Raw genomic sequence first — 57,671 nt, 5'->3', positions numbered from 1 at the left:
CGCGTCTTCGACGCCGACTGCCCACATCGGGGCGCGCATCTCGGCTACGGGGGACGGCTCTCCGGCGGCTGCCTGGTCTGCCCGTTCCACGGCCGCAGGATCGCGCTGGGCGACGCGGCCGGACGGCTGTCGGTACGCGAGCACCATGTGATCGTCTCCGGTGAGGCCGTGTTCGTCCGCCTCTCGGACGGCCCCGACGACGACCGGGGACTCACCAGGGCGCTCAAGGAGCTGGAGGCGACCCACCCGCTCACGGCGGCCGTGACCAGGCCGCTCGCCGCCGATCCCGCGCTGGTCGTGGAGAACGCCTTCGACGTCGACCACTTCACCGAGGTGCACAAGGTGCCGAGGCTGCGCGGGATGGCGCATCGGGACGGGGACGAGGGCGAGCTCGTCATCGAGGGCGAGTTCGTCATGGGAGCGAAGCCGGGGAGCAGCTCGGGGCAGCAGGTCACCCGGGCCGGGTTCCTGGCCCGCGCCTACAGTCCCGGCGTGGTCGTCACCCGCTTCGGGCCGCCGGGGTGGGAGCAGGTGATCGTCACCGCCGCCGTGCCGTACGAGAGGGGCGGGTGCGTGGCGCGGGTGGCGATCGGGGTCCGCCCCGAGCAGCGCGGGGAGTTGCCGCTGCTCATCCACGGCAGCGAGCGCGCGCTGGAGGAGGACGCGGTGATCTGGGAGCGGCTGAACCCGCGGGCGGTGCCCCGCTTCGACAGCAGGGACGTCGCGGTGCTGGCCTATCGGGAGTTCTGCGCGACCTTCGGGGAGCCGACGTGAACGGGCTGCGGGTCGTCAGCTCGGGAACGGGTCCCCCGGTGCTGTGGGTGCACGGCTACACCATGGATCTCACGCTGTGGAAACCGTTGTGGGAGCTGCTGCCCGGCTGGCGGCACATCGGCGTGGACCTTCCCGGCCACGGTGGCTCCGAACCGTTGCAGCCGGGTGTGACCCTGCCGTCGCTGGCGTTAAGGCTGACCGAAATAGCCGAGGCCGAGGGAGCGGAGCGGGTCGTGGGACTCTCCTTCGGTTCCGGCGTCGCGTTGCAGATGGCCCTGGAGGCGCCGGAGGTGGTGCGGCGCCTGGTGCTCGCGGCGCCGACGCTCGGCGGCGCGCCGCCCGACCCGGCCGCCCGGCGGCGCTACATGGAGCTCATGATGGTGCGCAGGGCCGGCGGCGGACGGGAACAGATGGCCGAGCTGTGGATGAGCTCCCCTCCCGACATCTTCCGCGGCACCGAGGCGCACCCCGAGCTGCGGGCGCGACTGCGGGCGGTGATCGGCGGACACTCCTGGGCCGAGCTGGACACGGGGGCGATGGCCGCGCTCAGCGCGCACCGGCATCCTCCTGAGGATTTGACCCGGATCAGGGCCGCCACCATGGTTATCATCGGTGACTCGGACATGCCCACCTTCGTGGCCAATGCGAAGACGCTGCGACAGATGGTCCCCGAATGTCATATTCGGACAATCCCTAACTCGGGGCACCTTCCTCTGTTGGAGCAGCCAGAAATGTCGGCAAAAGCGGTATTTGCGGGACTGACATTATCTGAGAGAGTAGATCGGGTTTGAGGCTGTTGTACGAGCGTTTACAGTTAGACACCCGTAAGGGGGGTTAGTTGCCCCTGCTATTGAGTTTCTTCGGCATGACCGTCATGGTTCTCACCGAGCTCAACCTAGGCGACCTGGCATTCCTGTTCGGCCCGCACCTCGTGGAGAGCGGCGAACCACAGCTGGTCGTGAAGCTTCTCACCGGCAAGTCGTCGGACGGGGAGCTGCTGGTCTACCGTCCCGACGGGATGTTGCTGCAGCGTCGCGTGTTCCGCGGATGGAGCACGATGCCACCCCCTCTCCCCCCGTTCGCCGTGCTCGACCATCTTTTCCTGGTGATGCGCGCCATCGTCATGGCCAAGGGCGACTCCACGGTCGCGCTGATCGGCACCGCCTGCTCACCCGGTGCCGCCGTGGCGACCGCACTGGCCAGGCGGTCCTGGCGGCCGGTGTCGGGACAGCTCCTCGTGATCGACCGGGCCACCGGCCAGACGCTCCCCTTCCACGTACCGCTGGACCTGCGCGGCGGCGCCCTGGAGTCGGCGAGGACCGGCGGCCTGATCGGCCCGGAGACCGACCCCGGCACCTGGCGGCGGGCCGAGCCCACACCGGCCGGGGAATCCGTTCTGGTCCGCCCGGAACTGCTCGGCCCGATCGTCCCCGTCACCGCCAGGCTCGCCCCGCCCACCCTGGTCAGGATCTGCCAGGAGGACGGCGACCGCTGCGAGCTGGCGCCCTGGGCCTTCCAGCCGCACGTCTGGCCGCCGAACACCTCGGACCTGGCCGACGCGCCCCGCTACCGGCTGCTCATGCCGGAGTTCGGCGGCGCGGAGGAGGCCGCGACACTCATCGACGACATGCTCCAGGAGATGCCATGCCCCGGCGGACCGCGTACGGCCCGGGAACACCTTGCTGGGTCGACCACATCACCGTCGACCTGACCGGCGCGAAACAGTTCTACGGCGGCCTGTTCGGCTGGGAGTTCACCAGGGAGAACGACCGCGGCTACCACCTGATCACGTTGCGAGGGGAGATCATCGGCGGCCTCGGCCCCAGCCCGATGGGCATGGCGCCCGGCTCGTCGTGGAACGTCTACCTGGCCTCCAAGGACCTCGACCACACCCGGACGGAGGTCGGACGCCTGGGCGGCCGTGTCGTGATGGGTCCCGTGCCGGCGGGCGGGGACGGCCGCCTCTGCCTGGCCGTCGACCCGTCCGGCGCGGCGGTCGGCTTCTGGGAGGGTGGCAGGGACGAGGGCGTGGTCCTGGTGGACGAGCCCGGCGCCCTGTGCGCCTGCGAGCTGCACACCGCCCGCCCTGATGCGGCGGAGGAGTTCTACCGGGGCCTGTACGGTGACGTGCCCGCGGTGATCCGCTCCTCGTCCAGGACCGGCTGGGTGCCGTTCTTCGGTATCGGGGACGCCGAGAACACCGAAAGCTCCGGGGGCTCCGGAAGCGACGAGGGCAGCGCGGCGGAGGTGTCCACCGGGAACGCCGGAGACGAAGAAACCGGCCAGGGCACCGGAAACAGCGGAAGCACCACGACGGAGACGACCTCAGGGAACACCGAAGGCCCCGGGGGCACCGGAATCACCGTCGCGGCGGCGCTCGCCGCCGGGGCCCGCCGGCTGGATTCCGGCCTGTTCGCCGACCCCCTGGGCGGGGTCTTCGGCCTCACCGGCGGGAATTACTGACGACGAAAGCGCACGTCACCCAAAGGCCACCCGTCGCCGCAGGTCAGGGGCGTGAGCATGTGTCAAGCCGGGCTTTCCGCGTCAACAGTCAGAAAATGCGTATCATGATGAGCATAAATACGTATTAACAAGTTTCCCTAACCCTTGCGATGATTCTGAAGTTGGCAATTCTCGCAGGGGAAAGGCATTTCATGGCGCCTGACGTGACGGTGATAGGCGGAGGCCCTGCTGGAGCGATCTCGTCGGCGCTGCTGGCTCGGGCGGGCGCCCGGGTCCGCCTGCTGGAACGGGATTTCTTCCCCAGATATCACATCGGCGAGTCGATCTCCTCTTCCTGCCGGGCCATCATCGACCTCGTCGGCGCCAGGGAGAAGATCGAGGCCCGCGGCTACCAGGTCAAGGAAGGGCTGCTGCTCCGCTGGGGCGCGGAGCGCGACTGGGCGATCAACTGGCCGGACCTCTTCGGCGACCAGGTGCGCTCCTGGCAGGTGGACCGCGCCGACTTCGACGACGTCCTGCTCAGGCACGCCGCCGACGAGGGCGTCGAGGTGGTCCAGGGCGCCCAGGTGAAGAAGGTCCGCTTCGACGGAGACCGCGCGGTGGGCGTGGAGTGGACGCACGACGGGCGTCTCCTGGAGGCTCCCGCCGAGTTCGTGGTGGACGCCTCGGGCCGCGCCGGTGTGCTCTCCTCCCAGCACTTCCGCAACCGGCGGCCGCACGACGTCTTCCGCAACGTCGCCATCTGGGGCTACTACCGGGGCGGCACGCTGCTGCCCCGCACTCCCCGGGGCGGCATCAACGTGATCTCCTCCCCCAACGGCTGGTACTGGGTCATCCCGCTCAGCGGTGACGTCTACAGCGTGGGCTTCGTCACCCACCGGGACCAGTTCCTCGCCCGCAGGCCCGAGTTCCCCTCGCAGCACGCGATGTTCCTCGCGCTGGTCGCGGAGTCGCAGACGGTGGCGGAGCTGGTGGCGGACGGTCACCTCGAAGGTGAGATCCGCGTCGAGCGGGACTTCTCCTACTCGGCCGACAGCTTCTGCGGGCCCGGCTACTTCCTCGCGGGCGACTCCGCCTGCTTCCTCGACCCGCTGCTCTCCACCGGCGTGCACCTGGCCATGTACAGCGGCATGCTCGCCGCCGCGAGCATCCTGTCCGCCCACGCGGGGGAGGTCACCGAGCGCGAGGCGCTGGCGTTCCACGAGTCCCACTACCGCAACGCCTACGGCCGGATGTTCTCCATGGTCGCCGGGTTCTACGAGCAGTACCGGGGCAGGAACAGCTACTTCTGGCTGGCCCAGCGCCTGGCCAGGGGGCAGTACCCGGAGCTGATGAGAAAGCGCGGCGGTGACGCCCCCGCTCCCTCCGACGGCGCCTTCGCCTCGATCACCTCCGGCCTGACCGACCTGGACGACGCCACCCGCGTCGGCGGCGCGGCCCCGCTGGACGCGATGGTGCTCGCCGGCGAGCTGGTCGCGGGGAAGAACGGCGACCGGAGCGCGGACCTCGGCGGCCCCGGCGACGCGTCCGGGCTCTACCTGGTCACCGAGCCGAGACTGGGCATCGGCAGGGCCGTCGAACCGGTGGCGCCACGCTGACCGGAGACCGAGCGGGAGCCGGTCAGAGGTCGAGGGCGGTGGCCAGCTGGTGCCGTCCTCGGATGCCCAGCTTGCGGTAGATGCGGCCCAGGTGGGTGTCGATGGTGCGCTTGCTCAGGCAGAGCCGCTCGGCGACCTCCATGCTGCTCATGCCCTGCCGTACCAGCTCGACGACCCGCTGCTCGGCGGGGGTGAGCACGATCCTGGCGTGCGAAGGGCGGGCCTCCGGCGTGTGGTCCCGGCTCCCCGGCTCGCCGGCGGCGATCGTACGGGCCGCGGAGTGCTCGCCCAGCGCGGTGTACGCCCGGGCGGCGTGCGCGCGCCAGGGCAGGCAGGCGGGATTGGTGATGCCCCGGGCGGAGAGGCGGTGCCCGCAGTCGAGGAAGAGGCCGAGCGCGGTGGCGTGGTCGTCCGCCGCCGCCGCGATCAGCCCCTGCACCTCCAGGACCATGCTCTTGACCAGGGGGTGGGCGTCGGCGGGGATCGTCATCTCGCGTACCAGTGCCTCGGCGTCGTCCACCCGCTCCATCCGGATCAGGGCCCGCGCGCCGCAGGCGCGGGCCGCCGTGGCGAGCACCCGCGCGCCGATCAGTTCGGCCCCTTCCCGCGCGTCGAGCGCGTCCCGCAGGCTGTCGGCGGACTCGCCCCTGCGGTAGTCGACGTCCGAGCGCAGCAGCAGCCCGAGCGCGTGCAGGTCCGGCTGGTCCCAGGTGCGGGCGTCCCGCAGGATCCTGGTGCACACGTCCAGCGCGTCCTCCGGCCGTCCCGTCCAACCGAACGCGAGCGCGGCGCCCACCAGGCCGGTGCCGACCGGCCGGTCCCTGGGTGATCGGTCTCTGGTGGCTCGCGTCGCCAGCCGCCTGGCGGTGTCCGGGTAGCGCCCGCCCGCCGCGACCATCGCCGCGAGCGCCCCGGAGAACTCCTTCGCCGCCGCGTCCGGCGTGCCCGCCGCGGCCATCCGCAGCGACCTGCGCAACCCCGCGCGGTATCCCGACAGCACTCCCTGCGCGGTGAGCCGCAGCAGCGGCTCCCTGGGCGGGTCCGCCATCGTCGCCAGTTCGTGGGCCGCGGTGACGAACGGCCTGACGCCCACCGTGCCGGCGGCGAGCGCGGGGCTGGCCAGGTTCAGCAGCGACCTGGCCCGCCGGGCGGGATCCGGCGCGGTGGTGGCCAGCGCCTCGGCGTGCCGGACGCAGGCGTCCAGGTCGTGGCGCAGCTCGACCATGCCGAGTTGCAAGGTCAGCTCGTGGATGGTCGCGGAGTCGTCGGTGCAGGCCAGCGCGCGGCGCAGGTATCGGGTCGCGTCGTCGTACCGGCGGGCCGCGACCGCCTCGGTGGCCGCCCTGCGCAGCACCGGGATTCCCCAGTCGGAGTCGGTGAGCATCAGGTGCTCGGCGGTCTGCGCGGCCGGCGCGCCCAGCCTGTCGAGCAGCGTGGCCCCGCGTTCGTGCAGGCCGAGCCTGGTCTGGTTGTCGACGCGCGACAGTACGGCGGCGCGGACGAGGGGGTTGCGGAACCGTACGGGCGGCCCCTCCGAGATGAGTCCCGCCTGGACGAGGGCCCGGCGGGCCTGGCGGATCTGCGGCTCGCCCTGGCTCAGCAGGATCGCCGCCACGGTGGTGTCGGTGTCGGGTCCCATCACGGCGAGCTGGGTGAGCAGTTCGGAGACCACCGGGTCGTGGTCGTTCAGCCATTCGAGCACGGTGTCGGAGAGTGCCGCCGTACCGATCTCCAGCACCTGGTCGATGTCGGGCTCGCCGGGGCTCACCCTCGCCTGGCGCATCCGGCCGGTCAGCTCGCGCAGCACCAGCGGGTTGCCCTGCGACAGCGTGTGACAGAGCGCGGCCAGCTCCACGTCGGGCGGCGCGCCCATCGCCTCCGCGACGAAGTCGGCCGTGCAGGTGGCGCAGAACGGTCTGAGCTGCACGGACCGTGCGTACGGCAGATTGCCCAGGTCCGCGCCGAGCGCGGCCGGGGTGCTGCCCGGCAGCGTGGCGACCATCATCACCGGCAGGTCGTCCAGGCGGCGCGCGATGTAGGAGAACCAGCGCAGCGAGGGGGTGTCGGCGAAGGCCAGGTCGTCGATCGCGATCACCACGGGGTGGTCGGCGACGAGTTCGCGGGTGATGTGGAACAGGTTGAGCAGCAGGTCGTGGGTGGCGGCGCCGTCGCCGTCGGAGGCCCGGTCGAACTGCTTGCGGGTCCGCTCCCCCGAGGAGAGCACCGGGTCGAAGAGCTGCCTCACCATGCCGTAGGCGAAATGACTCTCGCTGGGATGGCAGCGGGCCCGTAACACCCGGCTGCGCTGGGGAAGCATTTCGGTGACGGCGCCGAGCAGGGAGCTCTTGCCCATCCCGTTCTCCCCGAGGATCGACGCGACGACCGGCCTTCCTGACCGGAGCCCGTCAATGGCCTCCCGGAAGACAGTCAATTCTCTGTCCCGGTGAAGAAGTGATGCCATACCTCATGGTCCCATTCTCCCGATACAGATCTCAACGGGCGCCCCGCCCGTCTTTCCCGGCGACCCCATGTGCGCTCCCACCACCGCCGATACGGCGATACTGAGGCATCCGCCCCCGAAACCTAAGTATCGGCCGCGCGATGCGTACATTTTTTTGCGCATTCACCATAGCGGTCATCTCGTGTTTGAATCCGCATTGAAGAGGGTTTCGAGAGCTTGATATAAAAAAGGCGGTTGGCAATGGAGAGTCCACGGCTGAAGGCTCATTTCCATGTCGAGGTCGTGGACGGATCCCGGGTCTTCCTGTACGCGGAGGGAAAGGACTTCCTCGTGCCGGGGCAGGCCGCCGCGGCGGTGCTGCCCTACCTCGACGGCCGCAGGACCGTGAGCGAGATCGTCCAGGAGCTGTCCGGGCGCGTTCCGTTCACCACGGTGCTGACCACGCTGCGCCGCTACGAGGCGGCCGGACACCTCGCCGAGGGCAGGCCGGACCTGCCGGAGAGGGTGCTCGCCTACTGGGACGCGCTGGGCATCGACCCGGCGGCCGTCGCCAGGGGCACACCGGTCACCGTCTCGGCCGCCGAGAGGGTGGACGCCGCACCGGTGGTGAACGCCCTCACCGAGCTGGGGCTGAACGTGAGCACCGGCGCGATCGGCGAGGTGCCCGCCGAAGGGGTGTCGGTCGTGCTCGTCGACGACTACCTCGACCCGGCCCTGGAGCACCGCAACGCGCTGCAGCTCGCCTCCGGGCTGCCCTGGCTGCTCGCCAAGCCCGGTGGCGTCAGCCCGTGGCTCGGCCCCTACCTCGACCCCGACCACACCGGCTGCTGGTCGTGCCTGGCGCAGCGGCTCGGCGGCAACCGCCAGCTGGAGCGCTACCTCGCCGGCAAGCGGGGCGAGCGGACGCCGCTGCACCCGGTGCGCGCGCAGATCGCGGCCGGGCCGCTCGCGCTGGCCGGGATGCTCGCGGCCGAGGTCGCCAGGATCGTGGCGACCGGTGAGCCGGGCGCGCTCTGCGGCCGGATGGTCACCCTCGACCTGGCGACCATGGAGACCGGCGGGCACATCCTGATCCGCCAGCCGCAGTGCCCCTCGTGCGGCACGCCACCCGACGGCGACCCCAAGATCGTGCTCACCCCGAGCCTGGCGAACCACGTCACCGACGGCGGCTACCGGGTCAACCAGCCGCAGGAGACGTTCGAGCGGCTGGAGCGGCACATCAGCCCGCACCTCGGCGCGATCACCAAGCTGATCTCGATCGGCGCCGACTCCAGCGGCCTGACCTTCAGCTACGCCGCGGGACACAACTTCGCCATGGTCAACGACAGCATGGACCTGCTCCGCCGCAACCTGCGCGGCCAGAGCGGCGGCAAGGGTCGCTCGGAGATCCAGGCGAAGGTGAGCGCGGTCTGCGAGGCGATCGAACGGTACTCGGGGGTCTGGCGGGGGGACGAGCCGGTCATCCGGGCCGCGTACGCCGACCTGGACCCGGCCACCGCCGTGCACCCGGACCGGATGCTGCTCTTCTCCGACGAGCAGCGGGCCGGTCGCAAGGAGTGGAACGCCGACCCGGCGCACCGGCTGCAGCAGGTGCCCGACCCGTTCGAGGAGAACGTGCCGTTCGACTGGTCGCGAGCCTGGTCGCTCACCAGGGACGAGGAGCGGCTCGTCCCCGCCGCCTACGCCTGGTACGGCCACCCCGACCTCTACGGCCACTTCTTCTGCATCGCCGACTCCAACGGCAGCGCCGCGGGCAACACCCTGGAGGAGGCGATCCTGCAGGGCATCTGCGAGCTGGTCGAACGCGACTCGGTGGCGCTGTGGTGGTACAACCGGCTGCGCCGCCCCGGCTTCGACCTCGACTCGCTGAACGACCCCTACGTGGACGAGCTGCGGGACTTCTACTCGAACATGGACCGCGACCTGTGGATGCTCGACCTCACCACCGACGTGGACATCCCGGTGTACGCGGCCGTCTCCCGGCGCCGCCACGAGGTCGAGGACATCATGGTCGGCTTCGGCAGCCACCCCGACCCGCGCATCGCGGCGTTCCGCGCGCTCACCGAGCTCAACCAGTTCCTGCCCAGCGTGGACCGGCGTGACGAGGAGGGCAACACGCTCTACCGGGTGGACGACCCGGAGATGCTGGCCTGGTGCAAGGGGGCGGTGATCGACCGCGAGCCCTGGCTGCTGCCGGATCCGGACCGGCCGCTCACCACCGTCGGCCCGCCCGCCCCCACCGACCTGGCCGAGTGCGTACGCCGGTGCGTGGACTCGATCGAGGCGGCCGGCTCCGAGGTGATCGTCCTGGACCAGACCCGCCCCGACCTGGACCTGAACGTCGTCAAGGTGATGGCGCCCGGCCTGCGGCACTTCTGGCGCCGGCTGGCACCCGGCCGCCTCTACGACGCGCCGGTACGGCTCGGCTGGCTCGACCGCCCGACCCCCCAGGAGGAGATCAACTCCTGGAACGTGTTCTTCTGAGACGGACGGTGCCCATGAACCCCATCATCGTCTCCCGGCTCCGCCGGGACGCGTCGTTCTCCGGCGAGCACATCCGGTTCGCCGCCACGGTCCTCGAACTGAAGAACCTGTCACAGGGGCAGGGCACCGCGCTGAAACTGCTCGCCGAGGGCGACCACGACGACGCCGCCCTCGCCGCCGCGGTGACCACCGCGGACGGCGAGGCGGGACTGCTGCGCTGGCACCTGCTGTTTCGCAGGCTCAACACCTCCGGGCTGATCGAGCACGCCGTACAGGTGGACGGCGACGTCACGGCGAGGCTCTATCCGGTCGGCCGTGGCTCGACGCTGCCGGCGGCGGCCCCCGCGGGACCGGTGCGGCTGTCGCGGTTCGCCGAGGCGCGGGTGGTGGACGGCACGCTCACCCTGCGGGCCCCCGGCCGTCACCTCGCCGTCGAGCTGATGCCCCAGGCCGCGGGACTGCTCGGCGAACTCGCGACCTGGAACACCCAGGCGCCCGCCCCGCTGCTGCGGCTGCTCGCCACCGCCGGCCTGCTCGCGCCCGGCGGCCCGGACGAGGACCTGGAGACGACCGAGCGGTCCTACGCGCAGTGGCACCCCGCCGACCTGGCCTTCCACTCCCGTACCCGCTTCCCCGCCACGGTCGGCGGGTACGGCGGGACCTACCCCCTCGGTGACCGCTTCCCGCCCGAACCGGTCTCCCCGCCGCCCTCCGGCCTGCGTACGGTCGCGCTGCCGGTGCCCGACCTGGACCGGATAGCGGCGACGGAGCCGTCGTTCACCGAGATCCTCGAACGGCGCGGCTCGACCCGCGCCCACGACGAGGAGACGCCGATCACCCTCGCCCAGCTCGGCGAGCTGCTCTACCGGAGCCTGCGCAGGCGGGGCACGATGACGGGCAGCGACGGCCAGCGGCTCGCCAACCGGCCGTATCCGAGCGGCGGGGCCGTGCACGAGCTGGAGGTCTACCCGCTCGTCACCGCGTGCGAGGGACTGCCCGCAGGACTGTGGCACTACGCGACCGACCGGCACGAGCTGGAACTCGTCGCCGAACCCGGCAAGGCCACCGACGTGCTGGTCAAGGAGTCGCGGAACGCCGCGATGATGGAGACGGACCCGCAGGTCGTGCTGCTGGTGACGGCGAGGTTCGGCCGGGTGATGTGGAAGTACGAGACCGTCGCCTACCCGCTGGTGCTCAAGCACGTGGGCGTGCTCTACCAGACCCTCTACCTGGTGGCCACCGCGATGGACCTCGCCGTGTGCGGCCTGGGCGGCGGGGACGCCGCGGCCTTCGCCACCGCCTCGGGACGCGACCCGCTCCTGGAGGGCACCGTCGGGGAGCTCGTCCTCGGCTCCCGGCCACGGACGGAAGGGTAGGCCCCGATGAGTTCTCGCCACCGGCCCCGAACAGAGGGGTGGAACGCGATGGCATTCCGCCACCGGCCCCGGACGAAACGGGATTCCGCACCCGGCCCCGGCCCCGACCTCGGCCCCGGCCCCGGACGAAGGGGGGGAGCGCGATGAGATTCCGCTACCAGGCGCTGCAACGGATGCGCGAACCCGACGAGCTGGACTCCCCCACCCTGCTCGCCACCCCCCGGGGCTGGATCGCGGTCTTCGTCGTGATGATCGTGATGGCGGGCGGGCTGGTCTGGGCGTTCGCCGCCGAGCTGCGCATCTCGGTCGCCGCCCCGGGCGTCCTCACCCATCCGGGCGGTACGGCCCGCATCCAGAGTCACTACTCGGGCCTGGCCCGCCGCGTGCTGGTCAGGCCGGGCGACCGGGTGATCGTCGGCCAGTCCGTCGCGGAGCTGCAGGACGCCGACGGCAAGATCCAGCAGGTGGCGAGCCCGTTCACCGGCCAGGTGGTCGGCACCACGGTCAACGACGGCCAGGTCGTCGCCGTCGGCACCACGATCGCAACCGTCGAACGGACCGACCTGCCCGACGACCGCCTGGTCGCGATGGTGTTCGTGCCCGCCGACCGGGCCGCGTGGATCGCCCCCGGCCGTCCGGTCGACCTGGAGGTGTCCACCGCGCCCGCCGCGGCCTTCGGGCTGCTGCGCGGCCAGGTCACCTCGGTGAGCCGCTACCCCCTCACCGGCGAGGCACTGGCCGGACTGGTGGGCGGCGAGCTCGCCGCCAAGAGGTACGCGGCCGTCCAGGCCCCCCTGATGATCATCGTGGACCTGATCCCCAAACCGGGCACGCACTCGGGATACACCTGGTCGACCGCGCAGGGGCCACCCGTGCAACTCGACTCCCAGGTGACCGTTTCGGCCTCCATCCACCTGGGCGAGCAGACGCCGTTCGACCTGGTGCTCGGGCGCTGAGCGGAGGAGGCACCGATGACGGACATGACGACGAGGCCCGCGAAAGCCGCCCCCGCGAAGCGGGGAAGGCGCCGATGACGAACACGACGACGAAGCCCGCCAAGCCCGCGGTCACGAAGCGGAGGAGGCACCGATGACGAACACCACACTCGACCCCGCGAAACCCGCCAAGCCGGCCAAGCCCGCGCCGAAGAAACAGCCGCAGGCCCCGCGCCCCCGCAGGAAGAACCGCCACCGGGTGCCGACCGTGATCCAGATGGAGGCGGTCGAGTGCGGTGCGGCCGCGCTCGCGATGGTCCTGGGCCACTACGGCAAGCACGTCCCGCTGGAGGACCTGCGCGGTCGCTGCGGGGTGTCCAGGGACGGGTCCAAGGCCTCCTCGATGCTCGCGGCGGCCCGCTCCTACGGGATGATCGCGAAAGGCTTCCAGGTCGAGGCCGAACTGCTCCGCGACCAGACCGGTCCGGTGATCATTTTCTGGGCGTTCCAGCACTTCATCGTGGTCGAAGGACTCGTGACCCGGTTCGGCCGCACCATGGTCGCGGTGAACGACCCCTCGTCGGGCCCCCGGCTGATGGAGTGGTCGGAGTTCGACTCCGGCTTCACCGGGATCATGCTCACCTTCGAGCCGGGGCCCGACTTCAAGCCGGGCGGCGAACGCGCCAAGCTCAGCAAGGCGCTGCTGCAGTGGCGACTGCCGTCGGGACGCGCCCTGCCGCTGGTGCTGCTCGCCAGCGCGCTGCTGCTCCTGCCCGGCATCGCGGGCCCCGCCTACTACCGGGTGTTCATCGACCGGGTGCTGACCGGCAACTCCCCCGGCATCCTGCCGCCACTGCTGATCGTGATGGCGTTCACCGCGGTGGCGATCTTCGTGCTCACCTCGGTGCAGCAGTACTACCTGCTGCGACTGGAGATCAGGGTCGGGCTGGTCGGCTCGGCCCGCTTCTTCCGGCACCTGCTCCGGCTGCCCATCGAGTTCTTCCTGCAACGCCGCCCGGCCGAGGTCGCCAAGCGGATCTCCACCAACGACACCGTCGCCGAGATCCTCTCCCGCGACCTCGCGCTGACCGTGATCAACATGGTGCTGGTGGTGTTCTACGCCGCGCTGCTGGTCCGCTACGACGTACTGCTCGGCGTGATCGGCGTCGGCATGGCGGCGCTGAACATCCTGGTCCTGCGCTGGGTCGCGCGGGCGCGCAAGGACGCGGTCACCGCGCTGCGCACCGACCGGGGCAACCTCACCGGCACCACCTTCGCCACACTCAGCATGATCGAGACGGTGAAGGCCACCGGCGCCGAACCCGACGCCTTCACCCGCTGGGCGGGCTTCCTCGCCAAGGTCGTCTCCGCGCAGCAGCGGCTCGGCGTGCCCACCGCGGTGCTCGTCGTCGTACCGCCGCTGCTCGCCACGGTGAACACCGGCCTGATGCTGCTGATCGGCGGGCTGCGGGTGGTGGAGGGCGTGCTCAGCGTCGGCATCCTCATCTCCTTCCAGACCCTGCTCGCCGCGCTCAGCAGGCCGGTCACCCAGCTCACCAACCTCGGCGGCCGTCTGCAGGACCTCAGCGCCGACGCCAAGCGCATCCACGACGTGGAACGGCACCCGATCGCCCGCTGCTTCGAGCGCAGCGGTGACGCGGCGGAGATCGGCACCCGCCTGGAGGGCCGCCTCGAACTGCGGAACGTCACCTTCGGGTACGGCCCGCTGACCGACCCCATCATCACCGACCTCTCGCTGAGCATGACACCGGGCAGCCGGGTCGCGATCGTGGGCGGCTCCGGCAGCGGCAAGTCCACCCTGGGCCGCCTGCTGACCGGCCTGTACGAACCGCGCTCCGGGCAGATCCTGCTCGACGGCCACCCGCTGGACGAGATCCCGCGAACCGTGCTCGCCGGCTCGATGGCCTACGTCGACCAGGAGATCGTGCTGTTCGCCGGGACCGTCCGCGACAACCTCACCCTGTGGGACGAGGCCGTCCCCGACGAGGTGGTGCTCGCCGCACTCCGCGACGCCGCCGTCTACGACGCCGTGCTCGCCCGCCCCGGCGGGATCAACTCGTTCGTCCGCGAGGACGGCCGCAACTTCAGCGGCGGCCAGCGGCAGCGGCTCGAACTCGCCCGCGCGCTCGCCTCGGAGCCGACCCTGCTCATCCTCGACGAGGCCACCAGCGCCCTGGACCCGGAGACGGAACACGTCATCATGGACAACCTGCGCCGCCGCGGCTGCGCCTGCCTGCTGATGGCCCACCGGCTGTCCACCATCCGCGACGCCGACGAGATCATCGTCCTGGACGGCGGCCGGGTCGCCGAGCGCGGCAGCCACGAGGAACTGCTCGCCGCCGACGGCATCTACACGCGGCTGTTCAACACCGGAGGAGGACTGTGAGCCCCCGCCGAAATCACCGGGATCACCGTCCCGCTGCTCGACACCGAAGGACGACCGTGAGCCCCCGCCAGGATCGTCCCGCTGCCCGGCACCGGAGGGGCACCATGAGCCCCGCCAGGATCACCGTACCGTCGCTCGACATCGGAGAAGCATCGTGAGCCCCGCCGCGCTCGCCGGGATCGCCATCCCACTGGACCTCGGCACCGACCGGTTCACGGTCCTCGACAACCCCGGGCGGATGCTGCTCGTCGAGTCGGGCCTGGTGGACCTGTTCGCGGTCAGGACCGTCGACGGCGAACTGAACGGACGCTGGAACTTCCTCGGCCGGGCCGAGGCGGGCATGGTGCTCGCCTGCGGGGCGCCTTCCGGTCCGCGCCACGTGATCGTGGCCCGCCCGGTGCCCGGCACCGTACTGGCCGACGTCCCGGTCGCGGTGCTGCACGACCTGCCCGCCGAGGCCGCCGCCTGGCTGGTCAAGGGGCTCGGCCGAGGTATCGAACTGCTCGCCGAGGCGCTGCCCGCCACCCTGCCGCCCAGGCAGTTCGTCCCGCTGCCCGTCGAGGGGACCGCCGAACTGGAGGCGGGCCGCGCCCTGCGGTCGGTCGACGGCGTGCGCTGCGTGCGCGTCGAGGAGGGCGAGGTGGGCGTCGGCAACAGTGACGGCCTGGTGTTCGGCGCGGACAGCGACATCTGCCTGACCGAGCGGGACTGGCTCCTCGCCCACACCAGGATCCGGCTGCGGACCCGCTCGCTGCACTCGGTCTTCGACGAGGGCGTACTGTGCGAGTTCCTCGCCGCTCACGCCGTCCGGCTGCTCGCCACCGTCGACGAACGCCTGGAGCGGCAGCGCGAGGAGGAGCGCGCCGCGCTCGCCGAACTGCGCGAACGCGAGAGCACCGTGCTGACGCAGGCCGTGCGCAGCTTCGACGCCGTACTGCGCGACACCGAGGTCCAGGTCAAGCTGGCCGACGTGGCCAACGACCCGCCCGCCCTCGCCGCGGCCCGGCTGGTCGCGGCGCACCAGGGGTTCGAGGTACGGCCGCCGGTACGGCGCGGGGGCCAGGACCGGCCGATGGGCGACCTGCAGGCGATAGCGCTCGCCTCCGGCGTCCGTACCAGGATGGTCCGGCTGGACGGCCCGTGGTGGACCCAGGACCTGGGCCCCATGGTGGGCAGCACCTCCACCGGCCGTCCCGTGGCGCTGCTCACCATGGGCCACGGCTACGTCATGGTGGACGACGGCGTGCTCACCCCGGTCACCGCGACCGTCGCCCGCGGCCTGGAGAAGCGGGCCCACGTGCTGTACCGGCCGCTGCCCGCCTCGGTCAAGACCGTCGGCGCGCTGCTGCGCCTGGGGCTCCTCGACGGCGGCAACCACCGTGACCTGCTGCGGTTCGCCGCCATGGGGGTGCTCGTCTCCCTGCTCGGGCTGCTCGTCCCGATCATGACGGGCAAGGTGCTCGGCGTGTTCACCGTACGGGCCGAACTCGACCTCATCGTCCAGGGCTCCCTGCTGGTGATCGGCTCCGGGTTCGTGATCGCCGCCCTGTCGGTGGTGCAGAACATCGCGGTGCTGCGGGTCGAGAGCCGCACCACCTCCGCCCTGCAGTCGGGCCTGTGGACCCGGCTGCTCTCCCTGCCCGCCGGCTTCTTCGCCCGCTACTCGACCGGCGAACTGGGCACGACGGTGCTGGGCATCAGCTCGGCGCAGGAGATGCTCTCCGGAATGCTGACCACGGCCACGCTGGGGCTGCTCACCGGATCGGCGAACCTCGTCCTGGTCTACTTCTACGACGTGCGCCTCGCCCTGGTCGCCACCGCGCTCATGCTGTTCGGCCTCGGGTTCGCCTTCGTCGCGGGACGAATGCAGCTGCGCTGGCAGCGACAGGCCTACGAGCACGAACGGACCATGTCGGCCAGGGTCTTCCAGATGCTCACCGCGATGCCGAAGCTGCGGGCCGCCGCCGCCGAGGAACGGGCGTTCGCCGAATGGACGCGTGAGGCCACCAGGGGCCGATCGCTCACCGCCTCGGCCCGCCGCATCCAGAACGCGGTGACCACGTTCAACGCCGGGTTCCCGCTGGTCTGCACGGGGATCGTGTTCGCGGTGGTGGCCGGGCCGATGGCGGGCCAGGTCTCGGTCGCCACGTTCCTGCCGTTCTTCACCGCACTCAGCCTGCTGCTCGCCTCCAGCCTCCAGTTCACCGCCGCCGCCGTCACCGCGATGGGCGTCGTGCCGATGCTGGAGAACATCAGACCGATCCTGGAGGCCCGCCCGGAGACCGACGGCACCAAGGCCGACCCCGGCGACCTGTCGGGGCGGCTCGGGCTCAGCAAGGTGTCGTTCCGCTACGGCCAGGACGGTCCGCTCACCCTCGACGGGGTCGCCCTCTCCATCGAGCCCGGCGAGTTCGTGGCCCTCGTCGGTCCCTCGGGCAGCGGCAAGTCCACGGTGCTGCGGCTGCTGCTCGGCTTCGAGACCCCGCTCTCGGGCACCGTGCTCTACGACGGCCAGGACCTCGCCGAACTCGACGTCTCCGCGGTCCGCCGCCAGTGCGGGGTGGTGCTCCAGAACGGCGCGCTGCAGGCGGGCAGCATCCAGGCCAACATCGTCGGCAGCGGCGTCCACACCGTGGACGACGCCTGGGCGGCGGCCGAGATGGCCGGGCTCGCCGCCGACATCAGGGCGATGCCGATGGGCATGCACACGGTGCTCTCCGAGGGCACCAGTACGCTGTCCGGCGGTCAGCGACAGCGCCTCATGATCGCTCGCGCACTGGTCGCCCGGCCCCGCATCGTGTTCTTCGACGAGGCGACCAGCGCGCTGGACAACCCCTCCCAGAGCCGGGTCGCCGAGAGCACCCGCCGCCTCAACGCCACCCGGGTGGTGATCGCCCACCGGCTCTCCACGGTGGTGGCCGCCGACCGCATCGTGGTGATGGACGAGGGGCGGATCGTCCAGCAGGGCACCTACGACGACCTCCTCGCCGACCGGGACGGGCTCTTCGCCCGCCTCGCCACCCGCCAGCTCTCCTGACCGGCGCATCGGACCGCCCGGCCCTCACACCGATCTGCTCGGCCTCCACACCGGTGTGCACGCCCCTGCATCGGTGTGCCCGACCTCGCGGGACCTCGCATGGTCGCGAACCTTCGTGGGTGAACCTTCGTGGGTGAACCTTCGTGGGTGGCCGATGCCGGGACGGTCGCGACAGGAGGGCGGCACGGCATGTCGCCGGACGACGGCCCCGCTCTCGGGCGGGGCCGTCGCCGGTTCCACCGACTCCCACTACTTCCTACCGGAACGGCGTCCCGCCGGGCACCGCGCCCGGCGGGACCGGGGCGTACCCGGTGGGCCGGGTGGTGAAGGTCCCCCGGCCCTGGGTCCGGCTCCGCAGCCTGGTCGCGTACCCGAACAGCTCGACGAGCGGCACGGTCGCGGTGATCACCACCGTCCCCGCCCGCGCGGCCGAGCCGGAGACCCGGCCGCGTCGCGCCGACAGGTCGCCCAGCACCCCGCCCGCGGCGTCGTCGGGCACGGTGACCGTGACCTCGACCACCGGTTCCAGCAGCACCATCGCACTGGCCCGCAGTGCCTCGCGCAGCGCGAACCGGCCGGCCGCACGGAACGCCATCTCCGAGGAGTCCTTGGGGTGGGTGGCCCCGTCGGTCAGCGTGACCAGAAGACCGGTCACCGGATGACCGCCGAGAGGCCCCTCGGCGAGCGCGTCCCGGCATCCGGCCTCCACCGCCCGGACGTACTCCCTCGGCACCCGCCCGCCGACGACGGTCGAGCGGAACACGAAGCCCGCCGCACCTCCGTCACCTTCACCGTCACCGACTCCGGTGCCGGTGCCGACTCCGGTGCCGACTCCGGTGCCGGTGCCGGTGTCCGCGAGGTTCTCCAGTGGCTCCACGTCGAGGACGACGTGGGCGAACTGCCCGGCGCCGCCGTCCTGCTTGACGTGCCGGTACAGCAGCCCCGACACCCCGCGCCCGACCGTCTCCCGGTAGGCCACCTGCGGCCGGCCGACCCCCACGTCCAGCCCCTGGTTACGGCGGATCTTCTCCACCGCGACCTCCAGATGCAGCTCGCCCATCCCGGAAAGCAGCGTCTGACCCGTCTCGGGGTCGGTCCGCACCACCAGCGAGGGATCCTCCTCGACCAGCCGTGCCAGCGCCGACGCCAACCGTCCGGTGTCGACGCTCCTGCGCGCCTCGACCGCGACGGAGACCACCGGATCGGCCGCCGTCGGCGGTTCGAGGACGATCGGCGCCTCGGGCGCGCACAGGGTGGCGCCGGTACGGGCCGACTTCAGCCCGACCACCGCGACGATGTCCCCGGCCACCGCCAGGTCCGCCTCCGTGTTCCGGTCGGCCTGCACATGCAGGATCCGGCCGATCCGCTCGGTACGCCGCGCGCCCGCGTCCAGCACCGTGTCCCCCTTCCGGATCGTTCCCGAGTAGACGCGCAGGTAGGACAGCCGTCCGGTCGCCGTCGAGTTCACCTTGAACACCAGCGCGGTGAACGGCGCCGCCGGGTCGGCGGCCCGCTCCAGCACCGCACCGTCCCGGGAACCGTCCGAGAGGCCGTTTCGGGCATCGTCCGGAGCACCGTTCCGCGAACCGCCGAGGAAGCCGTTTCGCGAGCCGTCCGGGGCACCGCGCTGGAAGCCGTCCCGCGAACCGTCCAGGCTGCCGCCCCGGGTGCCGCGTACGGGCGGCACGTCCAGCGGCGAGGGCAAATAGGCGACGACGGCGTCCAGCAGCGGCTCGATCCCCCGGTCGCGGTAGGCCGATCCGCACAGCACCACCACGCCCTCCCCGGTACGGGTCAGGTCGCGCAGTGCGGCGTCGAGAGTCGGCGCGGAGATCTCCGACTCGGCGCAGAACTCCTCGAACGCGACCGGGTGCAGTTCGGCCACCGCCTCCTCAAGCAGGCGGCGGCGCCGACTCGCCTCCTCGCGCAGGACGTCCGGCACCGGTGCCTCCTCGAACGTGTCACGGCCGCCGGCCCAGACCAGCGAACGCATACGTATTAGGTCCACCACGCCGGTGAACCCGTCCTCCCGCCCGATCGGCAGCTGGACCACGAGCGGTACCACCCGCAACCGCTCGCGGATCGACGCGACCGCCGCGTCGAGGTCGGCACCTGAGCGGTCGAGCTTGTTGACGAAGGCGATCCGCGGCACCCCGTGCCGGTCGGCCTGCCGCCACACCGACTCGCTCTGCGGTTCGACGCCCGCGACGGCGTCGAACACCGCGATCGCGCCGTCGAGCACCCGCAGCGAGCGCTCCACCTCGTCGGAGAAGTCGACGTGGCCGGGGGTGTCGATGAGATGGATTCGGTGGTCGTTCCAGACGCAGCTCACCGCCGCGGCGAAGATGGTTATTCCACGGTCGCGCTCCTGGGAGTCGAAGTCGGTGACGGTCGTCCCTTCGTGCACCTCGCCACGCTTGTAGGTGGCGCCGGTGACGTACAGGATCCGTTCGGTGACGGTGGTCTTGCCCGCGTCGACGTGGGCGAGGATGCCCAGGTTGCGGACGCCGGTCAGCGAGTCGGTGATACGACGGTGCGGGTTGGTGCGCACGGCCCATGGCCTTTCGGAATGATTCCGGACAGGACTGCGCGATTCCCGGACGTTCTCGGACGGGACGATCTGGGTTCAGGTCGTCAGGTGACCCCCGGCACGGCATGGCCGCACGGGGACATGCCCCGTGGGCCGACTCGGCGGCGAGGGTTCGGAGGTCAGAGGTTCGTCACGGGTGGTCGACGTCGGCCGCGCGGCCGGCGTCGGGCACCAACGAAGACACCAGGATCACGTCGAAGCGTGACGGGGGAACGACCACGGCGGTGCGATGACGCACGACATGCTCCCCTCACTGGTCAGGACGCGCACGCCACGGTGTCGCGGCGGCACATGATCAGTGGCGAGTGTACTGAGACCGGCATGGGCGGTAAATCGGTTTTCTCCCGTACGAACCCGTGAGCCGCGGATCTGCGAACCCGCGAACCTACGGACCTGCGGGACCCGCAAGGGGCGCCGACGAATGTCCGCTAACAACCCGAGGACGGCCGTAACGCTCGCCGACAAGGCGGACATGTGGGCAGTGCCGGATCGTCGACGTGGAAGGGGACCCGTGAACTCACCGGAGGAACGGTTCGCCGCGCTGTTCGAAGAGACTCATCAGCCCTTACTCGCCTATGCCGCGCGGCGGGTGACCGATCCCGCGGACGCGGCCGACGTGGTGACGGAGACGTTCCTGGTGGCCTGGCGCCGGCTGGAGGAGGTTCCCGAGGGTGAGCAGGCGCGCCCCTGGCTTTTCGGGGTGGCACGCAAGGTCCTCGCCAACCTCTACCGCGGGGAGCGCAGACGGCACGCGCTGGCGGAGAAACTGCGATCGTACATACCCGAGGTGGCGCCGCCGCCCGACACGGTGATCTCCCCGGTCGAGGCGGCCATGAGCCGGCTCGGCGACGACGACCAGGAGCTTCTCCGGCTGCTCGCCTGGGAGGAGCTCACCCGCGACGAGATCGCCCTCGTCCTGGGCGTCTCGCGGGCGACGGTCCGCGTACGCCTGCACCGCGCACGGGGGCGCCTGGCGAAGGAGTTACAGGCACAGGAGACGGCCGGTCGCGTGAGCCTCCACCGCGCGGCGGCGCAAAGGACATCGGACGTACTCGTGGCGAAGGGGCGGGCACGGGTCCGTTCCGCAGTGAAGGAGCAGCGATGAGAAACGACGACGACGTGCTCGCGCGGCTGCGTGCGGCCGACCCGATCCTCGGCGCCGACCTGTCCCGCACCGATCGGGGGGCACTCGACGACCTGCGGGAGGGGATCATGCTCACGGACCGGGGAACCCCGGCTCGCAGGGAGCGCTGGGGCACACTGAGCCGAGGTGGCGTGGTCGCCGTCATGGCGGCCCTGCTGCTCGGCGGCGGGGTCGCCTACGCCACCTACCAGCAGATCTACACCCCCGCCGGCATCGGCGACGTGTCCTGCCTGACAGAGTGGGCCGGTCCGGAGGCCGAGGCGCGAGACGGCATCAGCGGGCCGGATCTCACGGGTGATCCGGTGGCCGACTGCCGGCTCTACCGGGAACAGAGCGGTCGGCCGCCCATCCCCGACCCGGTGGTGTTCCGTTTCAACGAGAACGTGTACGTGGCGCCGCGATCGCAGGTGCCGCCGTCGGCGATCGTGATGGGACCGGCCGCGCCACGGGACACCTCCGTACGGGAACTGAAGTCCGTCCTTGGCGACTGGGTGGACGGGATGAACTCCCGCTGCTTCTCCGAGACCGAGGCCATCGAGTTCGCTCGGGAACAGCTGAGCAGGCTGGGGCTTGAGGGCTGGCGGTTCAAGGTCATTCCTCCGAATCCCCAGCCCGGAGATCCGGGCGGGCCGTGCTCGTACGCCGAACCGGACGGCAAGAACAACACGGTGGACGTGTATCCCAACCGCCAGCGCGACCTCAATGTGAAGAACACCGGCACGGTCGACCCGTTCGTGTACGAACTCCGTGACGCGCTCCGGGAGGGCATCGCCTCCCGGTGCGTCGGCCTGGACGAGGCGGAGCGCCTGGCCAGGCAGGCTCTCGGGACGACGAATTACCGCTGGCCCCTCGCGGTGATGCCCGACCCCGCCGCCTCCTGCACGCGCGTCGACCTGGAGGTCGCCGGCAGCATCCAGATCACCCTGCGCGGCCCCAAGGTCGCCAATCCCTGAATCCGTGGCCCTCGCCCCGCCCGACCCGAGCCCGACCCCGGGTGAGTCCGGCCCGGACCGAGTCCGGCCCGGGGCGGAGCGTCCGCAGAAACGGGACGCGCACTGCGAAGAGGAGTCCGCCGGGCGGTGGCCGTGACAGCCGGGCGCCGACCGGCGGGGGGCGGAGCCGAATCCGCACCGCCCGCCGGGAAGACCATCAGCGTCGCGTCATCGACCGGATCAACCTAGGACCGGCTGGTCTCCAGGTTGCAGTTCGGGTCGGGCAGGTTGTTGCGGTCGAAGATGAACTTGAACTTGCCGTAGAGCTTCCAGCTCGACGGCACCGACACGGTCGAGCTGGGCGTGTGCGATCCGTAGCCGTTCTTCGCGCTCTCGGTGGACCAGGTGTAGTGCGCGGTGTCGGTGCTCAGACTGACATCGCGCATCAAGGTGGCCTTGACGTTGTTCTTGGTCGATCCCGACTCGCCGTAGATCGTCCAGGTGAACCTGTCGAGCGTGGTCTTACCGGAGACGGTGTTGGTGGTGTAGTGGATCGCCGCGTCCGCGATCATGCCGGAAGCGGTGCAGCTTCCTGAACGGGAGGCGGCGTTCGCCGCGCCCGCGGTACCGACGACGGTGAGCATCGCCAGTCCGGCGACCATGAGAGCCCCGGTGGAAAACTTCTTCAACATTTCTGCTCCTGTTTTGAACACCCTGTAGTGAATGTGACCGCTGCGGTAGTCGAAGGGCGAAACCCATCGGGGGGACCACGAGCGGTACCGGTGGTGCGTCTGCTCGACATCTCTCTCCTCACCCGGACTCGGGCCGTACGGGAAGATCAGCGCAGAAAGGGGAAACCTGACGTCCGGCCGCGTACAGGCAGCCACACAGTGACATCCGCGACGGGACGGAAAGACGCCGTCGTTGAGAACTCGGAAGCTATTGGGCCAGGTCGGCGGGTTCGTTCGGCATCCATTTCACGTCCCCGTCCGAGGTGACGACGACCAGTTCCCCGTCCGCGACGAACCTCGCCGTAGCGACCCCGTCCGTACTCCGCGCCACCTCGCCCTCGGCGTCCAGCAGCGTGAAGGTCCTGCCGTCGGAGACCCCGATGTAGGGCCGGGTCGGATGCGCCGTCACGCCGGCCTCGGTGGCGAGCTCCCGTTTCCATGTCGAAAGGCCGTCGGGTCCCAAACCATGCACGACCGTCCGGAACCCCCCTTGCATGTCCATCGAGCGCATCACCAGCGCCGCCGCACTCGTTCCGAGCGCGCACTCGGCGGCATGGGCGAGCGCGGGTTCCAGCGGACGCCGTTCGGACATCCCCCGTACCAGAGCCGCCCGCGCCCCGGTCACCAGGGCCGTCTCCCCCCGACCGGCCAGACAGACGTCGCTCACGGTGCCCCATTCGAGACCGGCGCCGTCCGGCTTCCAGCCGTCGACGTCACGGGTGAACCGCAGCAGCCGTCCCTGCTTCGGGTCCCGCTGCGTGGTGAAGGCGAGTGCCGCCTTCCCGTCCGGCGACATGGCCCATCCGTAGTCGGAGTACGGCACCGCGACGCGTTCCGACCCGGCCGGGCGGACGATCCTCAGGTGGGTCCGGCCGTCGGGGTCGCGCTCCTCGACCACCGCGTCCTCGGGCGAGGCGGCGGTCAGCACCCGTACCTCTCGCGAGCCGGAGAGCGGGAAGGAGGATCGTCCCCGCTCGGTGAACCGGTACGGAGCGCCATCCGGCTCATCCGGCGCCGACGACGTTCCCTCCGCCTGCCCGGCCCCGCCCCCGGCGGCGGTCGAGATGACGGCCGCCGGGCACCTGTCCAGGCAGACGACGCCGCTCACCGTCTCGGCGAGCTCCCGGTCCTGCCACACTCGTCCCCGCACCCGGTCGAACCCGGTGATCGTCATCGTCACGGGATCGAACACCACGGCCCCGTTCGCGTCCGCCTGCATTATCCGCGGCGGACGCGTCACCGTGGACGACCCGGCACCGGCTTCCCCACTACAACCGGTAGCGACCAAAAAGCAACCGGCGACCGACACGGCGATTCCCCGTAATCGCATTACTACCTCTCGCCCCGTTTTTATGCACGTCGAAATCCGCCCGGGAGGCCCCTATCCCGGCGAATAGTGCAGTCCAAAATATATAGACCGAAACCCTCAGAGCGAAAGCCTCATTTACCCCCCGCCCCAAGATCCAGATCCGGCAAGCTCCCCGACGGCCGGCCGAACCTCTGGCTCGTCCCGCCTCTCTCCACCGCGTGGGACTGCTACGAGACCTCCGCCGGACGCGGCGACGACTGCGGCTTCGCGAAAAATCGCGGTCGATCAGCATGATGCGGGGTATTTTCGGGGCGTCGCGAAAGCGAGCACATGCTTACCCTGGGCTTCATGCCCCTGAGGGCGCGGCCTTCGGGCCGCACCCTCTTTTCCTCTCCCACCCGAGGCTGCGCCGCCAATGACGCGCTCAACCGTTACTTCTGCGGCGGACCGTACAGACTGCCCGGTGAACGGGCGAAGCCGATCAGCGCCCGAACCGGTCGGCACCTGTGAGGCCGGCCGATGTCACCTACGCGACGTCGGGCCGTGTCATCAGCGGCGAGCGCAGGTGCACCGCCAGATCGGAGTTGGCCAGGGGCACGATGTTCCACGTCGCGACCGCCGTACCCGCTTCGGCGTCGACCACCAGCCGGACCCGGTGCGGGCCGGTGATGACGTAAAGGTCGGCGACGAACGTGTCGTCCTGCCAGGCACCGGCCGCGACGACAGGCCGGCCGAGCGGTGCGCTCTCCCGCCATTCGTCGTAACCGACCTCGACGTCGATGGACGGCCCCAGTCCCACGATCCACCCACCGTCCACGGGATCGACGGTCACCGTGGTTCCTTCGGGCAGAGCCGACCCCTCGGCGGAGACGTCGAGTCTCGCCTTGGCCGAACGCTTCGGAGTGGCCGAACCCTGCACCGGCGCGAGTGACAGCCGCCGCAGCCGATCGGCGAGGATCTCGTCGTCCCGGGCGCTTCCCTCCTGGTCCAGGCCAGGCAGCAGACACTCCCACAGCGGGTCGAGTATCGCCTCTCCCTGCGTCACCGCGGCGGTCACCGCGACCACGAGATCGTGCGACGGAACGACCAGACAGAACTGGCCGAAGGCGCCGTCGGCGCGGTAGCCGTGACGCGACATCCAGAACTGGTAGCCGTACCCGCGCAGCGCGTCGAGGTTCTCCGACCAGCCCTCGATCTGCAGGGTCTCGATGTGCCGTCCGGTCGCGAGCTCCACCCATTCGCGCGGGATGAGCTGCCGGTCGCCCCACAGGCCGCCGCGCAGCAGCAACTCACCGAAGGCGGCGACCGCCTCGGTCGTGAGATGCAGCCCCTGGAACCCGAAGACGGCACCGCTCGCCACCCGGTCCCATTCGGCGTGCTCGACGCCCATCGGCGCGAAGAGGCGCTCGTCGAGAAATTCCGGGAGGCCCCGGCCTGTGACCCGTTCCACCATCCGGGCCAGGATGAAGGTGGTCGGGTTGTCGTAGGCGTGCCATGTCCCCTCGGCTTCGGGAAACGGTACGCGCAGGAAGCCCTTCACCAGGTCGCCCGGTTCCAGTCGCCATGCGTCGGCGAGGCTGTCCGTGCGGTGTCCGGCCGTCATCGACAGCAGGTGGTGAACGGTGACGCGGCGTCCCTGCTCCGAGATGTCGGCCGGAACGTGGTCGGGCAACACGTCCACCACCCGATCGTCGAGCGAAAGCAGCCCGTCGGCGATCGCGAGCCCCACGGCGACCGAGGTGAACGACTTGGTCACCGAGTAGAGCAGGTGCGTGCGCTCGGCCGAGTACGGGGCCCACCAGCCTTCGGCGACGACGTGACCGTGGCGTACGACCATGATGGAGTGGCACTCGACCGACTGTGCTTCGAACCGGTCCAGCAGCGCGGTGATCGAACGAGACGACATCCCCGAGGCGGCCGGTGTCGACCGTGGCAGCAGGGCACGATGAGAGGGCATCCAGGCACCGTAACAAACCCGCCAAATCCACTCAATGGACTTACGGGACGTCGTTTGGTCGTTTTCTCCGCGAAACCGCGCTTCACCCGCGAGCCCGGATCCACCCGCGACCGCCGCGCCGACTCCTCCGAATCATCGCCCTCGACCCTTATCTCATGTCAGCGGAAAACGGAAATTCGCGACGCGAATCCAGCGCGCGGACCGAAATTCGTTTACCACTTCCTCAAGACCTTCGCCGACTCCCCGGCGAACCTCGCCTCGTTCGACCAGGCGATGGGCGGCTTCTCCCAGAAACTCATCGCCGACACCTCGGAGAAGACCCGACGCACCGGAGACGTCGACCATCGCGACCGGGTCTTCACCGCCCTGGGCAACGTACGCGGCTTCGAACTCGCCGCCATCGAGAAGGTCCGGGGTGACCTGGACGCGATCGAAGAGCAAAAGAAGGACACGTTCAACTTCTTCTTCCGCGACGCCACCATCGGAGTCGCGAGCATGCACATCGGAAGCGGCGCGGCCTGGGCCTACGCCTGGTTGAGGTATGCGCTGAGCACCTGCCTCTCGGGCTACGGCGCCTTCTTCGAAAACGATGAGCCCCGGATGGACCGGGCCGACGCGGCGGAGAGGGTTACGGCCCTCAACTCGGTGATGTGCGATTTAAGCATCTCTCCCGCTTCGGCCGCTGTAGGGCCACTACCCCCACATCCGGACACCACCAGCACCATAATCAGGCAGACCAAAACACCGCGCCATGCAAAACGTGTCACACATTCCTCTAAGGCTGGCCCAGGTGCTGTAGATCCAATAATGTCCAATAGTCCGCCCGATGTATCGGCATCCGAAGAGGGGATATGAATCCTGGCCCGGACGGTCTGGCGCCCAACCCGCGGCGTCAGGTGCTGGAACAGACATTGGTGGAGCTCAAGGCGAGAGTCGCCCTTCTTGAGGCCGCGCTCGACCCGGCCCACGGCCAGCTCACCGGCAAGTCGGTGTGGGTCGGGCCGAAGGCCCGGACCTTCACCGAAGATCTCACCGCCCGTAACACTCGACTGCGTCAAGCTGCCAGGGCGCTCGTCGACACGATCGAAGAAGAACTCCGGTCGGCTCCGGCGAAGGTTCCGCCCTCCGCCACGCGACAGTGACGCATCGGGCCGAAATCCGGCCGGGAGCCGACGCCACCGGCTCACATCATGCTTCGTGACGCGCGGCCAGGTTGTCGAAGCCATCACTCTTGATGCCGGCGATGAAGGCATCCCATTCGGTCGAGGTGAAGGCCAGCACGGGACCCTCGGGGTCCTTGGAGTCACGGACCAGGACGAGCAGGTCAGCACCCGGGCCGGGCTCGGCCTGAGAGGTCTCAGCGAGGGCGACTTCGACGCAGTTTTGACCGTTGCCACTCAGAGTGCTCTTGCTCCAGACGCCTACCTCGATGCAGTCTTGACCGTTCCCGCTCAGCGAACTTTTGCTCCAGACGCCAACTTCGACGCAGTCAGAGCCGTTGCCACTGAGGCTGCTCTTGTGCCAGACGCCGACCTCGATGCAGTCCTGGCCAGCACCACAAAGGGAACTCTTTTGCCATGCGACGTGAGATAGACCCATCTCTGACATCCCGCCCCATTTCACAAGGGTCAATCGAGTTGATCAGCTGTCTCCGCGATGAGGCGCCGAGAGTCATCCGGATCCAGCGCCTTGGCCCGAAGATGGTCAAATGCCACCGTATAACGGTATACATCTGCGTCCCGTTCCACATAGAGACTGTCGGTCAGATTCTCCAAAAACACCACATCCGGGTCGGCGGGCTCAGGGAACTGGAGGATTTGAAACGCGCCGCTCATAGCTGAGTGGGCTCCAGCCGCGAAGGGCAAGATCTGAATGGTGACGTTGGGCAGGTCGGTCACATCAAGGAGCCGCTTGAGCTGAGAGCCCATCACAGTCGGCCCACCGATGATGCGACGGATGACGGCTTCGTCCAGAACAGCCCAGAGACATAAGGGCTCGGCCTGCGAGAGCAGCGCCTGCCGGACCATACGCACTTCGATGCGGTGCTCAACTTCGCCGGGAGGCGCGAGGACCAGGCCGGCACGAACAACAGCGCGTATGTACTCCTCCGTCTGCAGAAGGCCGGGGACAGCAGCAGGCGCGAAGCTACGCATCGAAGCGGCTTCGGCCTCAAGGCCGATATAGGCGGTGTACTCGCTGGAAAGATCGTCATAGGCGTGCCACCAGCCCCTCTTCCTGGCGTCGCGTGCGAGCTTGAGTAGCTCCTCCCGCCTGGAGTCGCCGACCTTGTAGAGGTCGAGGAGAAGACCCACGTCCTTGGGGACAACGCCTACACGAGAGGTCTCGATCCTCGAGATCTTCGAGGTGGACCACCCGAGCTTTTGACTGACCTCCTCGAGCGTTAGCTGAGTGCGCTCACGCAGATGGCGAAGCTCTGAGGCCAGGCGACGCCTGCGCACTGTAGGGCTTCCTGTTTGCCGCATATCCAGCCTCCCTCGGATTGGAGCCCACAGTAGCGGCTCACCCACACAGAGTGTCGAAGCTTTCCCGATGGCAAGTTTGCATTTCTGCTGGCGCGTTGAGCCATATCGCTGCATGCTCTACGTGTGCACCCGATGACCCTGAGTACACATCGGGCGTATGCGACAAACACCAGAGAGCAACGGGAGTCACGTACGAAGGGCGGCGAGGGATGAGGATTCGTGATCTTCAGGGGTGGGGCGGTGAGTTGCTGGAGTTGGCCTGGGAGTTGAACGATCTCGGGTTCGACTCCGTGGTCAGGCTCTCGCCCGGTCGGCGGCCGAGCGTGGAGATCTTCGTCCCCCCGGGGCGATCGAGGGTCACCACCGCCCAGCGGGGCCGTACGTCGGTGTTCACCTGGCGGCGGCGAGACGACGGCCGCGTCCGGCAGGGCCGCGACGGGCAGGGGCGCAGCAGCATGCGGGAGGCGGCCGAGCGGCTGGTCGAGGTGGCGCGGTGAGGGCGCTGGGGCTGCTGGGCCAGGTCGAGGTGCCCGCGCAGATCGCCGCCGTCCCCCGGGCCCGCCGCTACGTCCGCGACCTGCTCAAAGGGCTCGACCACCCGCACACCGACGACGCGCTCCTCCTGCTCACCGAGCTCGTCACCAACTCCGTACGCCACTCCGACTCCGGCCGCTGCGCCGGCGGACGGATCACCATCGCCGTCGCCCACCGCGATGGAACGCTCCACATCGACGTGATCGACGCCGGATCGGCGGCCGGACACCGGCCCCTGCTGCGCGCGGACGTCTCCCCCGAAAGCGGCGGAGGACGCGGACTCTGGCTGGTCAGAGAACTGTCATCGGCCTGGGGCTGGTACGAGATCCTCGCCGGCCGCGTGGTGTGGTTCCAGCTGAACGGCCGATGACCCCGTGATCCGCTGGGACCGCCCACCCCGCTGCGCGCTCCCCCCACCTCCTCGGCCGAAGCCCTCCTGACCGGCGGCACGCCTGAGGTTCAGGCGGCTCGCCGATCAGGAGGGCGGGGCCGTGACCGTCACGGTGAGGGTGTGGGATGACGGTCACGTGGGAGATCAGTCCTTCGGGCGCTCGCCGAGCCTGTCGGTGAAGCCCATGTCGGCCAGCGCCACGCGCAGTAGCGGCACATCCTTCTGCACCACGTCGTACTCCAGCAGCTCGGCCGTACTCGGATCGATGACCAGGCGGAAGGTGAGCGCGTCGGCCGCCGAGGAGGAAAGGGCGACCCCTGTACGCCCCAACACATCCTTCGCCTCACCCTGCGAGGTGATGCCCGGCTGGTCGGCGAGCACCTTGAACAGGGCGGACCGGGTGCCCGGCGTGATCGGCGCGGTCATCAGGTCCACGCCCGTCTGCCAGAGGTAAACGGCCTTGCCGGAGCCCGCGGAGTTGGGGCTGCGCTTCCATAGGTCGTCCAGGTGGCGCTTGAGCGCGTCCTTGCCGGTGGGCAGCTTGGTGACGTTCCGCAGGTTCAGGCTCGGGTTGTCGATCGACAGGATCGGCTCGAAGGTGTCGTCGGCGGTCCTGGGCTTGTCGTCCGCCAGCTTGGGCGACCCCGACGCCTTCCAGGCGGCCTCGTCCTGCGGGGAGCCGAACGTGACCTTCACGTCCTGGTTGCTCGCCCTCCGGCCCACCTCGCCCGCCTTCATTGCGCGCCAGGTCTCGCGGGTGTCGGCCAGGTATGCCTCGTACGGCAACTCGGCCGACTCCGCCTTGGTCTTGGCGGTGGACTCGCCGGGGGCGTTGTCCACCTTCTGCAGGGTGCGCTCGTTGACGTACCAGTAGCGGCCGGAGGCCACCGGTTCTCGCCGCGCGGTCGAGGCCGCGGCCAGCAGGAACGTGCGCGCGTCGGCCACGCGTTCCGGCGCGCCCTGCGTCGTGGAGGCGACCACGGCGCCACTCGGCCCCGTACCGGCCGGGTCCGTACCGGAGCCGCCGGTCGTGACGACGACGGCCGTGGCCGCGAGCCCGGCGGCCACCGTGCCGGCCATGAGGAGGTGCGGCCACCGCAGGCGCGGCCGGGCAGGGCGGGCGGGCCCGGCCTGTTCGGTGCGCGGGGTGGCGAAGGCGCGGGCCAGATCGCCCGCCCGGCGGCGCCGGTAGCCGTCTTCGGTCAACTCGTCCAGCCCACTGGGCCTGAGCCGGGCGAACGTACGGTCATCCATGAAAGGGGTCTCCAAAGGGGTGCGGATCAGGATTCGAGACTGCGAACGCGGCGTGGGCCGCCGACGTGCATCGCCTGGGTGAGGCGCTTGCGCGCCCGGTGGAGCCGGACGTTGTACGTGCGGACCGAACACCCCATGACGGTGGCGGCCTGCTCCGGCGGCAGGCCGTACCAGGTGGCGAAGACCATCGCCTCCACGTCCTGCTCGGGCAGGGCCGACAGCGCGGCCAGGGCGTTCTCCCTGTCGATGACGTGCTCGGCCACGTCCCACGCCACCTGGTCGCGTGCGGTGGTGAGGGCGGCTATCCGATCGACCAGGGCCTGGCGGCGGGTGCGCGAGTCGCGCTGCTTGGCCAGCAGGTTGCGGGCGACGCCGAGCAGCCAGGGCAGCGGCGGCTCGGGGAGCTCCGCGAGCCGCCTCCACGCCACGAGGAACGTCTCACTGCAGACGTCCTCGGCCACGTCGCGCTCGGCCCGCAGCAGGGCGTAGCCGAGCACGCTGCGGTAGTGCCGGTCATACAGGTCGGTGAATCGTTCTTCGGGATCGTCCACACCAAGTAGTCCCTCCGAACGCGTCCGGATTACCGCGTCCCGCCGATTCGTCCCTCATGCTCGCGGCACCATATGGGCTGACGGCGATCACCGACGCACGCCGCAAGGCCACCACCTGCGCGATGACCCGCCCACGGCGAAGCAGACCATGTCCACGGCCGGGTTGGCTCCACGGTGAACTGAGTCAACGGATAGGCTGCCAAAATGACCTTCTGGAAAGCCGGGGCCGCTCACCTGGGCACATGCCGTCATCGTGCTTTCCTGCCGGGTCGTCACCTTTCTGGCCCTCACCCGGAGACACGATGCCTCCTTCTGCCGACCCCACCGTCTCCGTCACTCTGGCGGAGATAGCCAGGATCGCCGGTGTCGGGCGCGCGGCCGTCAGCAACTGGCGCCGCCGTCACGACAGTTTCCCCACGCCGGTCGGCGGTACGGACACCAGCCCGCAGTTCGCGCTGTCGCAGGTGGAGGAGTGGCTGAGGCGGCAGGGCAAGCTCGACGAGGTCGGCAGCCGGGAACGGCTGTGGCCGGAGTTCGAGGCGCTCGGTGACCGCGACGCGATGGGGAGGGCGATCGCCGTCGCCGGTGCCCGGCTCGCGAGGCTCACCGGTGAGGAGGCGGGTCTCGATGACACCGCCGAATGGCTTCCGGGCGGCGCCGACCTCTCCGACGCCCAGCGGTCCCTGGTGGAACGCGCGGTCGGCCTGGCGAAGAAGCACGGCGCCCGGGACACCTTCGACTTCCTGCTCGGCCGCTGGCTCGACACCCACGTACGGCAGATCAATGTCACGCCGCCCCCGCTGGCGGCGTTGATGGCCGAGGTCGCCGGGTTGTCGCGCGACGGCGAGGCCGGTGACGTCGGCACCGTGCTCGACCCCGCGTGCGGCACGGGCGGTCTCCTGCTCGCCGCCGCCCGGCAGTGGGCCGGTACGGCGGACGCGCCTGCCTCGGGTGCCCCGCTGAGACTGCTCGGCCAGGACGTGGACGCGACCCAGGCGGCGCTCGCCGCCGTACGGCTCCTGCTCGCCGGCCGTTCCCCGGAGCGTGACAGCGCCTGGGAGGTCGACGTACGGGCGGGGAACACGTTGCGCGCCGATCCCCAACCCGATGTCCGCGCCGACGTGGTGCTGTGCAACCCGCCGTTCAACGAACGCGACTGGGGATACGAGGAACTCGCCACCGACGCCCGCTGGACGTACGGCCTGCCTCCCCGCACCGAGCCGGAGCTCGCCTGGACGCAGCACGCGCTGAGCCGCCTGGCACCCGGCGGGACGGCCGTGCTGCTGCTGCCGCCCGGTGTCGCCTCCCGCAGGGCGGGGCGCCGGGTCCGGGCGGGACTGCTCCGCAGCGGTGTGCTGCGCGCGGTGGTCGCCCTGCCTCCGGGGTCCGCGCCCCCGCACAGCGTCGCGCTGCACCTGTGGGTCCTGCGGGCACCGGCCGAGGGCGGAACGGACGCGGGGGCCGGGGTGCTCCTGGTCGACGCGGCCGACGTCCAGCAGGAGCCGTCGGGGGGAACGCAGCGAGCGGGCAGGGCGGCGATCGACTGGCCCCTCCTGCACAGGCGCGTGGTGTCGGCCGTCCAGGAGCTCCGGACGATCCAGGCGGCCCGGACGGGCCAGGCACCCCAGGCAGCCCGGACGACTCCGGCGGCTCCGGTCGGAGACGCCGACGGGGAGCGGTCGGCCGATCACGCCGTGGTCCCGGTGATCGACCTGCTGGACGAGGAGGTGGACCTCACCCCCGCGCGGCACGTCCCGAAGAAGGCGACCTCCGCGAACCTGGGCCTGCGGCGCTCGTGGAACCGGTTCGGCACCCTCCTGCACGAGCTGCGCGATCTGACCGCGACCCTGTCCGCCCTCGAACTGAGCGGTGAGGAGCCCGCGGGCCAGGGCACGGTGACCGTGGGCGACCTGCTGCGGGCGGGTGCGCTCACGATGCGGGCCGGGCAGCAACCGGCCGACGGCCTGGTGCGCACGGGCGACGCCCCCGACGACGCCGTACGCGTGCTGACCGTCGCCGACATGCCGGCCGGAGGCAGATCGTCCGGCTGGCTGACCGCGTCCGACGCCTCCGCGGGAGAGAACGCGGGCGGCCTCACGCTGACCGCACCGCAGGAGGTGGTGGTCGTCGGCGCCCACCGGGCGTTCGGCGCCTGGGTCGACACCGACGCCCCCACGGTGCTGGGCTCCCAGTTGTACGCCCTCCGGGCCGATCCGGCACTCCTCGATCCCTGGTTCCTCGCCGGTTGCCTGCGCGCCCCGGCCAACGCGAGGCAGGCGGGCACCCACGCCTCGACGTCCTCCCGCATCGACGTCCGCAGGCTGCAGGTGCTGCGGCTCCCTCTCGACGAGCAGCGTCGCTACGGCGAGGCCTTCCGGCGGCTCACCGCCTTCGAGCGATCACTGCGGGAGGCGGGGACGATCGGCGGGAAGCTGGTCGACGGTCTGACCGACGGCATAGCCGCCGGGAGGCTTCCGGGAAACCGGCCGTGATCTCCACCGGATAACACCTCGAACCGGACGCGGGCGATCACCTGGGCGTTCGCGACATCGCGCGGCCGGACACGGCGAGACTCCATGCCCTGGCGACATTTCATGATTTATCTGGGCATCGGACCCGGTTTGCCGACCGAGGGTAAACGATGTTCGATGTACCCCAGTTCGCGTTCCTGTCACAGTGGTCCGCACCTGCTGTGCCAACCGTAAGAAGGCGGTAGGCATGGATTTTCGGGTTCTCGGCCCGCTGGAGGTTCATCATGACGAGGTTCGCCTGGGGCTGGGCGGTCCACGTCAGCGGGCGGTGCTGGCGCGGCTGCTCGTCGCGGGGGGCGCGCTCGTCCCCACCGATACCCTGATCGACGACCTGTACGGTGACGCCCCGCCGCCGAGCGTGGTGGCCACCGTCCAGGCGTACGTGTCCAACCTGCGCCGGATCATCGAGCCGGAACGCCCGCCGCGCACACCGCCTCGACTGCTCGTCGGGCGGCCACCCGGTTACCTGCTCGCCGCGACCGACGTCGACGCGGTCCGGTTCACCGAGCTGGTGTCCGGGACGGAGTCACGTCCCGCCGCCGAGACACTCACCCGCGTGGAGGAGGCGTTGCGGCTCTGGCGCGGCCTGCCGTACGGCGAGTTCCACGGTGAGCTGTGGGCGGCCCCCGAGGTCAACCGCCTGCGCGAACTGCGCCTGGTCGCGGTCGAGCGGTGCGCCCAGGCCCGGCTGGATCTCGGCCGTCCGCAGACCGTCATCACCGGCCTGGAGGCCGAGGCGGACGCGAACCCGTTGCGCGAGCGGCTCTGGCATCTGCTGGCCCTTGCCCTGTACCGCACCGGGCGGCAGGCCGACGCGCTGGCCGTGCTGCGCCGGGTCAGGGACCTGTTCGCCGAACGGCTCGGCCTTGATCCCGGTCCCGGGCTGCGGGCCCTGGAGGCGGACATCCTGCGGCAGTCCGACCGGCTCCTGCTCCCCTCCGCCCCCGAGGTTCCCGTCCCGCTCTCCCCTGCCCGCCGGGTCCCGCACGGCAGGGACCGGCAGCTCGCCGACCTGGAGAGCCTGCCGGCGCGGGGCGGCGGACTCGCGATCGCCACGGTGGGCGGTGAGCCCGGCATCGGTAAGACGTGGCTGCTCGAAGCCTTCAGGGACCGGTGCGCCGAGTCCGGCCGTCTGGTGCTGTGGGGGCGCTGTCCCGAGACCGAGGGCGCTCCTCCGCTCTGGCCGTGGTTGCAGATCCTGCGGGCACTCGCCCGGGTCTACCCCCCGCCGGACCCCGATGCCCTCGCCGGGCTGATGGACGACGAGACGCCCACGGGCTCGGCGGAGGCCGCCCGGCTCCGCCGCCACCAGGCCGTCGCCGACTGGGTGAGGCAGACCGCGCGGACCCGGCCCACGGTGATCGTCCTGGACGATCTGCAGTGGGCCGACGCGGCCTCACTCGGCCTGCTCGGCGACCTGGTCGCGCTCATCGGTGACGCGGAGAACGACGCGGAGAACGACGCGGGGAACGGCCCGGGGAGCGGCATGGGGAGCGACGCGGCGAGAGGTGCCGCCGTCACGGTGGTCACCGCGTTCCGCGAGGGCGCGGACCTGCTCCCCCTCGACGGCGTGCTGGGCCGGCTCGCCCGCCACAACCCGCTCCGCCTGCGGCTGACCGGTGTCGGCTCCGACACCGTACGGGCCATCGCCGCGGAGATCGGTGTCGAGATCGACGGGGGCGCCGCCCGCGCGCTGACCGAACGCACCGGCGGCAACCCCTTCTTCGTCAGGGAGACCGTGCGGATGCTCGCCCAGGGCGGCACCCTGGACGCGGTACCCGGCGCGGTCGCCGACCTGATCCGGCGGCGGGTGGCCGCGCTCGGCCCGCAGGTCGGCACGGTGCTCAGGAGGGCGGCGGTGCTCGGCAGGGACTTCGATCCCGACGTCGTCGCCCAGGCGTGCCGGGGGGAGGTGTACGACTCGCTGGACAGGGCCGCGCACGCCGGGCTGCTGCTGGCCCGCGACCGTCGCATGGCCTTCGCGCACGACCTGGTCAGAGAGACCCTCCTGGAGGACATCCCCCCGCTGCGCAGGGCGAGGATCCATCGGGAGGTGATGAAGGCCCTCGCCGCCCGCCCCGCCGTGGACGTGGCCGTCATCGCCCATCACGCGATCGAGGCCGGTCCCGCCGCGTACGGCGAGGCGACGAGGTGGGCCCGCGCCGTGGCGGAGCAGGCGTCCCTCCGGCTCGCGTACGAGGAGGCGGCCCTGTGGTGGGGCCGGGCGGTGGAGGCCCACGGCTCCTCCGCCGGCGACCCGCTCGACCACGTCGAACTCCTGTTGCGGCAGATCCAGGCGCTGCTGAAGGCCGGGGACCCGCTCGGCGCCCGCGAGGCGCGGGCACGGGCCATCCGCGTCGCCGACCGCGTCGCCGATCGGGGCGGCCCCACGCTGATCGCCCGCGTACTGACCTCGCTGGACGCCCCGTCGGCCTGGACCCTGCGCAACCCGTACGAGGAGGTGGAGCTTCGGCTGGTGCACCGCTTCGAGATGGCCCTGCGGTCGCTGCCCGAGGAGGACGGTCCCGAGCGGGCGCGGCTGCTCGGCGGGCTCGCGCAGGAGCTTTACGACGGAAGCGACGACCCGCGCTGCGACTCCTTCTCCGCCGAGGCCGTCGAGATGGCGCGCAGGCTGGGGGATCCGCACCTGCTCATGCGGATGCTCAACGCCCGTCAGCTCTCGCTGCCCCAGGCGGCCCACCCACACGAGCTGGTCGAGATCGCCACCGAGCTGGTCGAACTGGCGTCGCGGACCCGGATGCCGGAGTACGAGCTGCTCGGGTGGATCCTGCTGACCCATCACAGGCTGCAGCTGTTCGACGTGGCCGGCGCGGACGAGGCCGCCCTCCGCTGCGACGCGATGCTGGAACGGCTGCCGCTGCCCTGGCCACGATTCCAGCACACCATGTGGCGCGCCAACCGGCTGGTCCTGGCCGAGTGTTTCGACGACGCCGAGGCGCTGTATCGCGAGGCGGAGCGGCAGGCCGGACGGCTCGGCATGTGGTACGCGGGCGCGGTGGTGGCCACCGGGCGCATCCTGCTGCATCACCGGCGCGGTTCCATGACCGACACCGAGACGCTGATCGCCTCGATCACCGGCATCCACACCACCATGGACCACGACGCCGGGATCCTGCGGCTGTGCGCCCAGGGCCGCGTCGAGGAGGCCGCGCGAACGGTCGAGAACGGCTGGCCCAGGCCGCCGGGCGACTGGTCCTGGCTCACCATGACCTGCCTGCAGGGCGAGGCCCAGGCCGTGGTCGGCGACCTGCCGGCCTGCCGGGAGAGCTACGCGGCGCTACTGCCGCACAGCGGGAGCATCGCGGTGGGCTCGGCCATCGCCCTGGCGGGCCCGGTGGACTGGTTCCTCGCCCTGCTCGCCTCGACGCTGGGCGAGCACGAGAGCGCCGCCGGGCATCTCCTGAGCCTGGCCGGGCAGGCCGACAGGAACGGGCTCACCGCCTGGCGGGACCGGGCGACGGCTGCGCTGTCCCGAGGGAACGGCGAGGCGGGAACGGCCCCGGGCCCGCCGGGCGCTGCCCGGCGGGTGGGGCCGTCGTTCGGTCGATGAGCCGCTCAGGTGGTGAACCACTCAGGCCACAAGCCACTCAAGCCGTGAAACGCTCAGGCCACAAGCCGCCCAGAGCGTGAACCGCTCAAGCCGTGAAACGCTCGGGCAGGCCCGCAGGGCGAGTCACGCGGCGACAAGAGGACGAGGGGACGAAGGGCACGCCGCTCAGGCGGTGAGCCGTTCGGCGACGAGATCCACGAAACGCTCGTGCTGCAACCGGGCCATGTCCGGGTCCAGCACGAGCGCGTTCCCCTCCTGCCCGGCGGTGTCGCCGGACTCCCGGACCCTGTTGAGAACCTTGTACACGTTGACGACCTGGTTGACGGTGACGACCTCGTAGACATAGCCCGCCATCGGGGCGATCTGATAGGTCACCAGGCCGTTCGCCCGATCGGCGGCCGTGGAGTCGGCCTTGAAGTCGAACCGTTCGGCCAGCACGTCCCGGGTGAGGTTCCGCGCCGTCGTGAAGGCCCGGTCGATCCTGACCCGGTCGCCGCTGGTCATCTCCCCGCCGAACCAGGCGAGGAACGCCGGATCCTTCTTCGAGATCGCCGCCACCACCGCGGAGGCGAACTCCTCCTGCTTGGCCGTCACCCCACCGGCCGGACGCACGATCTCGGGGAACCTCTCGGCCACCGGGCCGATCCCCAGGATCAGACCCCGATAGACACTCTCCCCGTCGTACGCCGAGACCACGACCCCCGCCCCGGCCACGACCGCACCGGCACTGGCACCGGCCGCGTGCACCGGCACCACCACCGCACCGGCCACCAACCCCGCGGCCAACGCCGCCAGAACCGTCTTCGATACCCGCATCGAACTCCTTCCACATACGTGAACGATGGATGAAACCCGGTCGTGAGACCGGAGCGGTCCCCGGCGGGGAACGCACCTCGCGCCGCGACCGGGGCCCGCCGGGCTCAGCCTGGAGCCCACTCGTGTCCCGGCCGGTACGACCGGCCGGAACAGGGCCCCTTCGCGCTCGGGCCGGCGACGCCCGGCCCGGTCACGACCGTCCTTCGCGGCGTGAGGGGCGCTCTGACGCCGATCTCGCCGACAGGCCGGCCCGCCATTCCGCGCTTTCGCCGCGTACCGAGCACAGGGGGGTGCCGCCGGGCAGGCGGTGCCGCGTCCTGGCCACCACCGCGTAGACCAGGTGTGCCGCCCAGGACACCGGGGGGACCGACATGAGCCTCCCGAGTACGCGCCATCCACGCGAGCGCTGCCAGACGAGCAGCGCGGCGAAGGCCCGCGCGCCACCGGCCGGCGCCTTCCCCTGCTCGATCCACCAGGCGGCTCCGGCCACCTGTTCCGGCGAGAGCCCGTGATGTGCGAGGTCGAGGGCCTGCCAGGCGAAGGTGTCCGGCCAGTCGGGGAGCACACGGCGCAGGGTGCGCAGCGCGTTCGCGCAGAATCCGCAGTCGCCGTCGTAGACCAGGAAACGCGCGGGCGTTCCCACCGGGATCACGGCCGCCCCTCGGGAGCCGGGCCCGCATGGGCCGGAGCGGGGACAGCAGGGACGGGAGACGCCCGCCCGGCCTCGTCCTGGGGGTCGGGGGCGGTGATCGCCTCCGGAGACGCGGCGCCGACCACCACCTCCTGCGGTGCGACCGACGCCTCCTGCGGTGCGGGAACGGCCGTCACCTCGTCAGGAACGGCGGAGGCGGCCCCCGAGGTCGCGCCCGGACGGCGCGTGAGGACCGGCCAGGTCGCCCGTACGCGGTCGAGCCGGGTGAGGACCCGCAGGCGGCTGGGCAGCCGGAACGGCACGTCGACCGGGCGCAGATGGAGCACCAGGCAGGCGAGCATCGCGAACATGAAGCTTCCGAGGCCCATGAGCACACCGATCGAGATGTGGAAGGCGACACCCGCGGCGAGCAGGTACGGCCGGACCGGTCGGCGAGCGATCATTCCGAGTGCGATCGCGAACTCGATGACGAGTGGCCCCCACGTCATCAGGGTGACGCCGATCGGGTTGACCAGGATCGGGGTGAGCAACGGCTTGATCCAGCTCGGCATGCCGAAGAACGGGTCGGTGAGCCAGTACCACAGTCCCGTGCCGTCGGCCCACTCCGCGTGGCTCAGCTTGGCCACCGACGCCTGGAAGTAGAGTCCCGCGACCTGCAGGCGGATCACGAAGAAGGTCGTCCAGGCGAAGAACGACAGGGCCGGGCGTTCGCTCACGTCGGCGGGCGGGCCCCAGTGCCACCTGCGCCCGTCCATCAGCGCGATGGGAAGCAGCAGCAGGGTGACGACCGAGCTGATCTGGTCGCCCCCGTCGGGGATGGTGGCCGACGCCATCAGGCTGACCGTGACCCACCAGTGCCCCAGGGCGGTGAACCTCGGACGCCAGCCGATGACCACGAGCAGCAGCAGGCCGACCGAGAGGAAGCGGGCGATCTCCAGTTGGTCGCTCGGGACCACGCAGAAGACGCTGACCTGAGCGATGCCCGAGCAGTTGGGGAAGTCGGGCATTCCCTGCGCGGGGCGGAAGAGCGAGGTGCTGTGACTGAACAGGAGTGTGCCCAGCGTGCCGAGCGCCATCAGGGTACGGGCCAGGCCGTAGACGTTCGTCCATGGCGAGACCCGCGCGAGGCGCGCGACGGCGAGACCGGCTCTGGTCAGCATGTGACCTCCAATCGGGCGACCTTGGCGGGCATGGCCGTGTCGCTCCCGGCCCACGCCCACGGCAGCGGCTCGCGCTGGATGAGGCCCACCGAACCGCAGTGGACGGGGTTGGGCGCAATGTTGCGTATCGTCACGGCGCTGGGGGCTCGGTCGAGGCATGAGGCGACGTCGCCGCCGTCACACGCCACCCATCCGTCGGCGGGAACCGAGGTCTGCATGATGCCGAGTTCCAGCCCCTGGGCCCGGGAGCGCCGGTTGAAGCCCAGCACGTTGCGCGGTTCGGAGTGCGGGCCGAGTCGCGCGTCCTGCCAGCCGCCGGTGCCCGCGGTCTGCCACACGCCGATCTGCGGTTCGCGCGGCGACTTGGTGAAGAACGCCCACCCCTGCGGGGTGAGGGTGGTGATGGTCAGCCTCAGCTGCTCCTGCCCGGGAAGCGAGATGGCGTTGCTCGGCAGCTGGGTGTGCACCACGTAGAAGATCACTGATCCCCAGAAGGCGACAATGCCGACGAGCGCCCACCCGAGGCGCCTGGCCGTGGCGGTTTCGGTCAACGGAATCTCCGTGGATTCTCAAGGCCCGGTTCCGCGCCGGACGCGGTGCGGAACCGGGCGTGGGGGCCGGAGATCAGGCGGCGAGCCGCTTGGCGACGAGGTCGACGAAACGCTCGCGGTCGAGCCTGGCCAGGTCCTTGCTCACCAGGGACTCGGTCCAGTTCTCGATCTCGTAGACATTGGACTCGCGGACGGCGTTGGCCATCTTGTACACGTTGACGATCTCGTAGACGTTGCCGAGATAGACCATGTACACGAAGAACGCCAGGCCGGCTGCCTGGTCGACGGCTGTGGAGTCGGCCTTGAAGCCGAACCGTTCGGCCAGCACGTCGCGGGTGAGGTTCTGCGCCCTGGTGAAGGCCCGGTCGATCCTGACCCGGTCGCCGCTGGTCATCTCCCCGCCGAACCAGGCGAGGAACGCCGGATCCTTCTTCGAGATCGCCGCCACCACCGCGGAGGCGAACTCCTCCTGCTTGGCCGTCACCCCACCGGCCGGACGCACGATCTCGGGGAACCTCTCGGCCACCGGGCCGATCCCCAGGATCAGACCCCGATAGACACTCTCCCCGTCGTACGCCGAGACCACGGCCCCAGCCCCGGCCACGACCGCACCGGCACTGGCACCGGCCGCGTGCACCGGCACCACCACCGCACCGGCCACCAACCCCGCGGCCAACGCCGCCAGAACCGTCTTCGATACCCGCATCGAACTCCTTCCACGAACGTGAGACGGCGCCCGGAATCCCGATGTGAGCTCGTTGGCCGGCGACAGGAGCCTTTTCCCACGGTCCGCGACATTCCGGCGCAAAAGAGGTTGGATTCCGGCCATTGTCTCCACGGACTTTTCGCCGCTTCGACGGAGAGTGTCACAGGCGATTTGGCGTGCGCTTGGAACGGCGCCGCCCTCGTCAGTGAATCACTTGGAACCCAGCCCAGCCCGGTCAGACCAGCACAAATCAGACCGGCCCGCTCCGGTCCGCGTCCCGACGGGCTTCCCCGCCGTCGTCAACGGCGGGGTCCGTTTCGGATTCTTCTCGACCGGGAAAAGGCCCCGCGCGGGCGGCCGTTCCGGATGGTCGCTCAGCTGCGACCTCGGGAAAGACCGCGACACCGCGTCAGGATGTCGTCACACTGAGGTGTGACAAAGTCGGTTGATTGTGGCAGCACACGAAGCCCTTGAACCCGATTTACGTCATATACAGCCTAATTCCGCATTAAAACAGCATTTACGGCGCACTTTGCCCCCGCTGGAACCTGCGGAGCCCGGCTGACATCCAACCCCGTACGACTGACGTCCTTCTACCGGAAGTGAGCCGTACATCCCCCAGGTTGATGACATATGAGGTGTCGTGACTATGGCGTCGAATGTAACGCGGTTATACCAGGCGGTGCTGCGCGACCCGGTCGCCCCGATCTCGATCCGGCTGCGCCGCACCTTCTCGGAGTGGGTCGAGCAGAAGGGGTTCCCGCCCCCGGGTGCCGCGCGGGCGATGGTCGAGGCCGAGGCAGGCCGGGCACGGCTCACGATGGAACGGCGCGGCGACTGCGGCCGGTACACGCTGGACGAGCCGTACGGGAAAGGGCACCTGAAGACCAGGGTGACCTACACCGAGTCGGTGGCGGGCATGACGGGCTGGGTGATCGTCACCGTGGACCGGCACGAGGGACACGACCCGGAAGGGCACCGGCCGGCGCCGTACCAGAACGGAAAGCACGAAACGGAACGACACCAACCGGTGTCTCAGCAGAATGGAAAACCGGAAAAAGGACGACATGCACCAGGGTCGTACCGGAACGGAAAGCACGAGCCGGGGCGAGCGGAAAGGCGAGAACCGCCCACGGCGAGCGCGCCCGGGTTCCTCCCCGCGTACCTGCGCACCGCGCGGATCAGCGACGGCGGCATCCACCTGGAGGACGGCCCGCTGGTTCTCCATGAGGACGACCTGGACCGGTTCGTCCCGGTGATGACCGAGCCTCTCCGGAGGGTGCCGATCCTCGTCCTCTCCGTGGATCCGCAGAACCCGGAGGGCGTGCGGACCCATGCCGACTATCTGGCCGGTGCGGTCACCGGTGCGAGCCTGGTCGTACGGCTCGCCGACCTGCGCACCCAGAACCGGTTCAACAAGGCGATGGGCAAGGAGCTGGGGGTGTTCGGCGGCGGGATCCGCACCTATCTCGCCCCCTTCGACCCCGCCGGGGAGCCCTACCCCCGCAGGCATCCGCCGATGGGCGCCGCCATGATCCGGGAACAGGGTGTCGCCGCCCTCGACCTGATCGCCACCGGAGCGGTCGGCGCGACCGTCCATCGCGAGCTTCCCGACGACGTCCGGCGGACGCTCGGCGTCGTCTACCGCGTGCTCGCCGGACGCGCCGAACTGAGTGAGATCGCCGAGGCCGCCGCGCCCCGGCCCGCCAAGACCGATGCCGCCCGTGAGGAGCTACGGCGGCGGATGATGGCGATGACCCGGCGTCCCGCGCCCGTCGTGCTCCCCGCTCCCACCACCCCCGCCTCGGCCGCCGGGACCGCCGAGGACTCCGAACCCGCTCCCGGCTCGGAGGAACCCACCGCCACCCTGGAACCCGTAAAGCCCACGGAGACGGGAACGACCACCTTGGCGGGCGTCCCGGCATCGAGTACGGAGGAGATCGCCCAGGTGGTGGCTGACATGGTGGTCAAGGAACTGCGCGGGGAGCTGGAGACGGCACTGGGGCTCGCCACGTCGTCACAGGCCGCCGGCGGTGATTCCGACGGTGACTCCGAGCGGGTGCTGCGCGAGATCCGCACGCTCGGCGCGCACCTTTCCGGCCTGCGCGACATCGTCGCGGAACAGCGCGACATCGTCGCCGGGCGGCATGGCGACCTCACGCACCTCCGGAGCGACGGCACGGGAGGGCATGGCGACGTCGTCGAATCCCGGAGGCACGGCAACGGACGTCACATCGACGGATCCGTCACGGAGGAGGGGAGCGAGCGGTCGGCCACGCGGACCAGGAGCCTGCGCGAGGAGCACCGGCTGCTCACCGAGGAGTACGCCGAGGCCGTCACGAACGCGAGGAAGCTCACCGAGCGGGTCCGCTGGCTGGAGGCGAGGCTCGCGGAGGCGGGCCAGCCCGTGTACGGCGTGAACGAGGAGGTGCCCGTCTTCGAACCCGCCAGCCTGATCGAGGTCCTGATCGAGGCCCGCCAGAGCCTGCGCCACATCGTCGTCGGCGACACCGACGGTCCCGCCGCCCGGCTGGACCTGGACCATCCGGCCCAGTCGCGGACCTGGGCGGCGAAGGCCTGGGACTCCCTGCGCGCCCTGGAGGACTTCGCGAGGGCCCGGTCCGGAGGGGAGTTCGCGGGCGGCTTCTACGACTGGTGCGCCCAGGGCTCCCCCGGGCGCCGCACCATCCCCACCGGGATGCTGTCCATGCGCGAGTCGAAGAGCGTGGTCACCCGCGCCAAGTTCAGCGATCGCCGGACCTTCGCCGTCCCGCCCGAGGTGAGCCCCGGCGGGCAGGTCCTGATGGAGTCCCACGTCAAGCTGCGGCCGGTGGGCTATCCCGCGCCCCGGATGTACTTCCACGACGACTCCGGCGGCGCCACCGGCAAGATCTGGATCGGCTACCTGGGCGGGCACCTCCCCAACACCCGTACCAACTGACCGCCCCGTGGCCTTCGAGGGGTCGTGGACTCCCGGACGAGCGCTCCCGCGGCCGTGGAACCGATCAGCCGCGGGAGGTTATCTGCTGCACGGCCCAGCCGTTGCCGTCCGGGTCCTTGAAGAAAACGAATCCCACGTTGTTCAGGTCGTCGCCCTCACGGCTCGGGCGGGCGCCCGACGGGCCCAGCACCTGCACCTCGCTCACCTCCACACCTCGCTCGACGAGGTGCGCGCGGGCCGCGTGGACGTCGGAGACCACCAGTTGCGGCCCCTGGAGCGAGCCCGGCTCCATGGCGACGAACCCCTTCCCCAGGACGATCGAGCAACCGGATCCCGGAGGGGTGAGCTGGACGAACTGGGGGCCGCCGTCGATCCGGGTGTCGTGGTCCACCGTGAAGCCGAGCTTCTCCGCGTAGAAGTCCTTGGCACGGTCGATGTCACTGACCGGGACCACGACCACTTCCAGGGTCCAGTTCACGAGTTCGCTCCTTCTGTCGGCGGCCCCTGCCGCGGAGGGGGCCGGTCGGCTCACGGCGACAACGGCACGACCGGCCCCGTCACCGCGACCTCGCCCGCCTCCTCAGACCGGCGAGTCCCGCGAACGTGGGTCGAGCCTGTCGGCGTCCACCATTCGACAACCTGTTCGATTTATGGTCATTCGGCTTTCTACAGGCCCGCGTGGCTGCTGTCAACCGCCGCCGACCTCGGAGCCCACGCCGGGAACGCCCGCTCAGGTGTCCGCGCCGATCACCCGCGCGGCGGCGAGGTAGGCGGCGAGCAGGCTCTCGGCGACCGCCGTCACGGTCTCGTCTCCCGGCAGGAAGTACGGGCTGTGCAGCCCCGAGGTCGTGTCGGTGCCCACGAACAGCATCAGCGACGGCACGACCGACGCGAAGTGGGCGAAGTCGTCGGCGCCGCAGGAGCGCAGCGTCGCGGGCATGTGGTGGGCCACCTCGACGAGGATGCGACCGGTCTCCTCGGCGAGCCGGGCGTGGTTGACGAGCACCGGCTCCCCGTTCGCGATCCGTACCTCCGCCTCGCAGCCGTGGACGCGGGCGACCCCCTCGACCACCTCACGGAAGCGGTGGTGCAGCTGCCGGCGCCAGGGCTCCGACATCGTACGGAGGGTGCCGCGCGCCGCGGCCTGTCCCGGGATCGCGTTGGGGGCGTTGCCCGCCGACACGGTCCCGAAGGTGACCACGGTCGGCGTCATCGGGTCGGCGTCGCGGCTCACGAGCTGCTGCGCGGCCACGATGATCTGGGCGAGCGCGAGAACCGGATCACTGGACAGGTGGGGGTAGGCCGCGTGCCCGCCCTGCCCGCGGACGACGACGGCGAACTCGTCGGAGGAGGCGTTGACCGCGCCGGGGGTGCAGGCCGTCTCACCCGCGCCGAGCACCGGCTGGACGTGTGCCGCGATCATCGCGCCGACCTGGTTCCTGCGCAGCGCGCCCGACTCGACGATGTCCCTGGCACCGGAGGGAGGGGTCTCCTCACGCGGCTGCAGCACCGCGACCATCGGCGCCGGCGCCCGTACCCGGTCGACCGCCCTGGTCAGCGCGACCAGGGCCGCGAGGTGCACGTCGTGGCCGCAGGCGTGCATCGCGCCGTTGCGCGAGGCCCAGGGAACGTTCGTCTCCTCGGGGATCGGCAGGGCGTCCAGCTCTCCGCGTACCCCGACGGCGAGCCCTTCGCCGCCGACCCGCAGGAGCGCGCCGGTCACGGCCACCCGCTCCATCGCGTTGCCCTCGGGCAGCGCGTCCAGCACACGCTTGAGGGTCGGCTCCTCCTTTCCCGAGACGCAGGGCTCGGCATGCAGTTCTCGCCGTAGCTGGAAGGCGGCGGGCAGTTCTGCGTGCAGGGCGGCGCGGAGCCGCTCACGAACCTCGTTCATCGCCCCTCCCCGGACCGGGGGGCGTCGTGGCCGACCCTCACGCGCCCTCCTGTGCGAGCGCGCGGACGTGGGTGCCGATCATGGATCTCCCTCTGCTGTGCGTGGTGCCGTTCTCATGGTGCATGGGTGAGGCGGGGCCGTTCCCAAGGAAATGTCATGCCCGAATATCCCCGCCGGCTCACCCGCCGATCGGCCGCTCCACCTCACCGGGCGCCTCGCCCGTCGCCGTGCCCGCTACTGTGCCCGCGTTCCTCCCCCGGACGGCGTACGCGAGGGTGAGGGCGACGACGGTGATCGGGAAGACGGCGGCGACGAGGATGCCGGTGCGCAGACCGGAGCCGCCGTCGTCGGGGAGCGCGGCCGACAGGGTGGCGAGAAATCCGTCCGCGGCGGCGGAGGCGTCCGCGGCGGCCCCGGCGATCCAGGGTCCGGCCGCGCCACCGGCGTCCCCGAAGACGGCGAGCACGCCGAACATCGCCGCGCCGCCGAGGGGGAAGCGGGCCGCGGCGAGGCTGAAGGTACCCGGCCACAGGAGGCTGACGGCGAGGCCGCACACCGCGCAGCCGATGAGGCTCACCACCGGGTTGGAGGACAGGCAGACGACGAGATAGCAGACGGTCGCCAGCGCGCCGCACGAGGCCATCGCGGGCACCAGCGGGATCTTCTCACCCCACAGGCCGTAGACGATGCGGCCGATGCCCATCAGGACCGCGAACAGGCACGGACCCGCCAGGTCGCCCCACACCTTGGAGACTCCCAGCCCCTCCTCGGCGAAGAGGGAGGACCACTGCGACATGGTCAGCTCGGCCGCGCCCGCGCTGAGCATCAGCACGAGGGCGGCGGCGAAGGCGGGAGCCCCGAAGAGCGCCCGCAGGGAGGTGCGGTGCTCGTCGGGCACGGTCGCGGGCAGCGGCACCCTCAGGAACGCCACCATGTTGACCAGCGGGACCAGCGCCCAGGCGACGGGCAGGACCTGCCAGGCGTCCTGGCCGATCCAGGCCAGCAGCAGCGTGCTGCCCGCCACCACCGCGACCTGTCCCCAGCAGTAGAAGGAGTGCAGCAGGCTCATCGCCGCGGCCTTGCCCTCCTGCGGGCTGGGCAGCGCGTCCACCACCGGGCTGACGAGCACCTCCAGCAGGCCGCCACCGACGGCGTAGACGACGATCGCAACGCACAGTCCCAGGTACGGCGAGGGCGACACGGCCGGGGCGACCGCGAGCAGCATCAGTCCCAGCGCCGACAGGACGTGGGCCAGCACCAGCGGGACGCGGTAACCGGTCCGGTCCACGAACTTCACGGCCACGATGTCGGTGACCAGCTGGGTGGCGAAGTTGAGCAGCACCAGGCGCCCGAGCATCTCCAGCGGCAACTGGTAGCGGGTCTGGAACACGATGAACAGCAGGGGGGCCAGGTTGTTGACGATGGCCTGGGTGACATATCCGGTGTAGCAGGCGCGGCGGGTGTGGTCGTACGTCGTCATGGGTGATGCGTTTCTCTCCCTGGGGGGGCCGATCGTCCTGGGGGGCCGATCGTCCGCACACTACGGGGCGCGCCGACACCGCGGGACACCCACCCCCGGCGCGCGAAAACACCAGGTCATCGGGAGGGCCGGACGGCCGCGCGACCTTGGGCGGCGGATCTCACACCTGGCGGACGGCTGTCTTGGGCCGAGGGACTCTCACCCCCGGCGGACGATCGTGCTCCCGGGCCGCGCGTTCCCCGGGCGGCCGGGCGGTTCGGGGCGCGTGGCGCCTACTTGAGCTGCAGGACCGGGGCGACGGCGGAATGCGAGCGGGGGGAGGCGGGCAGGCCGAGCACGAACCAGACGATCTTTCCTCCGGTGGCGGGATGGGCGACGCCCCAGTCGTCGGCGAGGGAGTCGACGATCTGGAGGCCCCGGCCGCTGGTGGCGTCCATGTCGCGGGCACACATGCGGGGAACTCCCGCCCCGGGGTCGAAGAGCTCACCGCGGACGAGGTTCTCGCCGCCTCGGATGCGCAGCGCGCACGCGGCGCCGCCGTACCTGACGGCGTTGGTGACCAGCTCGCTCACGATCAGCATGCAGTCGTCTATGAGATCGTCAGCGCCCCACAGGGAGAGCTCCCGGCGAACCAGCGAGCGGGCGTCGCGCACGCTCGCGGGGACGGCGGGCAGCAGGCACTCGCCTACGTACTCGTGGGCGACCTCGAGGGCCGCCGCGGATGAGTTGTGCTGGAGAGACACTGCGCCTCCTTCTGATGGGAGCGCTCCCATGACAAATGTAGAACATCCGGTCACGTCTGGGAATTGATTCCCTCCTAATTGTTTCTATTAGATGTCGTAAGAGTGACGATAAGTCAGTGCGTTTCGTGACGTTTGGGGAGGATAGGGCCACAGACCCCAGCAGGAGTCATCACCACCCCTTACCGGACACCACGCCACACCACCTGGGCGGGTTCCCCTCCGTCCGTGAACCCGCCCGCGCCCCGCCCCTCCCTCCGTGAACCCGTCCGTGAACCCGTCCGTGCCCTTGTCTCCCGCCCTCCCGGACCAACGCGCCTGGAAGGGCCGCGACCACGTCAGCGCAGCTGGGGAAGGACCTTCGCGCCGAACGCGTCGATGAAGGGGGCCTGCTCCTGGCCCACATGGTGCAGATAGATCTCCTCGAAGCCCAGGTCGGCGTACTCGTTGATCCTGGCGGCGTGCCAGCCCAGGTCGGACGAGACGTTGACGACCTCGGCGATCTGCTCGGACGAGACGTCCGCGGAGACCACGTCGAAGAGTTCGGGGGTGTCGAGATCCCAGCTGACCGGCGGGGAGAAGACATTGCTCCGCCACTGGTGGTGGGCGATGGCCATCGCCTCGTCGTCACTCTCGGCCCAGCTGAGGTGAACCTGGAGCGCCACCTTCCCCTTACCTCCGGCGTCCCGGTAGGCGCCGATGACCTCGCGCAGGTGGTCGACCGGTCCTCCCACGGTGATCAGGCCGTCGGCCCACTCCGCGCACCAGCGGGCCGTGTCGACGCTCACCGCCGCGCCGACCAGCTTCGGCGGAACCTGGGGCCGGGTCCACAGCCGGGCGCGGTCGACGGTCACCAGGCCGTCGTGGCTCACCTCCTCCCCCGCCAGCATCGCCCTGATGACGTCGACACACTCCCGCAGACGCCGCGTGCGAAGCTCCTTGCGAGGCCAGCGGTCACCGGTGATGTGCTCGTTGCTCGCCTCGCCCGTGCCGAGGGCGGCCCAGAAGCGCTCGGGGAACATCGCCCCGAGGGTGCCGATCGCCTGGGCGATGATCGCGGGGTGGTAGCGCTGGCCGGGGGCGTTCACGACGCCGAACGGCAGGTTCGTGGCCTGGAGCGCCGCGCCCAGCCAGGACCAGGCGAACCCCGACTGCCCCTGTCGCTCGCTCCACGGGGAGAAGTGGTCCGACGACATCGCCGCCCCGAACCCCGCCTGCTCGGCCTGGGTGACGGCTTTCAGAAGCTCTGCCGGGTGGATCTGCTCGTGTGAGGAATGGAAGCCATAAGTCGTCATCGCCTCCGGCTACCCGGGAGAAGGCCGTCCATTCGGGCACACGCCCCCGACCTGGCCGTACGGATGAGCCTCTCACGTGAGCGGCCGGGCCGGATCCTGACGGGTGACCGGCTCGGACGGATGGCCGGGCCGGAGCCGTACCGATGAACAGGCCGGAGGCGTCCGGGGGGACGGGCCGGACGGGAAGCGCGGTACCGCCCGAGGTCACGGACGGCACCGCGCTCGGCCTCACCCGGACATCACCCGGGCCTCAGAAGGCCGACGTGTAGGTGACGAACGAGAGCCGGTCGACACGGGTGGCCGCGTCGTAGCAGGCGACGTTGCGCACGATGGCATTGCCGGCGTTGGTGTTCCACAGGCTCTGCAGGTTGCAGAACTCGGGGCCCGGCCCGTACGCGGTGACCTGGACCTGGTCCTGCAGGAGCCCGACCTTCGGGAAGGTGACCAGACGCAGACCGACTCCCGCGCTCTGGATCGTGTTCGTGGCCCCCTGGGAGTTGTAGTTCAGACCCGCGGGCGTCGGCGCGTACGGGCCGGGGTTGGCCGGGTTGGTGTCGAAGGTGTAGGCGAAGTTCTTCGGCGGGATCGCCGCACCGGTGATGGCGCGCTCACGCTGGTAGGTGAGGGTCCATCCGGTGTTGAGCGGCACGTTCGTCGCGTTGTGGCAGCGCACCTGGACCGCCTGCGCGCCCACGCCCGGAGACCAGGCGCCGACCTTGCAGCGGGCGGGCTGGTTGGGGTTCACCGCGGTGACCTGGAGGTTTCCCGCGGCACTCGCCGAGCCGAGGCCCGGCAGGGTGACCGTCCAGACGCCCACCCCACCGGGGACGGCGGTGTTCACGCCACCGGCCGAGTTGAACTGGTCGGCGATGCCGGCACCGTTGTGGTGCACGTAACCGAACGCCTGCGGTGCGGGCAGGGTGCCGGTGCTCTGCTCGAAGACGATGCTGTACGGGGTGAAGACCGGAGCCCCTCCGTACCGGTAGCACTGCACCGCCACCATCAGGTCGGATCCCGAGGGGCCCCATTTCTGCACCTGGCACCAGTAGGCGTTCTGGGAGATCGCCGTGACGTGGACGACGCCGCCGTTGATCGCGAGCTGCGGGAACCTCACGTACGTCTGCCCGACCACGCCGGGGGTGACCGTGACGTTGAAGCCCGGCGCCCAGCTGCCCGCCTGGTGGTTGATGTCGGGGACGCCGGAGGTCACGTCGACCACCGCGAAACCCCACCGGTTGGGAACGGCGGCCTGCGCGCCCGTTGCCGCCGCGGTGACGCTCGCGGCGAGCATCGCGATGACACACAGGATTTGGATCATAACTCTTCGCAACTGCGGCATGCCGTACTCCATCGGCTTGGGGGGTTGGGCGATCGGACGCGACCGAGGAACCAGCGAAGTGAGCGGAAATGTCTGGAATCACAGTTCGTCCTGAGCTCTTGATAACCCGCCCGTCCCCCCTTGAAAAGACCCAACCTGACGGGTGAGATGACTTCGTCTTCCCAGATCAGGTCAGGGTTCCGACCAGATGGCGGTCTTCTCCCCCAGAGATCACCCGGTCGTTCCTGCGAGTACCGTATGAACAACGCACAGCCGATCCGCCAGGATCCCTAGACGGGGTGTGAGACCGTGCCGGAGCTCGAACCGAACGTTCCGCGTGTCATGTGGCAGTTACTTGAGCCCCTGCACGCCGTCACCTACTTCGCCCCCGAGGCGCTGGCGGCGTCCGACGCGGTCGGCATGCGCGGTTTCTGGATGGGTTACTTCGCGTCCAGGGCGGCGCCCCTCGGGCCGGTCGGCCCCGGCGTCGTCACGGCGGCCTTCCACGGTTTCCCCCCGGCGAGGGTCGCCAGGGCGCTCCCCGACGCGTGGACGTTCGCCACCCCCGGCGACGTGCTGCGCGCCAGGCTCGACGGGGCGGGAGCGGCGCTGCGGAACGTGCTCACCGACAAGGTGATCGGATCGGACGACATGCGCGCGGCGGCCGACCTCGCCTGGGAGGCCGCGCGGCTCGCCGACACCGCCGGCCGGGTGCTCGGCGCGGCCAACCAGGCGCTGCCCGCGCCCGACGAGCCGCACCTGCTGCTCTGGCAGGCCGCGACCACGCTGCGCGAGCACCGGGGCGACGGGCACGTGGCCGCCCTCGTCGCCCACGGCGTCTCCCCCGTCCAGGCCCACCTGCTCAAGGTCGCGGCGGGTGAGACGGATCTGGAGCAGCTGCGCCTGGGACGGCACTGGGACGACGAGGAGTGGGAGGCCGGTGCCGCCGCCCTGCGCGAGCGCGGTTGGGTCGACGACTCCGGCGCGCTGACGGCCGAGGGTGCGCGGGAGCGCGGGCGGATCGAGCGGCTCACCGACGAGGCGGCGGCCGCCCCGTGGCGTGCCCTGGGAGACGAGCGCACCTCCGAGCTCGCCCTGCTGCTCCACCCGCTGACCACGGCCGTCCTGGAGTCGGGCGTCATTCCGCCCTCGAACGCGATCGGCCTGCCGCGCTCACTCGCGGAAGGCGAGGACGGCCGGGGGCTCACGCTCCCGGCCGTCCCTTCGCGGATCGGCTGAGGGGGATCAGCCGAACGGCAGCCGTACGAAGGACCGGTTACCGACACCGAGGCTGACGGTGTTGGTGCCGATGGCGTTCCAGACCTCGACCCTCACCCGGCCGTTCGACAGGTTGCCGAGCGTGCCCGAGGAGGACTGCGGGCCGCCCCCCTGCGTGTAGTGCTCCCAGCCGGTCACCGGGTCGGTCGCGAAGTAGGCGTAGGTCTCCACCCTGTCCCAGCTCCCGTCGCCGGTCAGGTCGTAGGAGACCCTGACCTGGGTGCCGTTCGCGACCGCGGTGCCCGAGTCCAGGAAGAGGTCGAACGCGGTGGTGCCGCCGTTGCGGTTGGCGGTGAGACCGGTCGCCGTGAAGACCTGGGCGTTGGTCGGGACGCCGTCGTGGTTGCCGTTCGCGGCGGCCAGCGTGACGCTGCCCGCCGTGCCGGTCGTGCCCGTCAGCCCTCCGCCGCTCTGCAGGTAGCGCGTCGCGGCGAAGACACCCGGGGTCGGGGTGGGGGTCGGCGTCGGGGTGGGGGTCGGCGTGGGGGTCGGGTCGGGGTTCGTGGTGCCGCCCCCCGCGTTGCCGCCGCTCCAGGTGAAGGCGCCGGAGGTGGCCGTCTTGCCCGCCGGCACGTTGAGCACGGTGCCGTTGGAGAAGGTCACCGTGAGCGGGCTCCCGGTGATGTTGGACGCGACGTAGGTGCGTGCCCCGTTCTTGCTGAACACCTTCGCCAGCGGGTGGTTGGCGGTGACGGAGTTGTCCACCGTGCCGAGGGCGGCCAGGTTGCGGATCCAGTGGAAGGTGTGCGCCCTGCTCTCCCCCTCCTCCGGGGTGTAGCCTCCGGCGGCGCGCAGGTTCGCCAGGGCCGCGTCACCGTTGCCCAGCGCCTGGAACTGCCAGATGATGTCCTGCCACACCGTGGGCGGCCCGCCGTTGTTGCGTACCAGTTCGGCGTAGTTGGTGTTCACGTAGGCGGGGTTGTCGCCCAGGTAGAAGTGCCCGCCGGTGATCGGGAGCATGTTGATGCCCTGGATCATCTCCGGTTCGGCGCTGAACCAGGTGGCGTACGCGCCGCCGCTGCCCCAGACCATGCCGACCGTGCTGTGGCCGAAGGCGGCGGGGAAGTTCTGGTCGCGCACGTCGAACCAGTACTCCTGGATCGCCGCGGCCTGGGTCGTGTAGATGAAGATGCCCGCGTCGCGGACGGCGGTGTTGCCGGTGGCCTGTCCCCACTGGATGAGGGCGTTGGCGAAGTTCTGGCCCTCCGACGACGACTCCTGGTTGTTGCCCGAGCCGAACGCGCCGTGGCCCGACGCCCAGTCGTGGCCCGCGTAGATGTCGAAGTCGCGCAGGTACGGGAAGCGGGTGTCGGACCGGTCGTAGTTGTTGGCGTCGCGGATCAGCAGGTCCACCATGCCGCCGTACTGGCTCGCCTTCGCCCAGTCGGGGTCGAACTTGGCGAGGGTCGCGGCGGCGGCGATGTAGTAGCCGTAGTGGAAGTGGTGGTCGTTGAGCTCCAGGTCGGAGCCGTAGGAGGCCGGGTAGCCGAGCAGGGTCCCCCAGTTCTGGTTGTAGTAGAAGACCCGGGTCGTCTTGCCCGGTGAGGCGGTGAACCAGTCGTTGAGGCGGGTGCGGATCGCGTTCAGCGCGGCGGTGCGCACCGACGTCAGGTTGAGCTGGTCGGCGATCTCCGCGATGCGGGCGGCCCGGCCCAGGCCCTTGCCCGTCCAGTAGGTGTCGTCGCCCCGGATGTCCATCGGGTTGCCGAGTTCGGCGTTGAGCTGGTTGGTGACCGTGGTGAGGTCCGCCCCCGAGCTGTCGGCCACCGCGGGGACCTCGGGCAGGACGCCGGTGTACTTCATCGTCGTCCTGAACTGCGTACCGGTGACGATCTTCATCTGCCCGCGCGCCGACACGTACGTCTGCGCCAGCGGCGTCGAGCCGGTCAGGTAGTTCCACTGGTGCGGGTAGAGCGCGATGACCGTGCCGGTCTGGCTGCCCTGCCTCGCCGTGGTGGTGAAGGCGTACGTCGTGGTCAGCGTGCTCGCGGACTGGTTGTAGGCGTACGAGACACGGGTGCCGGTGACGTGCGCGTGCGCGTACTGGCCGTAGGTGCTCGCCAGCGCCGCGCGGTCGCCGCCCGCGGGGAGCGCCGCCACCGAGAAGAAGTCCTTGCCCGCGAGGGAGGAGCTGATCGTGGTGCCGCTCACCGACCAGGTCGCTCCGGTCGGCGCGTAGGCGACGTAGTCACGGCCGCCGACGGTGAAGCCGATGGTGGCGCCGCTGTTGGACCACACCGTGGGGGTGCCCGCGGCGGTGATCTGCGCGTTGCCGCCGGTGATCTGGAAGTACGCGAACGGCAGGCCGTGGCCGATGGTGGCCTTCATCGTCCGGCCCCCGCCGCTCCAGTACGGGGTGACGGTCCAGTCGCTCCAGCCGTCGACCTTGACGTCCGGCGAGTTCAGGCCCGCGACGCCGACGCGGATGTTCTCGACGTAGGGGTAGTGGTACTCGCCGACGCCGGTCGCGGTGCCGCTGATGGCGGGGGTGGTGTTGTAGGAGAAGCCGAGCCCGTTGCCGAAGGTGTCGTACGAGATCGGGTGCGCGTGGAGCGGCTCACCGTACGCACAGTCGGTCTTCTTGTAGAGGATCGACGACCACCAGTCGTTGGTGGGCACGGCCCCCGCGGGGGCGTTGGACGTCACCCACTGGCGGGGGTTGGTGGAGATGGAGCCGCAGCCGGTCGGCAGCGAGCGTCCTGCGGGGAGGGTGTCCGCGTAGCTGCCGGCGCCGACCGTGGCTGCTTCCGCGGAGCGGGCTGCGCCGAGGCCGAGCAGCCCGGCCACCATCGCGACGACCACACCGGCGGCGAGGCGGCGACGGCGGGCCCTGAGGCGGGCCGCCGACCGGGCGAGTCGTCCTTCGCGGGGGTGCGCACTGTCCGGACCCGTGGTCCGGATCGAGGGATCCATAGGGGGTGCCTCCGGGGAGAGGAATCGGGCTCTGAAGCTGACCGATACGAGAGAGCGCTCTCTCACCGAAAAGTAACGGGATGCGTCACGTCAGTCAATGTTTCGCGTTGGTAACGAGTAGGTAAAGGACGGAGGTGCAGGCGAGAGGGCGTAAGCCCAGAAAAATAGGGCGTTCTACCGCGCGGCGCCATCTTTTCGTCCACCCACCTATCACATCGCCCGCCTGGCCGACGATCAAGAAATGGCCCTACCCTGATCTGAGAGCGCTCTCATAGTCGGTCGACGTTCAACGCCGGTCGACCTCTTGACGGCGCCCGCCCCCTCCCGCCCGTCGCCGGCCGGCCCCCGAGGGCACCCCTCCCCGCCCACCGTCGACCACCCCCTCGACGGCGCGCCCCCCACCAGGAAGACCTCCCGGCGGCGCGAATCCCCCACCTGGAACACCCCCTCGGCGGCGCGAACCCTTCACCCGGAACACCCTCCCCCCACGCCCGCGCATGCCCGATCACCAGGGCGGACGCAACTGGCGAGACGGCGACAAAAACAGGGCTGGACACTGAGAGTGATGAAGAATTACTCTCTGTGAACACACAGGCACCCTCTGCCACAGGAGACATCATGCGAAGCAGGAAGCTCATGACCGCCGTGCTGAGCGCCGCCGCCATCGCGGGTCTGACCACGATGACCGCCGCCGCTCCGGCCACGGCCTCCGTGCCCACCGTCCCCGATGCTCCCGCCGCCGCCGACTTCACCGGCTACCAGATCGTCAAGCTGCCGAACGCCAACGTGCCCAACTTCCAGCGCCGCGTGGTCTACTGCCCCGGCGGGAAGAAGGTCATCGGCGGCGGCGCCGAGGCGCAGGGCAACGGGGCCATCCTGGTGGGCTCCTTCCCCACCGACGACGGCAACGGCTGGATCGGGCTCGGTCGCCAGATCGGCTACAACGACGTGGGCATCAGCGTCTACGCGATCTGTGCCAACGTCGGCTGATCACCGCTCCGCGACACCTGCCGTCCCCCTGGCCCCCTGCGACACCTTCCCCTTGCGACACAGCACCCGGGCCACCACGGTGACCATCGTCCTCGCCGTCACCACCACCCCGCCCGTCTCCCCCCGGTGATCGCCGTCCCCAGCGATCACCACCGTCTGATCACCTTCCCCTGATCAGCGTCCCCAGGGAAACACGGCTCCGGCCAGACCAGAAAAGGTCCGACCGGAGCCGTTCCGCACGTTCCCCCAGAACCACCCCGCGAAGAACCCCGTCCCAAGGGTCGCCCTGGCTCCGAACCAGTAGAGACACGGCCGTCGGCCGCGTTCGCTCAGGGGCGCGAGAGCACCTCGTCGAGCTTGGCGGCGAACTCCTCGTGCAGGCTGCCGAAGGCCCCGTGGTCACCGGGGAACATCACGTGCGTCCCCTCGATCTGCTCGGCGACGACGAAGGAGGCCCGGTAAGGCGGCTGCCCCTCCGAGGCTTCGCCCGCCACCATCACGACGCGCGCCGAGGAGGCCCGCAGCGCGTCGGCGTCGGGGACGTATCTCACGAACGGCGGCACCTCGTAGCCGATGAAGAACTCCATGTTCTTCTCCATCCGCGCCATCGTCTCCGCCGCCTCGGGAGTGGGCTCCTCCTGCTCTCCCTGGGTGGCCGCCTCCTCGTGCTCCCTGCCGGTCCTGTCGAACCCGGTGGCGAAGGCCTGCATCGCGGCTCCGGTCCCCTCCTTGGCGAACGCCTCCTCCACGTCCCGGATGACATCGCGCCAGCGGTCGCGGTCGGGCAGCAGCTCGAACAGCGGCGGCTCGTGGGACACGAGGGTGCGCACCTGCTCGGGGTGGCGGGTGGCCAGCTCCAGGCCGATGATCGCGCCGGAGCTGTTGCCGAAGACGTACGCGGGCTCGTCGGCGGTGACGCCCACCTCCACCAGCAGGCGGTGCGCGTCGTCGGCGTGCGTCTCGATGCTCTGCGACTCGGGCGGCCCGTCCAGCGGGCTGCGCGAGTTGCCGCGCCGGTCGTAGGTCACCACCGTGTAGCGGTCGGCGAGCCGCTGGGCCAGACCCGCGTATCCGGCGGCGTCGTAAACCCCGCCGCAGATCAGCAGCAGGGTCGGCCCCGAGCCGCGGATCTCGTAGTGAAGGGTCGCGCCGGGAACCTTCAGGGTGTTCGTCTTGACGGGCTGCATGGTCGCTTCTCCTCGAAAGTCGTCGGCCGTCTCGCTTCTCTGATCACAGAGAATCGGAGCCACGGATGCGTTCTCGACATCCCCACCCGCACAGTCGCAGCGAAAGAGCGTCTCCTCCTGTGGCGGGCCACCCCGGGTCGGCGGCGCGTGCCGGACCGCACCACCGCCACCGTCCTGCCCACTTCCCCTCAGGGGGGACACCACGCGTCGTCGCGGTGGCCGACATGTCGGCCACCG

At 70.6% G+C, this 57,671-nt stretch carries 44 protein-coding genes (1 of these 44 only partly in view); 21 read left to right on the top strand and 23 right to left on the bottom strand.

All coding sequences use genetic code 11. The features are described from left to right. From ABT352_RS13355 to ABT352_RS13335, 5 genes are all read left to right on the top strand, one after another. On the top strand, positions 1 to 774 hold the 3' portion of the coding sequence (locus ABT352_RS13355; protein WP_350945013.1) for a Rieske 2Fe-2S domain-containing protein. The gene continues 306 nt to the left of window position 1, outside the view; only the last 774 of its 1,080 coding nucleotides appear in the window; its start codon lies off the left edge, out of view; the stop codon is at positions 772 to 774. Next, the gene (locus tag ABT352_RS13350) at positions 771 to 1,565 is read left to right on the top strand and encodes an alpha/beta fold hydrolase (RefSeq protein WP_350945011.1); all 795 of its coding nucleotides are present in this window, start codon (positions 771 to 773) and stop codon (positions 1,563 to 1,565) included. Before ABT352_RS13355 ends, ABT352_RS13350 begins: the two co-directional genes overlap by 4 nt. 74 nt (positions 1,566 to 1,639) lie before the next feature. Then, positions 1,640 to 2,485, top strand: coding sequence for a hypothetical protein (locus ABT352_RS13345; protein WP_350945009.1), 846 nt, complete (start codon positions 1,640 to 1,642; stop codon positions 2,483 to 2,485). After that, a complete protein-coding gene (locus tag ABT352_RS13340) occupies positions 2,419 to 3,237 on the top strand; it encodes a VOC family protein (protein WP_350945007.1) in 819 nt (272 codons plus the stop codon). The genes ABT352_RS13345 and ABT352_RS13340 overlap by 67 nt, the downstream gene beginning before the upstream one ends. Positions 3,238 to 3,428: 191 nt before the next feature. Next, the gene (locus tag ABT352_RS13335) at positions 3,429 to 4,835 is read left to right on the top strand and encodes an NAD(P)/FAD-dependent oxidoreductase (protein WP_350945005.1); all 1,407 of its coding nucleotides are present in this window, start codon (positions 3,429 to 3,431) and stop codon (positions 4,833 to 4,835) included. Between the two features lie 22 nt (positions 4,836 to 4,857). Here the strand turns inward: ABT352_RS13335 and ABT352_RS13330 are convergent, their stop codons facing one another. Beyond that, positions 4,858 to 7,296, bottom strand: a complete 2,439-nt coding sequence (locus tag ABT352_RS13330) for an ATP-binding protein (RefSeq protein WP_350945004.1) — start codon at positions 7,294 to 7,296, stop codon at positions 4,858 to 4,860. 240 nt (positions 7,297 to 7,536) lie between these two features. On the opposite strand from ABT352_RS13330, the gene ABT352_RS13325 reads away from it, so the two are divergent. From ABT352_RS13325 to ABT352_RS13305, 5 genes are all read left to right on the top strand, one after another. Then, the gene (locus ABT352_RS13325; protein WP_350945002.1) at positions 7,537 to 9,780 is read left to right on the top strand and encodes a TOMM precursor leader peptide-binding protein; all 2,244 of its coding nucleotides are present in this window, start codon (positions 7,537 to 7,539) and stop codon (positions 9,778 to 9,780) included. Positions 9,781 to 9,794: 14 nt separating this feature from the next. Then, positions 9,795 to 11,156 (top strand): SagB family peptide dehydrogenase, encoded by a 1,362-nt coding sequence (locus ABT352_RS13320; protein WP_350945000.1) that lies wholly within the window; start codon positions 9,795 to 9,797, stop codon positions 11,154 to 11,156. Between the two features lie 143 nt (positions 11,157 to 11,299). Next, a complete protein-coding gene (locus ABT352_RS13315) occupies positions 11,300 to 12,112 on the top strand; it encodes a biotin/lipoyl-containing protein (protein WP_350944999.1) in 813 nt (270 codons plus the stop codon). Between the two features lie 133 nt (positions 12,113 to 12,245). After that, positions 12,246 to 14,498 (top strand): NHLP family bacteriocin export ABC transporter peptidase/permease/ATPase subunit, encoded by a 2,253-nt coding sequence (locus ABT352_RS13310; RefSeq protein WP_350944997.1) that lies wholly within the window; start codon positions 12,246 to 12,248, stop codon positions 14,496 to 14,498. 154 nt (positions 14,499 to 14,652) lie between these two features. After that, the gene (locus ABT352_RS13305) at positions 14,653 to 17,535 is read left to right on the top strand and encodes an NHLP bacteriocin export ABC transporter permease/ATPase subunit (RefSeq protein ID WP_350944995.1); all 2,883 of its coding nucleotides are present in this window, start codon (positions 14,653 to 14,655) and stop codon (positions 17,533 to 17,535) included. Positions 17,536 to 17,791: 256 nt separating this feature from the next. On the opposite strand, the gene ABT352_RS13300 is transcribed toward ABT352_RS13305, so the two are convergent. Beyond that, entirely contained in the window at positions 17,792 to 20,086 is a 2,295-nt protein-coding gene (locus ABT352_RS13300; protein WP_350944993.1) for an elongation factor G, read from the bottom strand. Between the two features lie 550 nt (positions 20,087 to 20,636). On the opposite strand from ABT352_RS13300, the gene ABT352_RS13295 reads away from it, so the two are divergent. Both ABT352_RS13295 and ABT352_RS13290 read left to right on the top strand, forming a co-directional pair. After that, the gene (locus ABT352_RS13295) at positions 20,637 to 21,230 is read left to right on the top strand and encodes an RNA polymerase sigma factor (RefSeq protein WP_350944991.1); all 594 of its coding nucleotides are present in this window, start codon (positions 20,637 to 20,639) and stop codon (positions 21,228 to 21,230) included. Next, positions 21,227 to 22,222: a hypothetical protein gene (locus tag ABT352_RS13290; RefSeq protein ID WP_350944989.1), complete on the top strand. Its 996-nt coding sequence runs from the start codon at positions 21,227 to 21,229 to the stop codon at positions 22,220 to 22,222. The genes ABT352_RS13295 and ABT352_RS13290 overlap by 4 nt, the downstream gene beginning before the upstream one ends. Before the next feature lie 224 nt (positions 22,223 to 22,446). Here the strand turns inward: ABT352_RS13290 and ABT352_RS13285 are convergent, their stop codons facing one another. The 3 genes from ABT352_RS13285 to ABT352_RS13275 form a co-directional block, all read right to left on the bottom strand. Then, entirely contained in the window at positions 22,447 to 22,893 is a 447-nt protein-coding gene (locus tag ABT352_RS13285; protein WP_350944987.1) for a hypothetical protein, read from the bottom strand. A gap of 247 nt (positions 22,894 to 23,140) precedes the next feature. Further along, positions 23,141 to 24,112 (bottom strand): hypothetical protein, encoded by a 972-nt coding sequence (locus ABT352_RS13280; RefSeq protein ID WP_350944985.1) that lies wholly within the window; start codon positions 24,110 to 24,112, stop codon positions 23,141 to 23,143. Positions 24,113 to 24,767: 655 nt separating this feature from the next. Then, positions 24,768 to 26,198, bottom strand: coding sequence for a serine hydrolase domain-containing protein (locus ABT352_RS13275; RefSeq protein WP_350944983.1), 1,431 nt, complete (start codon positions 26,196 to 26,198; stop codon positions 24,768 to 24,770). 54 nt (positions 26,199 to 26,252) lie between these two features. On the opposite strand from ABT352_RS13275, the gene ABT352_RS13270 reads away from it, so the two are divergent. Together ABT352_RS13270 and ABT352_RS13265 are read left to right on the top strand one after the other, a co-directional pair. After that, positions 26,253 to 27,053 (top strand): hypothetical protein, encoded by an 801-nt coding sequence (locus tag ABT352_RS13270; protein ID WP_350944981.1) that lies wholly within the window; start codon positions 26,253 to 26,255, stop codon positions 27,051 to 27,053. Beyond that, positions 27,050 to 27,340 (top strand): hypothetical protein, encoded by a 291-nt coding sequence (locus ABT352_RS13265; RefSeq protein ID WP_350944979.1) that lies wholly within the window; start codon positions 27,050 to 27,052, stop codon positions 27,338 to 27,340. The genes ABT352_RS13270 and ABT352_RS13265 overlap by 4 nt, the downstream gene beginning before the upstream one ends. Before the next feature lie 46 nt (positions 27,341 to 27,386). Here the strand turns inward: ABT352_RS13265 and ABT352_RS13260 are convergent, their stop codons facing one another. Continuing rightward, positions 27,387 to 27,806 (bottom strand): DUF397 domain-containing protein, encoded by a 420-nt coding sequence (locus ABT352_RS13260; RefSeq protein WP_350944978.1) that lies wholly within the window; start codon positions 27,804 to 27,806, stop codon positions 27,387 to 27,389. A 20-nt stretch (positions 27,807 to 27,826) separates the two neighbouring features. Beyond that, complete coding sequence (locus tag ABT352_RS13255; protein ID WP_350944976.1) at positions 27,827 to 28,657, bottom strand: helix-turn-helix domain-containing protein; 831 nt, start codon at positions 28,655 to 28,657, stop codon at positions 27,827 to 27,829. A gap of 233 nt (positions 28,658 to 28,890) precedes the next feature. Between ABT352_RS13255 and ABT352_RS13250 the strand changes: the two genes are divergently transcribed. Beyond that, positions 28,891 to 29,178, top strand: coding sequence for a hypothetical protein (locus tag ABT352_RS13250; RefSeq protein WP_350944974.1), 288 nt, complete (start codon positions 28,891 to 28,893; stop codon positions 29,176 to 29,178). Continuing rightward, positions 29,175 to 29,585 carry an ATP-binding protein gene (locus ABT352_RS13245; RefSeq protein ID WP_350944972.1) on the top strand — a complete coding sequence of 137 codons (411 nt, stop codon included), beginning with the start codon at positions 29,175 to 29,177 and terminating at the stop codon, positions 29,583 to 29,585. The genes ABT352_RS13250 and ABT352_RS13245 overlap by 4 nt, the downstream gene beginning before the upstream one ends. Before the next feature lie 165 nt (positions 29,586 to 29,750). Here the strand turns inward: ABT352_RS13245 and ABT352_RS13240 are convergent, their stop codons facing one another. Then, the gene (locus ABT352_RS13240) at positions 29,751 to 30,860 is read right to left on the bottom strand and encodes a CU044_5270 family protein (protein WP_350944970.1); all 1,110 of its coding nucleotides are present in this window, start codon (positions 30,858 to 30,860) and stop codon (positions 29,751 to 29,753) included. Positions 30,861 to 30,886: 26 nt separating this feature from the next. After that, the gene (locus tag ABT352_RS13235) at positions 30,887 to 31,411 is read right to left on the bottom strand and encodes an RNA polymerase sigma factor (protein ID WP_350944968.1); all 525 of its coding nucleotides are present in this window, start codon (positions 31,409 to 31,411) and stop codon (positions 30,887 to 30,889) included. Between the two features lie 302 nt (positions 31,412 to 31,713). On the opposite strand from ABT352_RS13235, the gene ABT352_RS13230 reads away from it, so the two are divergent. Beyond that, positions 31,714 to 33,903, top strand: coding sequence for an N-6 DNA methylase (locus tag ABT352_RS13230; protein ID WP_350944967.1), 2,190 nt, complete (start codon positions 31,714 to 31,716; stop codon positions 33,901 to 33,903). A 226-nt stretch (positions 33,904 to 34,129) separates the two neighbouring features. Then, complete coding sequence (locus ABT352_RS13225) at positions 34,130 to 37,513, top strand: ATP-binding protein (RefSeq protein ID WP_350944965.1); 3,384 nt, start codon at positions 34,130 to 34,132, stop codon at positions 37,511 to 37,513. A gap of 165 nt (positions 37,514 to 37,678) precedes the next feature. Here ABT352_RS13225 and ABT352_RS13220 read toward each other — a convergent pair whose 3' ends face one another. The 5 genes from ABT352_RS13220 to ABT352_RS13200 all read right to left on the bottom strand — a co-directional run bounded on the left by ABT352_RS13220 (position 37,679) and on the right by ABT352_RS13200 (position 41,398). Next, positions 37,679 to 38,329: a sporulation delaying protein family toxin gene (locus ABT352_RS13220; protein WP_350944964.1), complete on the bottom strand. Its 651-nt coding sequence runs from the start codon at positions 38,327 to 38,329 to the stop codon at positions 37,679 to 37,681. Between the two features lie 190 nt (positions 38,330 to 38,519). Next, entirely contained in the window at positions 38,520 to 38,981 is a 462-nt protein-coding gene (locus tag ABT352_RS13215; RefSeq protein WP_350944962.1) for a thiol-disulfide oxidoreductase DCC family protein, read from the bottom strand. Further along, positions 38,978 to 40,141 (bottom strand): sporulation-delaying protein SdpB family protein, encoded by a 1,164-nt coding sequence (locus ABT352_RS13210; protein WP_350944960.1) that lies wholly within the window; start codon positions 40,139 to 40,141, stop codon positions 38,978 to 38,980. Before ABT352_RS13210 ends, ABT352_RS13215 begins: the two co-directional genes overlap by 4 nt. Then, positions 40,135 to 40,692 carry an SdpA family antimicrobial peptide system protein gene (locus tag ABT352_RS13205; protein ID WP_350944959.1) on the bottom strand — a complete coding sequence of 186 codons (558 nt, stop codon included), beginning with the start codon at positions 40,690 to 40,692 and terminating at the stop codon, positions 40,135 to 40,137. The genes ABT352_RS13210 and ABT352_RS13205 overlap by 7 nt, the downstream gene beginning before the upstream one ends. Before the next feature lie 73 nt (positions 40,693 to 40,765). Continuing rightward, complete coding sequence (locus ABT352_RS13200) at positions 40,766 to 41,398, bottom strand: sporulation delaying protein family toxin (RefSeq protein ID WP_350944957.1); 633 nt, start codon at positions 41,396 to 41,398, stop codon at positions 40,766 to 40,768. Between the two features lie 649 nt (positions 41,399 to 42,047). Between ABT352_RS13200 and ABT352_RS13195 the strand changes: the two genes are divergently transcribed. Next, positions 42,048 to 44,339 carry a hypothetical protein gene (locus ABT352_RS13195; protein ID WP_350944956.1) on the top strand — a complete coding sequence of 764 codons (2,292 nt, stop codon included), beginning with the start codon at positions 42,048 to 42,050 and terminating at the stop codon, positions 44,337 to 44,339. A 64-nt stretch (positions 44,340 to 44,403) separates the two neighbouring features. Here the strand turns inward: ABT352_RS13195 and ABT352_RS13190 are convergent, their stop codons facing one another. The 6 genes from ABT352_RS13190 to ABT352_RS13165 all read right to left on the bottom strand — a co-directional run bounded on the left by ABT352_RS13190 (position 44,404) and on the right by ABT352_RS13165 (position 51,066). Beyond that, the gene (locus tag ABT352_RS13190; RefSeq protein ID WP_350944954.1) at positions 44,404 to 44,817 is read right to left on the bottom strand and encodes a VOC family protein; all 414 of its coding nucleotides are present in this window, start codon (positions 44,815 to 44,817) and stop codon (positions 44,404 to 44,406) included. A 252-nt stretch (positions 44,818 to 45,069) separates the two neighbouring features. Beyond that, positions 45,070 to 46,233, bottom strand: coding sequence for a M20 metallopeptidase family protein (locus ABT352_RS13185; protein WP_350944953.1), 1,164 nt, complete (start codon positions 46,231 to 46,233; stop codon positions 45,070 to 45,072). Positions 46,234 to 46,411: 178 nt separating this feature from the next. Further along, positions 46,412 to 47,713 (bottom strand): MFS transporter, encoded by a 1,302-nt coding sequence (locus ABT352_RS13180; RefSeq protein WP_350944951.1) that lies wholly within the window; start codon positions 47,711 to 47,713, stop codon positions 46,412 to 46,414. Between the two features lie 272 nt (positions 47,714 to 47,985). Beyond that, positions 47,986 to 48,456: an ATP-binding protein gene (locus ABT352_RS13175; protein WP_350944949.1), complete on the bottom strand. Its 471-nt coding sequence runs from the start codon at positions 48,454 to 48,456 to the stop codon at positions 47,986 to 47,988. Positions 48,457 to 48,791: 335 nt separating this feature from the next. After that, on the bottom strand, positions 48,792 to 49,748 hold the full coding sequence (locus ABT352_RS13170; protein WP_350944948.1) for a TIGR03885 family FMN-dependent LLM class oxidoreductase: 957 nt from the start codon (positions 49,746 to 49,748) through the stop codon (positions 48,792 to 48,794). A gap of 250 nt (positions 49,749 to 49,998) precedes the next feature. After that, complete coding sequence (locus tag ABT352_RS13165) at positions 49,999 to 51,066, bottom strand: hypothetical protein (protein ID WP_350944946.1); 1,068 nt, start codon at positions 51,064 to 51,066, stop codon at positions 49,999 to 50,001. Between the two features lie 309 nt (positions 51,067 to 51,375). On the opposite strand from ABT352_RS13165, the gene ABT352_RS13160 reads away from it, so the two are divergent. Beyond that, complete coding sequence (locus tag ABT352_RS13160; protein ID WP_350944944.1) at positions 51,376 to 52,305, top strand: SCO6745 family protein; 930 nt, start codon at positions 51,376 to 51,378, stop codon at positions 52,303 to 52,305. Between the two features lie 6 nt (positions 52,306 to 52,311). On the opposite strand, the gene ABT352_RS13155 is transcribed toward ABT352_RS13160, so the two are convergent. Beyond that, entirely contained in the window at positions 52,312 to 55,257 is a 2,946-nt protein-coding gene (locus tag ABT352_RS13155; protein WP_350944942.1) for a glycosyl hydrolase, read from the bottom strand. A 618-nt stretch (positions 55,258 to 55,875) separates the two neighbouring features. On the opposite strand from ABT352_RS13155, the gene ABT352_RS13150 reads away from it, so the two are divergent. Further along, the gene (locus ABT352_RS13150) at positions 55,876 to 56,247 is read left to right on the top strand and encodes a hypothetical protein (RefSeq protein ID WP_350944940.1); all 372 of its coding nucleotides are present in this window, start codon (positions 55,876 to 55,878) and stop codon (positions 56,245 to 56,247) included. Here ABT352_RS13150 and ABT352_RS13145 read toward each other — a convergent pair whose 3' ends face one another. Continuing rightward, complete coding sequence (locus ABT352_RS13145; protein ID WP_350944939.1) at positions 56,248 to 56,400, bottom strand: hypothetical protein; 153 nt, start codon at positions 56,398 to 56,400, stop codon at positions 56,248 to 56,250. It abuts the gene before it with no gap. Between the two features lie 176 nt (positions 56,401 to 56,576). Further along, the gene (locus tag ABT352_RS13140; protein ID WP_350944937.1) at positions 56,577 to 57,434 is read right to left on the bottom strand and encodes an alpha/beta fold hydrolase; all 858 of its coding nucleotides are present in this window, start codon (positions 57,432 to 57,434) and stop codon (positions 56,577 to 56,579) included. Positions 57,435 to 57,671: the final 237 nt, after the last annotated feature.

This window comes from Streptosporangium sp. NPDC000563 (genome assembly GCF_040299985.1).
Classification (GTDB): domain Bacteria; phylum Actinomycetota; class Actinomycetes; order Streptosporangiales; family Streptosporangiaceae; genus Streptosporangium.
Note: the sequence above shows the minus strand (reverse complement) of the source record. Positions and strands in the feature narration are given on the sequence as shown.

What these genes read in the sequence shown, in the direction of transcription:
- ABT352_RS13345 (WP_350945009.1), top strand. Translation starts at nt 1,640, where the DNA reads ATGACCGTCATGGTTCTCACCGAGCTCAACCTAGGCGACCTGGCATTC.
- ABT352_RS13340 (WP_350945007.1), top strand. Translation starts at nt 2,419, where the DNA reads ATGCCCCGGCGGACCGCGTACGGCCCGGGAACACCTTGCTGGGTCGAC.
- ABT352_RS13335 (WP_350945005.1), top strand. Translation starts at nt 3,429, where the DNA reads ATGGCGCCTGACGTGACGGTGATAGGCGGAGGCCCTGCTGGAGCGATC.
- ABT352_RS13330 (WP_350945004.1), bottom strand. Translation starts at nt 7,296, where the DNA reads ATGGCATCACTTCTTCACCGGGACAGAGAATTGACTGTCTTCCGGGAG.
- ABT352_RS13325 (WP_350945002.1), top strand. Translation starts at nt 7,537, where the DNA reads ATGGAGAGTCCACGGCTGAAGGCTCATTTCCATGTCGAGGTCGTGGAC.
- ABT352_RS13320 (WP_350945000.1), top strand. Translation starts at nt 9,795, where the DNA reads ATGAACCCCATCATCGTCTCCCGGCTCCGCCGGGACGCGTCGTTCTCC.
- ABT352_RS13315 (WP_350944999.1), top strand. Translation starts at nt 11,300, where the DNA reads ATGAGATTCCGCTACCAGGCGCTGCAACGGATGCGCGAACCCGACGAG.
- ABT352_RS13310 (WP_350944997.1), top strand. Translation starts at nt 12,246, where the DNA reads ATGACGAACACCACACTCGACCCCGCGAAACCCGCCAAGCCGGCCAAG.
- ABT352_RS13290 (WP_350944989.1), top strand. Translation starts at nt 21,227, where the DNA reads ATGAGAAACGACGACGACGTGCTCGCGCGGCTGCGTGCGGCCGACCCG.
- ABT352_RS13285 (WP_350944987.1), bottom strand. Translation starts at nt 22,893, where the DNA reads ATGTTGAAGAAGTTTTCCACCGGGGCTCTCATGGTCGCCGGACTGGCG.
- ABT352_RS13275 (WP_350944983.1), bottom strand. Translation starts at nt 26,198, where the DNA reads ATGCCCTCTCATCGTGCCCTGCTGCCACGGTCGACACCGGCCGCCTCG.
- ABT352_RS13265 (WP_350944979.1), top strand. Translation starts at nt 27,050, where the DNA reads ATGAATCCTGGCCCGGACGGTCTGGCGCCCAACCCGCGGCGTCAGGTG.
- ABT352_RS13260 (WP_350944978.1), bottom strand. Translation starts at nt 27,806, where the DNA reads ATGTCAGAGATGGGTCTATCTCACGTCGCATGGCAAAAGAGTTCCCTT.
- ABT352_RS13250 (WP_350944974.1), top strand. Translation starts at nt 28,891, where the DNA reads ATGAGGATTCGTGATCTTCAGGGGTGGGGCGGTGAGTTGCTGGAGTTG.
- ABT352_RS13240 (WP_350944970.1), bottom strand. Translation starts at nt 30,860, where the DNA reads ATGGATGACCGTACGTTCGCCCGGCTCAGGCCCAGTGGGCTGGACGAG.
- ABT352_RS13230 (WP_350944967.1), top strand. Translation starts at nt 31,714, where the DNA reads ATGCCTCCTTCTGCCGACCCCACCGTCTCCGTCACTCTGGCGGAGATA.
- ABT352_RS13225 (WP_350944965.1), top strand. Translation starts at nt 34,130, where the DNA reads ATGGATTTTCGGGTTCTCGGCCCGCTGGAGGTTCATCATGACGAGGTT.
- ABT352_RS13220 (WP_350944964.1), bottom strand. Translation starts at nt 38,329, where the DNA reads ATGCGGGTATCGAAGACGGTTCTGGCGGCGTTGGCCGCGGGGTTGGTG.
- ABT352_RS13210 (WP_350944960.1), bottom strand. Translation starts at nt 40,141, where the DNA reads ATGCTGACCAGAGCCGGTCTCGCCGTCGCGCGCCTCGCGCGGGTCTCG.
- ABT352_RS13200 (WP_350944957.1), bottom strand. Translation starts at nt 41,398, where the DNA reads ATGCGGGTATCGAAGACGGTTCTGGCGGCGTTGGCCGCGGGGTTGGTG.
- ABT352_RS13195 (WP_350944956.1), top strand. Translation starts at nt 42,048, where the DNA reads ATGGCGTCGAATGTAACGCGGTTATACCAGGCGGTGCTGCGCGACCCG.
- ABT352_RS13185 (WP_350944953.1), bottom strand. Translation starts at nt 46,233, where the DNA reads ATGAACGAGGTTCGTGAGCGGCTCCGCGCCGCCCTGCACGCAGAACTG.
- ABT352_RS13180 (WP_350944951.1), bottom strand. Translation starts at nt 47,713, where the DNA reads ATGACGACGTACGACCACACCCGCCGCGCCTGCTACACCGGATATGTC.
- ABT352_RS13170 (WP_350944948.1), bottom strand. Translation starts at nt 49,748, where the DNA reads ATGACGACTTATGGCTTCCATTCCTCACACGAGCAGATCCACCCGGCA.
- ABT352_RS13165 (WP_350944946.1), bottom strand. Translation starts at nt 51,066, where the DNA reads ATGATCCAAATCCTGTGTGTCATCGCGATGCTCGCCGCGAGCGTCACC.
- ABT352_RS13155 (WP_350944942.1), bottom strand. Translation starts at nt 55,257, where the DNA reads ATGGATCCCTCGATCCGGACCACGGGTCCGGACAGTGCGCACCCCCGC.
- ABT352_RS13150 (WP_350944940.1), top strand. Translation starts at nt 55,876, where the DNA reads ATGCGAAGCAGGAAGCTCATGACCGCCGTGCTGAGCGCCGCCGCCATC.
- ABT352_RS13140 (WP_350944937.1), bottom strand. Translation starts at nt 57,434, where the DNA reads ATGCAGCCCGTCAAGACGAACACCCTGAAGGTTCCCGGCGCGACCCTT.